This is a genomic window from Streptosporangium subroseum (genome assembly GCF_900188345.1).
Lineage (GTDB): Bacteria > Actinomycetota > Actinomycetes > Streptosporangiales > Streptosporangiaceae > Streptosporangium > Streptosporangium subroseum.
Genome location: NZ_FZOD01000075.1, coordinates 1 through 45,586 on the forward strand (window position 1 = coordinate 1; position 45,586 = coordinate 45,586).

General features: G+C 69.8%; 38 protein-coding genes. 26 read left to right on the top strand and 12 right to left on the bottom strand.

The window, feature by feature from the left end:
* A partial coding sequence (locus tag CHC08_RS41080; protein ID WP_245878887.1) for a carbohydrate kinase family protein occupies positions 1 to 410 on the top strand: 410 nt, incomplete at its 5' end.
* A gap of 94 nt (positions 411 to 504) precedes the next feature.
* Here CHC08_RS41080 and CHC08_RS41085 read toward each other — a convergent pair.
* From CHC08_RS41085 to CHC08_RS41105, 5 genes are all read right to left on the bottom strand, one after another.
* Positions 505 to 1,242, bottom strand: a complete 738-nt coding sequence (locus CHC08_RS41085) for an acetoacetate decarboxylase family protein (RefSeq protein WP_089212804.1) — start codon at positions 1,240 to 1,242, stop codon at positions 505 to 507.
* A gap of 78 nt (positions 1,243 to 1,320) precedes the next feature.
* Positions 1,321 to 2,391: a glycosyltransferase family 4 protein gene (locus tag CHC08_RS41090; protein ID WP_338055730.1), complete on the bottom strand. Its 1,071-nt coding sequence runs from the start codon at positions 2,389 to 2,391 to the stop codon at positions 1,321 to 1,323.
* A gap of 100 nt (positions 2,392 to 2,491) precedes the next feature.
* Complete coding sequence (locus CHC08_RS41095; RefSeq protein WP_089212806.1) at positions 2,492 to 4,327, bottom strand: acyltransferase family protein; 1,836 nt, start codon at positions 4,325 to 4,327, stop codon at positions 2,492 to 2,494.
* A gap of 449 nt (positions 4,328 to 4,776) precedes the next feature.
* On the bottom strand, positions 4,777 to 6,354 hold the full coding sequence (locus CHC08_RS41100; protein ID WP_089212807.1) for an LCP family protein: 1,578 nt from the start codon (positions 6,352 to 6,354) through the stop codon (positions 4,777 to 4,779).
* A 157-nt stretch (positions 6,355 to 6,511) separates the two neighbouring features.
* Entirely contained in the window at positions 6,512 to 7,903 is a 1,392-nt protein-coding gene (locus tag CHC08_RS41105) for a hypothetical protein (RefSeq protein ID WP_245878888.1), read from the bottom strand.
* A gap of 124 nt (positions 7,904 to 8,027) precedes the next feature.
* Between CHC08_RS41105 and CHC08_RS50140 the strand changes: the two genes are divergently transcribed.
* The 13 genes from CHC08_RS50140 (at position 8,028) to CHC08_RS41175 (ending at position 23,324) form a co-directional block, all read left to right on the top strand.
* Positions 8,028 to 10,355, top strand: coding sequence for a hypothetical protein (locus CHC08_RS50140; protein WP_179282506.1), 2,328 nt, complete (start codon positions 8,028 to 8,030; stop codon positions 10,353 to 10,355).
* 67 nt (positions 10,356 to 10,422) lie between these two features.
* Positions 10,423 to 10,668, top strand: a complete 246-nt coding sequence (locus CHC08_RS41120; RefSeq protein WP_089212809.1) for a type II toxin-antitoxin system Phd/YefM family antitoxin — start codon at positions 10,423 to 10,425, stop codon at positions 10,666 to 10,668.
* 230 nt (positions 10,669 to 10,898) lie between these two features.
* Positions 10,899 to 11,675 (top strand): permease-like cell division protein FtsX, encoded by a 777-nt coding sequence (locus CHC08_RS41125; RefSeq protein WP_143653564.1) that lies wholly within the window; start codon positions 10,899 to 10,901, stop codon positions 11,673 to 11,675.
* Positions 11,676 to 11,748: 73 nt separating this feature from the next.
* Complete coding sequence (locus CHC08_RS41130) at positions 11,749 to 12,672, top strand: glycosyltransferase family 2 protein (protein WP_089212811.1); 924 nt, start codon at positions 11,749 to 11,751, stop codon at positions 12,670 to 12,672.
* Positions 12,673 to 13,806 (top strand): glycosyltransferase family 4 protein, encoded by a 1,134-nt coding sequence (locus CHC08_RS41135; protein WP_089212812.1) that lies wholly within the window; start codon positions 12,673 to 12,675, stop codon positions 13,804 to 13,806. It begins immediately after the preceding gene.
* 226 nt (positions 13,807 to 14,032) lie between these two features.
* Complete coding sequence (locus tag CHC08_RS41140) at positions 14,033 to 14,872, top strand: class I SAM-dependent methyltransferase (protein ID WP_089212813.1); 840 nt, start codon at positions 14,033 to 14,035, stop codon at positions 14,870 to 14,872.
* Positions 14,873 to 14,879: 7 nt separating this feature from the next.
* Positions 14,880 to 15,806: a lysylphosphatidylglycerol synthase transmembrane domain-containing protein gene (locus CHC08_RS41145; RefSeq protein WP_089212814.1), complete on the top strand. Its 927-nt coding sequence runs from the start codon at positions 14,880 to 14,882 to the stop codon at positions 15,804 to 15,806.
* A gap of 90 nt (positions 15,807 to 15,896) precedes the next feature.
* Positions 15,897 to 17,018, top strand: a complete 1,122-nt coding sequence (locus tag CHC08_RS41150) for a glycosyltransferase family 4 protein (RefSeq protein WP_089212815.1) — start codon at positions 15,897 to 15,899, stop codon at positions 17,016 to 17,018.
* 17 nt (positions 17,019 to 17,035) lie between these two features.
* Complete coding sequence (manB, locus tag CHC08_RS41155; protein WP_089212816.1) at positions 17,036 to 18,130, top strand: mannose-1-phosphate guanylyltransferase; 1,095 nt, start codon at positions 17,036 to 17,038, stop codon at positions 18,128 to 18,130.
* Positions 18,131 to 18,171: 41 nt separating this feature from the next.
* On the top strand, positions 18,172 to 19,041 hold the full coding sequence (locus CHC08_RS41160; RefSeq protein ID WP_089212817.1) for a DNA-3-methyladenine glycosylase family protein: 870 nt from the start codon (positions 18,172 to 18,174) through the stop codon (positions 19,039 to 19,041).
* 324 nt (positions 19,042 to 19,365) lie between these two features.
* The gene (locus CHC08_RS41165; protein ID WP_089212818.1) at positions 19,366 to 21,954 is read left to right on the top strand and encodes a bifunctional FO biosynthesis protein CofGH; all 2,589 of its coding nucleotides are present in this window, start codon (positions 19,366 to 19,368) and stop codon (positions 21,952 to 21,954) included.
* A 504-nt stretch (positions 21,955 to 22,458) separates the two neighbouring features.
* Positions 22,459 to 22,797 (top strand): hypothetical protein, encoded by a 339-nt coding sequence (locus CHC08_RS41170; RefSeq protein WP_089212819.1) that lies wholly within the window; start codon positions 22,459 to 22,461, stop codon positions 22,795 to 22,797.
* Positions 22,798 to 23,069: 272 nt separating this feature from the next.
* Complete coding sequence (locus CHC08_RS41175; protein ID WP_089212820.1) at positions 23,070 to 23,324, top strand: hypothetical protein; 255 nt, start codon at positions 23,070 to 23,072, stop codon at positions 23,322 to 23,324.
* Positions 23,325 to 23,346: 22 nt separating this feature from the next.
* Here CHC08_RS41175 and CHC08_RS41180 read toward each other — a convergent pair whose 3' ends face one another.
* Both CHC08_RS41180 and cofD read right to left on the bottom strand, forming a co-directional pair.
* Positions 23,347 to 24,666: a coenzyme F420-0:L-glutamate ligase gene (locus tag CHC08_RS41180; RefSeq protein WP_245878889.1), complete on the bottom strand. Its 1,320-nt coding sequence runs from the start codon at positions 24,664 to 24,666 to the stop codon at positions 23,347 to 23,349.
* Positions 24,663 to 25,637 (bottom strand): 2-phospho-L-lactate transferase, encoded by a 975-nt coding sequence (cofD, locus tag CHC08_RS41185; RefSeq protein ID WP_089212821.1) that lies wholly within the window; start codon positions 25,635 to 25,637, stop codon positions 24,663 to 24,665. Before cofD ends, CHC08_RS41180 begins: the two co-directional genes overlap by 4 nt.
* A gap of 317 nt (positions 25,638 to 25,954) precedes the next feature.
* On the opposite strand from cofD, the gene CHC08_RS41190 reads away from it, so the two are divergent.
* From CHC08_RS41190 to CHC08_RS41205, 4 genes are all read left to right on the top strand, one after another.
* On the top strand, positions 25,955 to 28,414 hold the full coding sequence (locus CHC08_RS41190; RefSeq protein ID WP_143653565.1) for a hypothetical protein: 2,460 nt from the start codon (positions 25,955 to 25,957) through the stop codon (positions 28,412 to 28,414).
* Positions 28,415 to 28,643: 229 nt separating this feature from the next.
* Positions 28,644 to 28,904 (top strand): WhiB family transcriptional regulator, encoded by a 261-nt coding sequence (locus CHC08_RS41195; RefSeq protein WP_179282507.1) that lies wholly within the window; start codon positions 28,644 to 28,646, stop codon positions 28,902 to 28,904.
* Between the two features lie 172 nt (positions 28,905 to 29,076).
* Positions 29,077 to 31,947 carry a glycosyltransferase family 2 protein gene (locus tag CHC08_RS41200; RefSeq protein ID WP_089212823.1) on the top strand — a complete coding sequence of 957 codons (2,871 nt, stop codon included), beginning with the start codon at positions 29,077 to 29,079 and terminating at the stop codon, positions 31,945 to 31,947.
* On the top strand, positions 31,944 to 33,359 hold the full coding sequence (locus tag CHC08_RS41205; protein ID WP_089212824.1) for a DUF5719 family protein: 1,416 nt from the start codon (positions 31,944 to 31,946) through the stop codon (positions 33,357 to 33,359). Before CHC08_RS41200 ends, CHC08_RS41205 begins: the two co-directional genes overlap by 4 nt.
* A 97-nt stretch (positions 33,360 to 33,456) precedes the next feature.
* Here the strand turns inward: CHC08_RS41205 and CHC08_RS41210 are convergent, their stop codons facing one another.
* Positions 33,457 to 33,912 (bottom strand): metallopeptidase family protein, encoded by a 456-nt coding sequence (locus tag CHC08_RS41210; protein ID WP_089212825.1) that lies wholly within the window; start codon positions 33,910 to 33,912, stop codon positions 33,457 to 33,459.
* 182 nt (positions 33,913 to 34,094) lie between these two features.
* Here CHC08_RS41210 and CHC08_RS41215 point away from each other — a divergent pair, with 182 nt between their 5' ends.
* The 5 genes from CHC08_RS41215 to CHC08_RS41235 are packed head-to-tail and all read left to right on the top strand — an operon-like array spanning position 34,095 to position 38,137.
* Positions 34,095 to 34,463, top strand: a complete 369-nt coding sequence (locus CHC08_RS41215) for a DUF3499 domain-containing protein (protein ID WP_089212826.1) — start codon at positions 34,095 to 34,097, stop codon at positions 34,461 to 34,463.
* A 48-nt stretch (positions 34,464 to 34,511) separates the two neighbouring features.
* Positions 34,512 to 35,882, top strand: coding sequence for a phosphomannomutase/phosphoglucomutase (locus tag CHC08_RS41220; RefSeq protein ID WP_089212827.1), 1,371 nt, complete (start codon positions 34,512 to 34,514; stop codon positions 35,880 to 35,882).
* Positions 35,883 to 35,886: 4 nt separating this feature from the next.
* Positions 35,887 to 36,060, top strand: coding sequence for a Trm112 family protein (locus tag CHC08_RS41225; protein ID WP_089212828.1), 174 nt, complete (start codon positions 35,887 to 35,889; stop codon positions 36,058 to 36,060).
* Positions 36,057 to 37,163 (top strand): SIS domain-containing protein, encoded by a 1,107-nt coding sequence (locus CHC08_RS41230; RefSeq protein WP_089212829.1) that lies wholly within the window; start codon positions 36,057 to 36,059, stop codon positions 37,161 to 37,163. The genes CHC08_RS41225 and CHC08_RS41230 overlap by 4 nt, the downstream gene beginning before the upstream one ends.
* Positions 37,164 to 37,207: 44 nt before the next feature.
* Positions 37,208 to 38,137, top strand: coding sequence for a cation diffusion facilitator family transporter (locus tag CHC08_RS41235; RefSeq protein ID WP_089212830.1), 930 nt, complete (start codon positions 37,208 to 37,210; stop codon positions 38,135 to 38,137).
* A gap of 179 nt (positions 38,138 to 38,316) precedes the next feature.
* Here CHC08_RS41235 and CHC08_RS41240 read toward each other — a convergent pair whose 3' ends face one another.
* From CHC08_RS41240 to CHC08_RS41250, 3 genes are read right to left on the bottom strand one after another with little or no spacing between them, the layout of a single operon-like run.
* On the bottom strand, positions 38,317 to 39,069 hold the full coding sequence (locus tag CHC08_RS41240; protein WP_089212831.1) for a response regulator: 753 nt from the start codon (positions 39,067 to 39,069) through the stop codon (positions 38,317 to 38,319).
* Positions 39,066 to 40,268, bottom strand: coding sequence for a sensor histidine kinase (locus tag CHC08_RS41245; protein ID WP_089212832.1), 1,203 nt, complete (start codon positions 40,266 to 40,268; stop codon positions 39,066 to 39,068). The genes CHC08_RS41240 and CHC08_RS41245 overlap by 4 nt, the downstream gene beginning before the upstream one ends.
* A 41-nt stretch (positions 40,269 to 40,309) precedes the next feature.
* Positions 40,310 to 40,645 (bottom strand): MerR family transcriptional regulator, encoded by a 336-nt coding sequence (locus CHC08_RS41250; RefSeq protein WP_089212833.1) that lies wholly within the window; start codon positions 40,643 to 40,645, stop codon positions 40,310 to 40,312.
* A gap of 206 nt (positions 40,646 to 40,851) precedes the next feature.
* Here CHC08_RS41250 and ahcY point away from each other — a divergent pair, with 206 nt between their 5' ends.
* Both ahcY and CHC08_RS41260 read left to right on the top strand, forming a co-directional pair.
* Positions 40,852 to 42,279, top strand: a complete 1,428-nt coding sequence (gene ahcY / locus CHC08_RS41255; RefSeq protein ID WP_089212834.1) for an adenosylhomocysteinase — start codon at positions 40,852 to 40,854, stop codon at positions 42,277 to 42,279.
* 61 nt (positions 42,280 to 42,340) lie between these two features.
* Positions 42,341 to 43,582, top strand: coding sequence for an adenosylhomocysteinase (locus tag CHC08_RS41260; protein ID WP_179282508.1), 1,242 nt, complete (start codon positions 42,341 to 42,343; stop codon positions 43,580 to 43,582).
* A gap of 217 nt (positions 43,583 to 43,799) precedes the next feature.
* Here CHC08_RS41260 and CHC08_RS41265 read toward each other — a convergent pair whose 3' ends face one another.
* Positions 43,800 to 44,429 carry a DUF305 domain-containing protein gene (locus tag CHC08_RS41265; protein ID WP_089212836.1) on the bottom strand — a complete coding sequence of 210 codons (630 nt, stop codon included), beginning with the start codon at positions 44,427 to 44,429 and terminating at the stop codon, positions 43,800 to 43,802.
* Between the two features lie 180 nt (positions 44,430 to 44,609).
* On the opposite strand from CHC08_RS41265, the gene CHC08_RS41270 reads away from it, so the two are divergent.
* Positions 44,610 to 45,586 (top strand): LVIVD repeat-containing protein (locus CHC08_RS41270; RefSeq protein ID WP_089212837.1); only part of this gene is annotated, 977 nt, incomplete at its 3' end.

The following is a 45,586-nucleotide window of genomic DNA, read 5'->3' on the forward strand; positions in this document are numbered from 1 at the left end:
TCGACTACCGAGACCAGCTCTGGCCCGATCTCCGGGAGGCCGAGGAGATCCTCAGCGTGCTGGCCTGCTCGGCCGACATATTGTTCGTCCGGCAGAGCGAGCTGGACCTGGTCAAGCCGGCGCTCAACGGCGACCGGGAGGTCATCGTGATGCGCGGTGCCCGAGGGGCGAGCGTCCGGGTGGACGGCGTCCGCCACGACGCCGCCAGCCCCTCCACACCCGTGGTCGACCCCAACGGCTCCGGGGACGCCTTTGTCGCGGGCTATCTCAGCGCGCTGCTGGAGCACCTGCACCCGGCGGACAGGCTGCGCAGGGGCGGCCTGCTGGCGGCATTCGCGGCCTCCGGGCCCAGCGACTGGCAGGGCCTGCCCATGAGGGCGGAGCTGCCGCTGTTGGAGCTCGAAGCCTAGGGCTCCCCTGAGGGCCGAGCCGCCACTGCTGGACCTCGAAGCCCAGGGCTGTGAGGGCCGCCACCGCTGGACCTTGAGATCCAGGGCTCCCCGGCTAGGGCTCCTTCGCCTCGCCGAGGGTCATGGAGAGGTGGGAGACCGTGCTGGTCATCAGGGCGCGCTTGGGCAGGCCGAGCTCGCTCAGCTCCTTGGCGACGGAGTGGTTGCCCAGGCGGATCAGCGCGCCTCCGGGGCGCATGCGAACCCCGCGAGAGGATATCGACCAGGGAATGCGGCGGGTGACGCCGTCCTGATGGCTGTAGGCGTCAAGGACGGACGCCATGCCGTTGCCGGGCACCGGGGTGCCGGGTTTGATCAGCAGGTCCAGCACCAGCCGGCCGTCCTTGCGGACGATGCACCGTTTGTAGGGCGACGACAGGCGCAGGTCGATGTCGGCGAGCTCCTTGGGCAGGCCCCAGATCGTACGGCCCGCCTCCAGGGTGAAGCCCTGGTCGACCGGGAGCCAGTGGATGAACGCTCCGGCGCCGAGCCTGTGCAGCTCCCACAGGCTCGCGCGCAGGCCCCTGCGGGGCGCCGGATCAGCGCCGGGCGGCCGGATCAGGAAGGCGACGCCGAACTCGTGGTAGGAGCCCAGGTCGCCGTCGGTGTAGTCGGCGAACACCAGCGTGCACAGGGCCTTGCCGGGCAGCACCTCGGCGGCGTCCAGCCTCGAATAGGCGATCACGGCCCGTGCCGCGTCGGCCCGGACCAGATAGGAGGCACTGCAGACCGCGGCGTCCCTGATGCGCACCGGCATAGCGATCTCGCGCCCCTGGATCAGATGGCGTGCCATGTCTCCAGTACACCAATCTCCGGTCTCCACGTCACTGGTGCGGAAGTAATCCTTCCCGGACGAAGCGGGCAGGAGGGGTCAGACCACCAGGGCGCGACGGTGGGCGCGCGCGGGGGCGGCGCTCGCCGTCGCCCACTCCTCCAGTCGCCCGACGAACGCGCCCGAGTGGTCAGGCCAGTTGTAGTGGGACAGGGCTTCCGCGTAGCCGCGGGCCCCCATCGCCGAGGCCTCCTCGGGGTCGTCCCGCAGCGCCAGTACGGCCTGCAGCGTCGCGTCCACGTCCCCGAAGGGTACGACGGTCCCGCAGCGGGCCCGGTCGATCATCGAGGCGGCCGTGGGGAGAGGCGTGGTGATCACGGGGATCCCCCTGGCCATGTATTCGATGACCTTGGTCGGCATCGACTGCCGGTAGTTGGGCACGTCATGCAGAAGCGACAGTCCGGCGATCGCCTTCTCGGCCATCCGCAGCGCGTGCTTGTTGGGCACGTAGCCGTACCAGTCGAGCAGGCCCTCCCGCTGCGCGTCCCTCAGCAGCGGCCGGATCTCGGCGTCGGCGGCGCCGATCAGGTCCAGCCTGATCCCGTACGGGACGAGCCGCCTGGCCAGCTCGATCAGCTCGATCGCCCCCCTGGCCTGGGAGAGGTGGCCCACGTAGACCACCCGGTTCTGGCCGGACGGCGAAGGCAGCCGAGGGGGCACGTAGGTGGTGTTGAGCACGATCGGATGGGTCTGGGCGAATCGCTCCTGGTAGGCCTCCTCGGCCAGGATCAGGTGCAGGCGGCGCTCCGCGCGGGCCTCGATCCGGCGGACCAGCGACGGCAGGATCCGCCGGAGGTACTCGGGGAGGTACGGCTTGGCCTCCAGCGCGGCGGCCGTGTCCTCGTGCACGTCCCACACCGTGGCGGGACGGCGCCTGGGGAGCCGGAACAGCAGCTCGATGTCATGGACGATCAGCAGGTCGGCACCCTCCACCCCGCGCTTGAGAGCCTTGCGGGCGGCCTTCAGCGCGCGCCGGCGGCGACGTCCGACCGCACGGGGAACGTCGATCGGCCGGATCCGGGGATCGGGCGTGACGTTGCAGTCGGTGAAGGGCGCTACATAGGTGATCTCGTGTCCCGCCTCGAGGAGCGACCGGATCTGCCGATGCATGATCCGGGCGTCTTCGGGGTGATGGACAATTGTGCCGACACATACCCGCATACACCGATGCTGCGCGTCTCTTCCGTCATCACCGGATGTGTTGCGTTAATTACCGGGTAACTGAGGCTGAACTCTCCCTGGCGGCGGGCTCGTCCGGCGGCTTGGGAACGGCCTCCGCCGACGCCGACGGCCGGCGGTAGAGCCAGACCAGGCGGGGTTCGAGCAGCCACTTGAAGAGCGTGCGGGTCTCCGGCAGGCACAGGACGATGACCAGGGCCAGCGCGCTCGACGCGATCGCCATCACGCCCAGCGGGCCGTGCAGCCAGGGGAAGCTCAGCCAGTGCTGGTCCTTGGCGATGAGCACGATGACGCCGTGGAGCAGATAGGCGTAGAGCGTTCGGGTGCCGAGGTCGGAGAACCAGGTCTCCCTCCGGGGAATCACCGCGAGCACGGCGAACGTCATGATCATCCCCGCGACCAGCATGGCGCCGCGTACGCCGAGACCCATCCACCAGGACATGTCCATGCCCTTGAAGCTGTAGCGGTAGTAGACCGGGGCGAGCTTGACGTGAGGGGCGATGAAGATCGCCACCCCCGCCGCCCCGACGAGGACGACCCCGCCCAGGATCCTGACCCAGATCGGCTTGAGCAGGTCGAAGTGCTCCGGCCTGAGCAGCAGGCCGAGCACGTAGAACGGGAGCAGGCCGAAGAAGCGGTCGATGCTGAAGTCGCCGCCGATCTCCGAGAAGCCCGCCATCATGTAGATGATCACCGCGATCAGCAGCGGCTGCCGCATCCGGGTCCAGATGGGCGTGGAGATCCGCCAGAGGACCAGGGCCAGCAGATACCAGTTCAGCCAGGCCGGGTCGATGATCGTCAGGGTCCACTTCTGACCCAGTCCGTAGCGGAGCAGCGCGTAGCCGATCTCGACGACCGCGTACGGGATCAGCAGGGTGTCGACCAGTTTGTTGATCTTGGCGTTGGAGTTCCAGAAGTTGCGGCCGAGGTAGCCGCTGACCAGCACGAACGCCGGCATGTGGAACATGTAGATGAAGATGTACGCCGACTTCGCCGAGTGCGCGCTCAGGGTGGGCACCAGCGAGTGCCCGGTCGCGACCAGGGCGATCAGCACGAACTTCACGTTGTCGAGATACGGGTCGCGCTTCTTCTTGACCGGGGGAGCGGGGGGCTCCTCTGCCTGCTCCCGCTCGCGCTCGGCCCGCCACTCCCGCATCGCCTCGCGCTCGGGGTCGGAGGACCGGCTCCAGAACGAGGGCTCGGCGCTCTGCCGGCCGCTGCTCTCCCAGTAGGAGAAGGGCCGGTCCGCCGGGGCCGGCGGCGCCTCCAGGGGAGGCAGCAGGGCCTCCCGGGGCTGCGGGAGCGGACGGCGGGACGGCGGCGCCTCGGGGGAGACGCGAGGCGAGGGGGGCGCGCCCTCCGGGGCGCCTTCCTCGCGCCACGGGGACTCCCGCCGGTTCGGCCCGGTCGACTCGGGAGCCCACGCGGTTTCGTGGGTGCCCTGGGAGTCTCGCGATTCCGGGGGTTCCCGCCACGCCAGGGGCTCCAGGGGTGCGGAGGCGCGGAGCGGATCCGGGGAGCCGTAGGGGCGGCCCCGCTGGGGCTCGTGCGCCTGGTCCTGCCGCGGTTCGCGGGAGCCGTCCGGCGCGTCCGGCGGCTCCTGGTAGGCGGGGTAGCCCCACGCGGTGACCTCGCCGGGGTCCTCTTCCTCCGGCGCGTGCCCGCGCTCCTGCCGCCCGGAGGCGTACGGCTGGGCCGGTGGCTCCGGCCAGGAGGGCTGGGACGCCGGAGGCCGCCACGAGCGCTCAGGCGTCGGCTGCGGGGCGGGGGTCCGGCCCTGCCCGCCGGTCGGCCTACCGGTGTCGGCGTCGGGGACGCCGTCGTCCTGAGGGGCCGGTGTCGGGAAAGAAGGGCGGATGTCACTCACGGGGGAAACGCTCAGCCATCTGTCGGAGACCGGGAAGGAGTCGGCACGCTAGCGCGAAGGCGGCGGGGCATGGGGGCGAGTATGGGCTCGCCTCGCCGACCTGACCACCCTAAACCGATGATGAGCTCTCTGTCGCACGAGTACGCCGAGTTTCAAGGGGTTCTCGGTGAATCGTGACTGTCGGGAACCTGTCGAAGTCATGTCGCGGGTCGCCGACCTGCGAGGGAGCCGAGGGGGTCACCGCGCCGGCCGTGAGCCGGTGAGGGGGGCATGTCGCCGGTCGTCGGCTGAGGCGGGAGAACGAACGCCGGGCAGGCACCGTGGAGCCGTTCGTGAGTCGGCGCGGATGCCATGGAGCCGTTCGTGAGCCGGGGCGCCGGGATCGGACGGCGAGGTTCGCCGCCTGATCCCGGCGCCCTCGCCGCTCGATCGGCCGTCGTCGCCAGGACCTACTGGCAGGGGTCGGTCTTGTTGTCGACGACCTGGTCCTTGAGAGAGTCCGGGATCTTGGTGGGGACCCGGACGCCCGGCCAGTCGGCGCCGATGACCAGCTGGAGGATCGGGCCGGTGGTGGGCGGCTTGGCGATCGGCGTGGGCGGCACGTAGGCCTCCGTGCTGATCGGCTTCACCTTGCCGGCGACCGGGGCGCGCTTCTCACCGGAGAGCCTGGCGGCCAGGGTGTCTCCGTAGGCGGGGCCCTCGGTGTCCTTCTTGGCATACCTGAGCGTGGTGGTGGGCACGTTGCCGGCCACCGGGCGGGCGTTGCCGACGTTGGTCACGACGAAGCCCTGGGCGGTCAGCTTGTCGGCCACCTCCTTGGCCCTGCCCGGCGTGTCGGTGCCGTTGAAGACCTGGACCCGGACCTGCTCGTTCTTGACGGTCGGCTTGGCGGGCCCGGTGGGGGCGGCGGTGGGGAGCACCTCGGTGTCGCTGCGGATCGCCTCGAACAGCTCGTTCGCGGCGGGCTGCCTCCAGACGACCCGGTTCTTGTCGTCGGGGTCCGCGCCCCACGGGACGGTGATGAACTTGACGCCGCTCGCGGTCAGCGCCTTGGCGCTCTGCGCGATCTTGACCAGGGTCTGGGTGTCGTTGGCCAGCGCCTTGTCCATCCGGACCGACTTCGAGGCGGCCCCGATGAAGGAGAAGAGCTTGCCGGGGTCGGTGAGCAGCGCGCTGCTGGTCGCCTTGTCCACCACCTTGCTGAGGAAGACCTGCTGGCGCTTGATCCGCTGGATGTCGCTGCCGTCGCCGTAGTCGCGCAGCCGTACGTATCCCAGGGCCTCCTCGCCCTTGAGGTTGTGCCAGCCGGCGGAGAGGGTGAGCTTGGCCTTCTTGCTGTTCACCGGCTCCTTCAGGCAGATCCGGACGCCGTCGAGGGCGTCCACGATGTTCTTGAAGCCGGTGAAGTCGACCTCGACGAAGTGGTCGATGGGGATCTGGGTGAGGGACTCGAGCGTGTCGATCGTGCAGGTGATGCCGCCCTCGTTGTAGGCGGCGTTGATCATCTCGTGCCTCGCGGCGACCGGGGCGCCGGCCTCGCTCTTGCACGCGGGCATGTCCACCACGGAGTCGCGGGGGAAGCTGATGAGCGTCGCCTTGTCGCGGTTCGGCGAGATGTGCATGAGGATGATCGTGTCGGTTCGCTTGCCCGCGTTGAGCATCTTCTGGCCGTACTGCAGGTTGTCGCCCTCGCGGGTGTCGGAGCCGACCAGCAGCACGTTGATGGCCCCGGTCTCGTTCACCGGGCGGTTCGCGCTGAGCTTGCCGCTGAGGTCGATCGTGTTGAAGCCGGCGAGGGTGTTCCGGTAGAGCGTGTAGCCGCCGAGGGTGCCGAGCACCATGACGCCGGTCACCGCGATGCTGACCCAGCCGCCCACGCCCAGCCCGCTCTTGCGGCCCTGCGGCGGCGCACCGTTCGGAGGGAGATTCTCCGGAGGCGGTCCTCCGTCATCGCCCGCACGCCGGGAAGCCCGGCGGCCCGGTTCGGCCCCGCGGTCCTTTGCTCCGGCATGCCGGTGGTCGCTCATGCGATCCCCTCGCTTCGCGGCAACGTCCGGCGCTGTTCCAGGTCGTTCATCGCGCCCAAAGAGTAGGTCACGAGACGCGCGCCGACAGCTGCCATGACATGAATTTGCTCAAGACCGTCCCCTGACCGCCGCCATGCTGAACTGGCGGCCAGCATACTCAAATACGGACATTTCTTGGAATATTACGGAAATTAGGTTTACCCGCAACCAAGGCCGCAGCCAGGCACGCGGCCGGCACGGCCGGCAGGACGTATCGATAGTCGAACTCCGCGACCGCAGGAGGCATCACCAGCAACACCACCGCCGTCGTCCACGGCAGCACCCACGCCGTGGACTCCGGGCGGAACCGCCGGACGGCCGCGGCGATCGGCGGGATGAGCAGGATCACCAGCACCGCCGTTCCGGGTAGCCGAACGATGTCCTGATAGGTACGCATCCAGCCCGCGTAGGGTTCGACGATCCGGGTGGTGATCGGACCCCGCTCGTAGCGCCGGGCGGACTCGGCGCCTTCCGTGGCCGGGTAGCGGCCCGGCGGGGCAGGTGGTCTGTCCGGGAACTCGTAGTAGTCGTAGACCTCCTGGTCCGGATAGACCGGACGGCCCCAGGTGAACGACCGGACCAGCTCCGAGGCGACCGATCCCAGATAGTCCAGCGGCTGGCTCCGGATGGCCAGCGACGCGAACTGCCCGGCCATGGTGTCGGTCGTCCCGGTGAAGGTGATGCCGGGCAGCTTGACCAGCGGCGAGTCCTGGCTCCAGACGTACTCCTGCGCGGGAGGCCGTAGCGCGGGCGGCCGGGGGTCGCAGAGCACGGCCAGGTCCGGCGGCGGCTTCATCACCGCGCAGTCGGCGAAGGTCATCGTCTTGGAATAGAGGAAGACGCCGTTGGCTCCCACGATGCCGACCCGCTGATAGGTCGCGTAGAACCAGGCCCCGTATCCCAGGATCGGCAGCGTCGCCGCGACCAGCATCACCCCGGCGGGCATCAGCACCCTGGCCGTGAACACCCGGCCCCGCTCCCGGTAGAGCATCCAGGCCGCGAAGAGCGCGATCATCGGCAGCCCGACGGTCCGGGTCAGGGTCGCCGCCGCGAGCAGCAGCCCGATCCCGCACGCCGTACGCCACCCGGCGGTCTGCCGCACGCCCAGGCAGACCGCCGACATGACCAGAACGGCGAACAGGGTGTCGGAGACCAGCAGGTGCTCCAGTTCGATCTGGTAGGCGTCCAGCAAGGGGGGAACGGACGCTCCCACCGCGGCCCAGCCGGGCGCGCCCAGCCGCCGGGCGGTGAGATAGACGAGCACGCCGACCAGCAGCCCCAGCAGGTGCTGGACCAGCGTGACAAAGGCGAAACTGTGAAACGGTTCGAGGAGCCGCAGGAACATCGAGTATCCGGCCGGGCGGACCAGGTCGGGGCGGGGCCTCAGCGCGGTGACGATGTAGGTGTAGGAGTCGGGAAACCAGAGCGCGGGCCGGTAACCGAGCATGGTGATCACCCGCAGGACGGCTCCGAGGCCCAGAACACCCAGGAAAAAACGGTGCCGCCGCACCCACCCCACCAATCTCCACCCCCTTCGAATGCTGCGCGTACGCTACCGGTTTTCGCCACGCCGCCGCGCAGCCGCATGCGTGTGCCACCGTCGCTTCGGCCTGCCACTACGCTCGGGGCACGCCATGAGGACCGGTCGGCTGGATCACACGCGCAGACCTTCGGCGGGCACGGTGCTCGCCGTGGTCTCGGTCGTGCCCGCACTCGGGCTGGCGGGCTGGCTGCTGGCAGGGCTGCCGCTGCTGCTGCTCGGCTGGTTCCGGCCGATCGCCGCGATCCCGCTGGGCCTGCTGGTCGCCGCGCTCCTGTGCCGGTACGGCCTGCGCCGCCTGCCGAAGACGGTCGAGGCGACCGCCCGGCAGACGGCGGCGGTGATCGCCGTGGCCCTGGCCTCGGGCATCTTCAACGGCCTGTTCCACAGCGAGCAACTGATCATCCGCCGCGACCCCTCCACGTACGCCCAGTACGCCCTCTGGCTGGCCGGCCACGGCTCGCTGCCGATCCCCTTCCAGGAGGCGGCCTTCGGCGGTGGCGATCTGGCGCTGCACTTCGACAGCATGGGCCTGTACGACTTCGGCGGCGCGATCGTGCCGCAGTTCATGCCGGGGTCACCCATGATCGACGCGGTGGGCGTCTGGCTGGGCGGCATCCCGGGGCTCGTGCTGGTGCCACCGCTGCTGGGAGCGCTGGCCGTGCTCGTTTTCGCGGGGGTCGTCGCCCGCCTGGTCGGCGCGCGCTGGGCACCTCTGGCCGCGCTGGTCTTCGCGGTCAGCCTCCCGATCCTCTACACCTCGCGGACCACCTTCAGCGAGATCCCGTCCCTGATCCTGCTCTTCGGCGGCCTGGCCCTGCTGCTCGACGCCCAGGCCAGGCTCCGTTCCGGCGTCACCGGCCTCGGCGTCCCGCCGATCCGTCCCCCGGGAGCGGAACCGATTGGTCCCTTGGGAGCGGAGCAGACCGTTCCCTCCGGAGCGGAACCGATCGGTCCCTCGGGAATTGAATCGACCGGCCTCTCGGGGGCGGAACAGACCGGTTCCTTGGGAGCGGAATCGACCGGCCACTCCGGAGTCGAACTGATCGATCCCTCCGGAACGGAACCGGTCGGCCTCCCGGGAGAGGAGCCGGGCAGGGTCCGTCCGGCACGGTCCGACGCCGTGATCGGCGCGGTCCTGGCGGGTCTGGTGTTCGGGCTGGCCGTCCTGGTCAGGATCGACGGGCTGCGCGACGTGCTTCCCGTGTTCGTCTACGCCGGGCTGCTGATCGCCCTGCGCCGGGTCGGAGCCCGGGACGAGGGACGTCTCGGCGTTCCGCTGCTCTGCGGGCTGGCCGCGGGGACCGCTCTGGGGTTCGCGGCCGCCTACCTGCTCTCCAGGCCGTACCTGGACTATCTGTCGGGCTCCCTCAAGCCGCTGCTGGCGATCTGCGGCGCGGTCCTGCTCCTCACCCTGGTCGCCGCGGTCCTCGCGCCGCGAATCGCCGTGGTCCTCCGGCGGGCCGCCGGGATCCGGCGGCTGCCCGAGATCGCCGGCGGCCTGGTCGTGCTGGTCATGGTGGCCTTCGCGGTCCGGCCATGGCTGCAGACCGTCACCCGGCAGCCCACCACGCAAGAGGATCAGCTGAACTACGAGTTCATCGAGAAGACCCAGCAGGTGAACGGGCTGCCGATGAACGGTGCCCGGCTGTACTACGAGGAGTCCCTCTCCTGGGTGATCTGGTACGTCGGGATCCCCGTGGTGATCCTGGCCACGCTGGCGGCGGCCGTGCTCACGCGCAGGCTGGTCAGGAGGGGTGAGTTCGGCTGGCTGCTGCCGCTGGCCATCATCGGCTGGACCACCTTCACCACGCTCTACCGCCCGGCGATCACCCCCGACCAGCCGTGGGCCTCCCGGCGCCTGGTCCCGATCGTCATCCCCGGCCTGATCCTGCTCGCCGTCTGGGGCCTGCGCTGGGCGCGGGACAAGGCGCGCAGATCGGGGTACGGCCTGACCCCCCAGAAGGGCATCGTCGCCTTCGGCGCGGCGCTGCTTCTGATCCCCGCGGCGCTCACCTCCGGTGGGACGGCGTTCACCCCGATCGAGCGCGGCGAGCGCGCGGCGGTCGAGGGGATGTGCGCGGCCCTTCCTGCCCGGGCCTCGGTGCTGATCGTGGAGCGGGTCACGGGTGACCGGCTCACCCAGGTCGTCCGGGGCACCTGCGACCTTCCCACCGCCCGGGCCGCCATCCCCCTAAAGGCCGACGTCTCCCTCGGGCTCACCGTCAACCGCCTGATCGAGCGCATCCGCACCACCGGCCGCGTCCCGGTCCTGCTCGCCGCCAAGGCCGACCAGCTCTCCGCCTACGGCAGACCCGTCCAGATCATGAGTCTCAGCACCCGTCAGGACGAGCGCTCCCTCGTCGACCCCCCCAACGGCACCTGGTCCCTGGGCGTCAACGTCTGGATGGCCGTTCTGTAGTCGCCCGGACCTGGCCGAAAGAGAGATTCTTCTGCCGATGTGACCACTTGAGGGGGACGATCGCCACATGAGTGAGCCGTTGTCCAATGACCACACGGTAGGTGTACGTGACCTCAGCCATGGCACCGGCCAGGTTCTCTCGCGGGTCAAGGCAGGCGAGACGCTGATCATCACGGAGCGGGGCGAGCCCATTGCCGTGGTCATTCCGCTACGCCAGCCGAGGACGGCCATGCCCGCTGTGGGTTACGCGACGAGCGGGGATCCCACGTGGGCGTCCCATGCGGACGAGAACCTCGGCGGATTCGGCGAATGATCATCGTGGACACCGGGCGACCCTGGCCACGGAGCCGGTGTCCCACCGAGTGGCGTCAGGCAGTGAGTTGACCGGGAACCGCCAAGATCGACATAGTCGGGTTCATGCGCTTGAACCCCGAGGTTTCCGAAGCAGAACATCTGTCCTCTGGGGACTCGGGGCGGCGGTCCCGGAGCCGGACATGGGCCGGTGCCCGTCGCGCGCTGCCGGCCGGTGTGATGGTCGTCGCGGTGGCACTCGGAGCGACCGGGGCCGCGGCGGCCGAGGCCGAAGGCCGCCATGTCCGTCAGGGCCTCATCCAGGTGTCCCCGCCTCCGGCGGGTCCCTGGCCCCAAGACGGAGTGTTCGACATCTATCTCTGTATGAACGGCGACATCCTGAACAACTGCCGCAACCGGACGATCACACCGAAGCAGAAACGAACCATTGAGGCGAGGCTGCGGGCGATGCCCGAGGTGGCGGAGGTGAGGTTCGAATCCCAGAAGAAGGCGTATGCGAACTTCCGGAAGCAGAACCCCGACAACAAGGCTTTGCTCTCGGCCCTCCAGGTCGACGACATGCCGGAGTCGTTCAAGGGCAGGCTTCATCGGCGGGCCGACATCGTGCCGATCCGCTCCACCTTCGAGAAGATGGCCGGCGTTTCCAATGTCTTCACCTTGGGGGGTTCCTTCTGGGAGGGCAAAGCCGACGTCGAGATCACGTTGTGCGGGCCGGGGGAGGCGTCCGGCACCTGTGATGGGCACGATGGCGCCACCCCGTGGGACAAGGAGAGAATCGAGGCCAGGCTGGGAACCGTGGAGGGAGTCGAAAAGGTTTACTTCGAGGATTCCGAGCATGCCGCGAAGGTGTTCTCGTTCTGGTGGATGCGCAAGGCATCTGACCCTCAGGGGTTCCCCGAGTCCTACTACGTCAAGCTCGCCGATCCGGGTGACGCCCAGGTGCTGATCGACACGGTCAAGGTGATGTCGGGCGTCAGCTCTGCCAGGATTGTGGACGACGGTTGGTAGGTGCGGGACCTGCCCGGGGAGGTGAAGTGCGTTCGGCCTCCGGCTGGGCAGAGTATCCTCGCCCGACGTGAGCATGCCCGAGACGCCCGAGAGTGGATCAGCTGTGGACGCAACACCGTACGTGACCATCGTCCTGCCGTGTTACAACGAGCAGGACCACGTCATCGCCGAGGTCGAGCGCATCTGCGAGGCCATGGACCACAGCGGATACACCTACGAACTCGTGGCGGTCGACGACTTCTCCACCGACCAGACCCTGGCCAAGCTGCAGGAGGCCGAGCCGCGGTTCCCGAACATGCGGGTCCGGGCGTTCCACCGCAACGGCGGGTCCGGAACGGTGCGCAGGATCGGCACGCAGGAGGCGCGCGGCGAGATCGTCGTGTGGACCGACGCCGACATGACGTATCCGAACGAGCGCATCCCCGAGCTCATCCAGATCCTGGAGAAGGACCCGGCGATCGACCAGGTCGTGGGCGCGCGGACCACCGAGGAGGGCTCGCACAAGCTCCTCCGGGTTCCGGCGAAGTGGTTCATCCGCAAGGTGGCCGAGCGGCTGGCCGGGCAGAAGATCCCCGACCTCAACAGCGGGCTGCGGGCGTTCCGCAAGTCGGTCGCCAAGCCGTACCTGCGGCTGCTGCCGCCCGGGTTCTCCTGCGTCACGACGATCACGCTGTCGTTCCTGTCGAACCAGCACGACGTCTACTACCTGCCGATCGGCTACAGCAAGCGGGCGGGCACGTCGAAGTTCAGCTTCATCTCCGACGCCTACCGTTACATCCTGCAGGTGCTGCGGATGGTCATGTACTTCAACCCGCTCAAGGTCCTCATGCCGCCCGCGCTCTGGCTGGTCGGCATCGGCCTGGTCAAGGGTGTCGTCGACATCTTCCGCTACGGGTTCTACCTGACCAGCAACACCATCGTGATCTTCCTGTCCGGCCTGCTCATCGGCTCGCTGGCGCTGCTGGCCGACCTCATCGTGCGGTCCAGGAGCGAGTAGATGCGGATCGTGGTCGTCGGGCCGACCTATCCCTACAAGGGTGGCGGCGCCGCGCACACCACCGAGCTGGCGCACCGTCTGCGGGCCGCCGGGCACGACGTGGTGATCGAGTCGTGGCGGGCGCAGTACCCCTCCTTTCTCTATCCCGGGCAGCAGACCGTCGACACCCCCGACGGCGAGCCGTTCCCGCACGTCCGGCGCGACCTCGACTGGCGTCGCCCGGACGGTTGGGTCCGCTGCGGCCGGCGGCTCAGGAGCGCCGATCTGGTGATTTTCGCGGTGCTCAGCCCCGTGCAGGTCCCGCCCTACCTGGGCATCCTGTACGGCCTGCGCCGCCGGACCAAGGTCGTGGCGCTCTGCCACAACGTCCTGCCGCACGAGTCCAAGCCGTACGACGCGCCGCTGATGAAGGCGCTGCTGCGCCGGGCGGACGTGGTGCTTGTCCACTCCGAGCGGCAGGCCGTGCTGGCCCGCGAGCTGACGCCCGCTCCCGTGCGGACCGCGGAGATGGCGCCGCACCTCCCGCCCCGGGCCGACGAACACAAGCCGGGGGAGCACGGGCCTGGGGAACGGCATCCCGGAGAGCCTGAGTCCGGGGAGCAGGGCTTCGGGGAGCGCGGCCCCGTGCACGACCGGCTGCTGTTCTTCGGCCTCGTCCGGCCGTACAAGGGGCTGGACCTGCTGATCCGCGCGCTGCCCGAGGGTGTGTCGCTGCGGGTGGCGGGGGAGTTCTGGGGTGGCCTGGACGAGACGAAGGCCCTGGTCGCCGAGCTCGGCCTGACCGATCGGGTGGAGCTGCGCCCCGGCTACGTGGCCGCGGCGGACGTGCCGGGGCTGTTCGCGGACGTGGACGCGCTGGTCCTGCCCTACAGGAGCGGGACGGCCAGCCAGCAGGTGTGGTTCGGCCACGAGCACGGGGTGCCGGTGATCGCCACCCGGGTCGGCACGCTCGGCGACCACGTCACCGACGGGGTGGACGGGCTGCTGGTCGAGCCCGGCTCGGTGGAGGCGCTGCGCGCGGCGCTGGACGGGTTCTACCGTCCAGGCGAGCCCGAGCGGCTCCGCGCCGGGGTCAAGGCCGTCGACCCCGAGCCCTACTGGGCCTCCTACCTCGAGGCGCTGGTCTCACCCTGACGCCCGGCCTGGGCGTTATCCGGCGGTGGGGTCCCGGGGCACCGGTATTCTTGGGCTTCGCTGTGCAACAGGGTGCAGTAACAGGCGTCACCGCGCATGACAGTGCGTTGATGGGCGTCGCCGTGCGTCAAGGTGCGGCGAGCGGCATCATGATGCGTCGATATGTGGTGAGTGACGTCGTGGCGGCACGGAAAGCAGTGGGCGACCGAGGAGCGGTGGGCGACCGATGAGCACCGAACGGGTGGCGCAGCTTGAATACTCCGAGTTCCAGGCGGCGATGCTCGACGAGGAGAAACGCCGCCGCAAGGCCGCGAAGATCGTGGCGGTGCTCGGTCACTTCCTCGGCCGGGACAAGGACGTCCTCGCCGGGCTGACGGTCGCCGACATCGGGTGCTCGGCGGGGTTCATCGCCGACGAGCTCGCCGCGGCGGGCGCGAGCCGGACGTTCGGCGTCGACATCGACGTGCCGGGCCTGCGCAAGGCGGCCCAGCGGTTCGGTGAGCGGGTCGAGTTCGTGTGTGCCGACGGCACCGCCCTGCCCTTCCCCGACGGGTCCGTCGACGTGCTGGTCTTCAACCACATCTACGAGCACGTGGTCGACCCGGACGCGATCATGGCCGAGATGCGCCGGGTGCTCACCGACGACGGCCTCCTCTACCTGGGACTGGGCAACCGGCTCGGGGTGATGGAGCCGCACTACAAGCTGCCGTTCCTGTCCTACCTGCCGCCCGCGCTGGCCGACCGCTACGTCCGGCTGTCCGGCAGGGCCGACAGCTACTACGAGCGCTACCGGACGCGTCGCGGCCTGCGCAGGATGGCGCGCGGCCTGCGCGTGTGGGACTACACCTTCCCGGTGCTCGCCACCCCGGCGGCGTTCGCCGGGTCCGAGCTGTTTCCCGGGGTGATCGGCCGGGTGGCCGGGGGCGCGCTCTCGCGGATGCCGCGGCCCGTCCTGCGCGCGCTGCTGCCGGTGGTGCCGACCTACCTGTGGGTGGCGACCAAGAGCGACCGCCGCCCCGCCGGAGTGTCCCTGCCGCAGCCGCCCGACCCGGTTCGCACACTGTGAGCTCACGGTGAAACGCCTGGTCCGCATCGCCTTCCTGCTTGTCGCGCTCGGGTTCGGCGCGTGGGCGGTGGCGAGCAAGTGGGACGAGATCCAGACGGGGTTCGCCCGGCTGTCGTGGCAGTCGCTCGTGCTGTCGCTGGTCGCCGTGATCGCGGCGCTGTGCGGCGGGATGATGACGTGGCGGGCGCTATTGGCCGACCTCGGCTCGCCGCTGCCGTTCCGCGCGGGGGCGAAGGTCTTTTTTGTCGGTCAGCTGGGCAAATACATCCCCGGCTCGCTCTGGCCGGTGATCGCCCAGATGGAGATGGGGCGCGAGCTGGGCGTTCCCAGGTCACGCAGCGCCGCCGCCTTCTTCCTGACGCTGCCGGTGCAGCTCGCCAGCGGCCTGCTGATCTCGGCGGTGACGCTGCTGACCGCCCTGCCGGGATCCGTCGCGCCGTACGCCTGGGTGTTCCTGCTGATCCCGGTGCTCGCGGTGGTGTTCGAGCCGCGGGTGATCAACGCGGTCGTCGGGTTCGGGCTGCGGAAGCTGAAGCGCGAGCCGCTGGAGCGCCCGCTCACCCGCAGGGGCATGCTCACCGCGCTGGGCTGGGCGCTGCTCGGCTGGACCGCGTACGGCCTGCACCTGGCGGCGATCATCCATGAGCTCGGGCTCTCGGGCGTGTCGATGGTCGTGTTCTCCATCGGCGCGTTCGCGCTGTCCTGGTGTCTGGGAATCATGACGTTTGTGGTCCCCGCGGGAGCGGGGGTGCGCGAGGTGGCCATGGTGGCCGTCCTGGCGCCGGTTCTGGACCAGGGATCGGCTATCGCGGCGGCGCTCTGCTCCAGAATTGTGATCGTCCTCGGCGATCTCATCTGCGCCGGAATCGCAGGTCTGGCGGCACGACGTTCCGTCGACTCCCAGAGTGATTCCGTTCAGGGAAAAGCCGTGTGATTTCCCCCACGTTTTCAGAGACTCTGGCAATAGAGTTAATGGAAGAAGGGGACGGCTGTCCCGAGTGGATTTTGAGGGGAGCGATCCTTCTTGACGCCTCGAGTGCTCGTCGACGCGGCTGCGGTTCCGGCCGATCGCGGTGCGCTGATCAGGTACGTCGATGGACTCGTCGCCGCCCTGGACAGGGCGGGCGCCGATCTCGCGGTCGTCTGCCAGCGTGCCGACGCCGAGCGGTACGCCGGGCTCGCACCTTCGGCCCGGATCGTGCCCGGACCTCATGGGATCACCAACCGGGCCGCCCGGCTGGCCTGGGAGCAGACCGGCCTCCCGCTCCTCGCCCGGCAGGCCGGCGCACAGGTGATCCACGCCCCTTACTACTCGATCCCGCTCGGCTCGGGCCTGCCGACCGTGGCGACCGTTCACGACCTCACCTGGTTCACCGAGTCCACGCAGCACAACGCGGTCAAGGCGTCCTTCTTCCGCTCGGCGACCCGCACTGCCGTGCGGCACGCGTCGAGGGTGATCGTGCCCTCCAAGGCGACCCGCGACGAGCTGATCCGGGTGCTCGCCGCCGATCCCACACGGATCGACGTCGCCTACCACGGGGTGGACCCGGTGCTGTTCCACCGGCCGTCCGAGCGCGAGATCAAGCACGCCTCCGACCGGCTCGGCCTGCGCGGCACCCCCTATGTGGCCTTCCTCGGCCCCCTGGAGCCCCGTAAGAACGTGCCAAACCTGATCCGCGGTTTTGTGCGCGCCGTTCAGGACCTTGCCGAGCCGCCCGCCCTGGTGCTGGCCGGGAGCATCCGTGACGCCGACGTGGACGCCGCGGTGAGCGAGGTCCCGTCGACCGTGCGAGTGCTCCGTCCGGGCTTTCTCGCCTTCACCGACCTGTCGGGCTTCCTCGGCGGCGCGCTCGTGGCGGCCTTCCCCTCACGGGGCGAGGGCTTCGGGCTCCCGGTCCTGGAGGCCATGGCCTGCGGCGCGCCGGTGCTCACCACGCACCGCACCTCGCTGCCGGAGGTGGGCGGCGACGCGGTCGCCTACACCGAGCCCGACGACGTGAGCATCGCCGACGCGTTGCGGGCGCTGCTGTCCTCGTCGGAGCGCAGGCAGGCCCTGTCCGCGGCGGGGATGGCCCGGGCCAGGGAGTTCACTTGGGAGGCGTCGGCGGAGGCCCATCTGCTCTCCTACCAACGCGCTGCCGAGTAGTGAGCTAGCCTCGCGGAATGATGGAGACCCCTTTGCCGGAGCTCGAGGCGATTCTCCTCGTCGGAGGACAGGGGACGCGCCTGCGTCCGTTGACGCTTGGCACGCCCAAACCGCTGCTGCCCACCGCGGGGGTTCCCTTTCTCGCCCACCAGCTCGCGCGGGCCAGGGCGTCCGGTGTGCGGCGCATCGTGTTCGCCACCTCCTACCGGGCGGAGATGTTCTGCGAGGCCTTCGGAGACGGCTCGGCGTTCGGGCTCTCCCTGGAATACATGACCGAGGAGACCCCGCTCGGCACCGGCGGTGCCATCCGCAACGCCGCCGAGGCGCTGAGCTCGGGCCCGGACGCGCCGGTGCTGGTGCTCAACGGCGACATCCTGTCCGGCCACGACATCCGTGAGCAGGTCGACATGCACGTCGCCCGGGAGGCCGCCGTCACCCTGCACCTGACCGAGGTGGAAGACCCCTCGCGGTTCGGCTGCGTGCCGACCGACGACGACGGCCGGGTGACCGCCTTCCTCGAGAAGACCCCGAACCCGGTCACCAACCGGATCAACGCCGGATGTTACGTCTTCACCCGTTCGGTGATCGACTCGATTCCGGCGGACGAGGTCGTCTCGGTCGAGCGGGAGACGTTCCCCAGCCTGATCGAGGGCGGCGCCCTGGTGCTCGGTTACGCCGACGCGTCCTACTGGCTCGACGTGGGCACGCCCGCCGCCTTCGTCCAGGGCTCCCGCGACCTCGTCCTCGGCCGTCTCGTCTCGCCGGCCCTGCCCGGTCCCACCGGAGACTTCCTCGCCCTGCCCGGTGCCATGATCTCGCCCGAGGCCAAGGTCGGCGGTGGTTCGGTGATCGGCGCCCGCGCGGCGGTGGAGTCCGGCGCCCAGGTCTCCGGCAGCGTGCTCGGCGACGACTGCGTGATCCAGTCGGGCGCGGTCGTGGTCGACTCGGTGGTCGGCATCGGCGCCCGCGTCGACTCTGGAGCGGTCCTGCGCGAGGTGGTCGTCGGTGACCGCGCGGTCGTCGGCCCGGGCAACGAGCTGCTGGCCGGTAGCCGCATCTGGCCCGGCATCGTGCTTCCCGAGTGCGCGATCCGCTTCTCCAGCGACGCCTGATCCCGTACGGGACCGTGAGAGAGCGTGAGTGGTGTTCCACGATGCCGCTCAACCTTGAGCTGACGCTGGGGCCGCACCGGCACGGGAACGGCGATCCCACCTGGAGAAGGACGCCCGACGGGAGCATCTGGCGGACCTCGCGCACGCCCGACGGTCCCGGCACGTTACGGGTGTCCGCCCGGGGCGGGCAGGTCGCCGCCACCGCCTGGGGGCCGGGAGCCGGGTGGCTGCTGGAGACGCTTCCCGCGCTGCTCGGCGTGGAGGACGATCTGTCGGGGTTCGTTCCCGAGCACGACGTCGTCAAGAACGCGGCCAGGCGCTACGCGGGGCTCAGGATCGGGAGGACGTCACGGGTGCTGGAGGCTCTTGTGCCCGCGGTGCTCGAACAGAAGGTCGTGAGCCTTGAGGCGTGGCGGGCGTGGCGATGGCTGCTCGGCCGGTACGGCGAGCCCGCGCCGGGGCCGGCGCCCGAAGGGATGCGGGTCTTCCCCGAGCCCGAGGTGTGGCGGGCCATCCCCTCGTGGGACTGGCACCGGGCGGGGGCCGAGGCCGTACGGGCGCGCACGATCGTGAACGCGGCCCGGCACGCCGTGAAGCTGGAGGCGGCCGGGGGCAGCGCCGACGCGGATCGGCTGTTGCGGGCGCTGCCCGGGATCGGGGTGTGGACGTCGGCGGAGGTGCGGCAGAGGTCGCACGGGGACGCGGACGCGGTCTCGGTGGGCGATTTCCATCTGCCGTCGCTGGTGGGCTGGTCGCTGAGCGGCCGACGGGCCGACGACGCGGAGATGCTGCGGCTGCTGGCTCCCTACCGGGGGCACCGGCACCGGGTCAGCAGGTTGCTGGGGCTGGGCGGTGTGCGGCCACCCCCTCGGGGGCCGCGGATGCCCGCGCGAGACTACCGGTCGTTCTGAGGCCATCCTCTTCCGAGGCGGCAGCGGTGCCGGAGGAGACGGCGGGCTGCCAGTCGCGCCCGTCGCGGGTGTCGGCTCCGATCAGCGGAGCGAGGACGGCGACGGCGGCGAGGGCGAGGAGAAACCAGATCATTTTCTGCTCCTGAGGCGGGTTCCGGTGTGATGCCTCTAATGTATGTATACGCAAGCATTTACGTCTATCGAGATCTGCTTGTGTGAACCGTTTAGCAGAACTGCATCGTTGCGAGTTCTATTCCGGCTCTGTCCCCCATAACCCCCCGACCCGCCGCCCGACCGATGGGCGCTCCGTCGTACTGTGCGGGAATGAGCGTGAACCCCACCGATAACGCGATGCGCCGGGCCCTGGCCAGGGCCCGCGACGGCAAAGCTCTCGACGTGACCGAAGCCACCGTCCTGCTCCACGCCAGGGACGAACACCTTGAGACCCTGCTCGGGCATGCCGGCCGAGTCAGGGACGCGGGACTGGAGGCCGTGGGGCGACAGGGAATCATCACCTACAGCCGCAAGGTCTTCATCCCGCTGACCCGGCTCTGCCGGGACCGCTGCGGTTACTGCACGTTCGCCACCGCCCCGCACAAACTGGAGAGCATGTTCCTCAGCCCCGACGAGGTGCTGGAGATCGCCAGGCAGGGCGCGGCCATGGGGTGCAAGGAGGCGCTGTTCACCCTGGGCGACCGGCCCGAGGACCGCTGGCACCAGGCCCGCGAGTGGCTGGACGCGCACGGCTACGACGACACGCTGTCCTATGTCCGCGCGATGGCCATCCGGGTGCTGGAGGAGACCGGGCTGCTGCCCCACCTGAACCCGGGCGTCATGACCTGGAAGGACCTGCAGCGTCTCAAGCCGGTCGCGCCGTCCATGGGCATGATGCTGGAGACGACCTCGCGACGGCTGTTCGAGGAGAAGGGACAGGCGCACCACGGCTCACCGGACAAGGACCCCGCGGTACGGCTGCGCGTGCTGGAGGACGCGGGGCGGACGAACGTGCCGTTCACCAGCGGGATCCTCATCGGCATCGGCGAGACGATCGAGGACCGCGCCGAGTCGGTGTTCGCGCTGCGCAAGGTGGCGCGCGAGTACGGCGGGATCCAGGAGATCATCGTCCAGAACTTCCGCGCCAAGCCGGACACCGCGATGCGCGGCATGCCGGACGCCGACCTGCAGGAGCTGGCCGCCACGATCGCGGTGACCCGGCTGGTGATGGGCCCCAAGGTCCGGGTGCAGGCGCCGCCGAACCTGGTCGACTCCGAGTACGAGCTGATGATCAGGGCGGGCATCGACGACTGGGGCGGCGTCTCCCCGCTGACGCCCGACCACGTCAACCCCGAGCGCCCGTGGCCCCAGATCGAGGACCTCGCCGCCCGTACGGCCGCCACCGGGTTCACCCTGCGCGAGCGGCTGACCATCTACCCCGAGTACGTACTGGCCGGGGAACCCTGGCTCGACCCCCGTCTCAACGCCCACGTGGCCGCCCTCGCCGACCCCGAGACCGGCCTGGCTCGCGAGGACGCGGTCCTCGTCGGCCGCCCCTGGCAGGAGCCGGACGGTGGTTTCGTCTCCCTGGGACGCACCGACCTGCACACGGCCGTCGACACCGAGGGCCGGACCAATGACCGCCGCGACGACTTCGACAACGTCTACGGCGACTGGGAGGCGCTCAAGGAGCGTCTCCCCGCCGCCTCCTCGGTGGTCAGGGGCGACGTGCGGCAGGCCCTGCGGCAGGCCGAGAGCGATCCCACCAAGCTCACCGACGCGCAGGCGCTCGTCCTGCTCGACGTCGCGGGCGACCCCGACGGCACCGGGGCGGACGACGCGGCGCTGGAGGAGCTGTGCCGGATCGCCGACGGTCTCCGCAGGGAGGCGGTCGGCGACGACGTCACCTACGTGGTGAACCGGAACATCAACTTCACCAACGTCTGCTACACCGGCTGCCGATTCTGCGCCTTCGCGCAGCGCCGTACCGACGCCGACGCCTACACCCTGTCGCTGGAGCAGGTCGCGGACCGGGCCTGGGAGGGCTGGGAGGCCGGGGCGACTGAGGTGTGCATGCAGGGCGGCATTCATCCGGACATGCCGGGCAGCGCCTACTTCGACATCGCCAGGGCGGTCAAGGCCCGGGTGCCGGAGATGCACGTCCACGCCTTCTCGCCCATGGAGGTCATCAACGGCGCGAGCCGTACCAACCTGTCCATCGAGGACTGGCTGACCGCGGCCAGGGAGGCGGGTGTCGACTCGCTTCCCGGCACCGCGGCCGAGATCCTCGACGACGACGTCCGCTGGGTGCTCACCAAGGGCAAGCTGCCGACCAAGGAGTGGGTCGAGGTCATCTCCACCGCCCACAGGGTCGGCATCCCGACGACGTCCACGATGATGTACGGCCACGTGGACAACCACGCGCACTGGGTCCAGCACATCCGGCTGATCCGCCGCATCCAGGAGGAGACCGGCGGATTCTCCGAGTTCGTGCTGCTGCCGTTCGTTCACCACAGCTCGCCCATCTACCTGGCGGGGATCGCCCGGCCCGGGCCGACCGCGCGGGAGAACAGGGCCGTGCACGCGCTGGCCCGGATCCTCCTGCACGGCGCGATCAAGAACATCCAGTGCTCCTGGGTGAAGCTCCAGGACGGACTGTGCCGAGAGGTGCTCCAGGGCGGGGTCAACGACCTCGGCGGCACGCTGATGGAGGAGACGATCAGCCGGATGGCGGGATCGGAGAACGGCTCCTTCAAGACGATCACCGACCTGGCGGCCATGGTGGCCCCGACCGGGCGGAGGATCCGGCAGCGGACCACCTCCTACGGCGTGCCGGACGCGGACCGGGTGGCCGCCGCGGCGGCGAGCGACGGCGTCTGCCGTAGCGTGCGCACCCTCCTGCCGCTTGAGCGGTTGTAGCGGGGTTTGTTCGCGGTGAACTTCAGACCCGTTGGAGTTCAATGAAAATCTAATGGGGGTCCGGCTGTGCGGCGTGGGAGTGGTCCCAGGCTTCCCTCAGGCTTTACGGCCGGACTCACCGTTCTCGGTTCCACCGGAAAGGGTCGCGGTCGTCGGGAGATAAAACCTTCCGCGTGGCGATGATCTACCGGGACATTGTGGTCCGTTCCCGGCGGCAAGCCCTTGAGGTGCGGGCTTTCGGCGGAATGGCGCGGTCGAATGCGATCGGACTCTCTCCTCTGATTCCCGTTGGTTATCGGGGCGTCATCCGATGTGCCCAAGGCTTTGGGCCTTTCTGGGCGATCAATGAAGTTCCCTCCAATACCGTGGGATTCAGGTTCTGCGCCGCGTCGGTGTCGGCTCCGTCGTCTCCGTTTTCTCTCCATTGTTTTCGACACCGATTCGGCGTCCCGTCAGCCCGGGTATCGCCCAGGCGCGAACTGGTTTGACATGGAGTGATCCATCATGATCAAAGTCAGGAACGCTCTCGCAGCCGGAACGATGGTGGCATCCGCTCTCATCGCACCCGTGACGATGCCGGCCCAGTTTGCCAGCGCCGACACCGTGGCCCGGACCACCTCCACGACCTCCACCTCCACCGTCCTCCAGAAGCCCTGCCGCAAGCACAAGAACCCCGACAGGTGCCGTCTCCGTCGCGGCGCCGGCCACGGTCTCGGCGGTGGCGGCGGCACGGGCACAGGCACGGGCACGGGCACGGGCAAGGCCAGCGGCATCGGCATCACCGACGACACCAGTCCCGCCAGCGGCGGGCAGGGCGGCAGCGGCGCCGGCGTCAACAACTGAGCGGCGGTATCAACGACCGACCCGTGGGCGGCGGCTCTCCGAGCCGCCGCCCACGCCGCGTCACCGCACGTCCGTGAACTCCGCCGTTTGATGCCTGGCGACATTTGCGCCGGACCGGCCACCGTCGAATGCAGCCGAAGGCGGGAGGCGGCCCGGTGGCGACCACGGGCCGAGGTCCTCGACGAGGAGGGGCATTCTCCGGTCATTTGAGTAGTCGATGACATACCCTAAGTGACGAAATCCTGCTCTTCCCCCTAGGTAGGAGTGTGTCGATGGACGGCTCGGACGGCCGGATCGTGGTTCTCGTGGTGATCGCGGTGATCCTTTTCGCCGTCGGACGGCGCTTCCAGCGGACGATGGACACGTGGGCGGGCTGGGGAAAGGCGATTCAGGCGGCGGCGGAGGCCGCGGCGAAGATCCCGGAGGCGAAATCGGCGGCGTGGGCGGCGGTCCGGAGCATGATCATGATCGGTCTGGGGGCGCTGATCCTGTTCGCGGTGGTCGCGAACGCGATCCGGTTCGGATGAGGCCCCGGCCACGGGACGGCTCTCAGCGGACGACGACGAAGTCGGCCGCCTGTCTCGGTGCGCGGTCCCGGGGCGGGGCGGCCGGATGGCCGATCGCCACGGCGCCCATCGGGTCCCAGCCGGGGGGCAGGTCGAGGACCTCCCTGACCACGTCGCGGCAGAACATGGTGGACGACACCCAGGCGGAGCCCAGGCCCTCCATCGCGAGCTGAACCAGGAAGTTCTGCACCCCGGCGCCCATCGCGACCACGAACATCTCCCGCTCGCTCGCGTTGCGCCGGTCGTCGCGGTAGGTGTGCGAGCCGTCCATGACCAGGCAGGGCACCGCGAGGTACGGCGCCGCGCGCAGTACGTCGCCACGCCTGATCCGCTTGGCGATCGACTCCTCGGAGAAGCCGTCGCCGCGCAGGTCGGTGATCCACGCCTCGCGCATGGCGTCGAGCAGTTTCTCGCGGACCCCCGCCGACTCCAGCAGGACGAACCGCCACGGGGTCGTGTGGTGCGGGGCGGGCGCGGCGATCGCGGCGTCCACCGCCCGGCGGACCCCGGCGCCGTCCACGGGCCTGTCGGAGAACTCGCGGATGGTCCTGCGGGCGAAGAGCACGTCGCGGGAGCCGTACCGGAACATGTCGTCCTCGGACGGGCGGACCAGTTCGCGGACGCCCGGCCCGTGCTCCTCGGTGGTGTACTCCGCCATGCCCCTGATCACGGCCACCGGGGTCTGCGCGAGCTTGCCCTTGACCAGGTCCCCGGCCGCGGCGAACTCGTCGGCGACGGCGGTCAGGGTGACCTCCAGCGCGTTGCCGTGGTCGTCGGACAGGCCCCGGTAGTCGAGTGCGGGGGTCACCCCCGCGATGCCGACGGCCATGTCGGTCTGGCCGTTGCGCCAGGTGCGGCCGAACGTGTCGGAGATGATCACACCGACCGACACGCCGAGCCGGTCCCGGATGCCGGTGCGGATGGCCGCGGCGGAGGCGTCCGGGTCGACGGGCAGCAGCACGACGGTGCCGGGCTCGGTGTTGGAGGCGTCCACCCCGGCCGCGGCCATGACAAACCCGTGCGTGGTCTGCGCGATCACCGTCTCGCCCCGGCGGGCGACCACCCGCGTGGTCTCGCCGGCGATCGCCTCGTTGCGGCTGACGCCCCGGAGGGTCCGGCCCTCGGCCTTGCTGGAGATCTTGGAAGTGACCACGAGGATGTCGCCGTCGCGCAGACCCGGCATCGCCGCGGCGATCAGCTCGCCGACGTCGTCGCCCTCCCGGACCTCGGGAATCCCGGGAATCGGGAAGATCTCCACCCGGATGTCGGAGGGGCCTTCCTTCCCGCGCCTGATCCTGCTCACCGGGCGTCCTCACCCTGCGGCGCGGTGCCTCGCCGGGCGGCGATCTCCGTGGCCAGGTCGAGGGCGGCCTGGGCGATGGCCCCGGCGGACTCGACGTCGTGCATGATCAGGGGGCGGGCCTCGACGAGGACGCCGTCGAGGGCGGTCCCGGCGTCCTCCTCGGCGACCAGCCAGCCGTCCATCAGCGGCGAGCCGTACAGCTCCAGGACCGCCTGGGCGGTGGTGTCCACGCCGATCGCGGTGAGGCAGGCGTCGGCCATGCCCCGGACGGGAGCGCCGCCGACGATGGGGGAGACGCCGACGACCGTCTTGGCCTCGAGCGCCTCGCGAATGCCCTTGATCTGCAGGATCGTGCCGATGCTGACGACGGGGTTGGACGGGGGCAGGATCACCACGTCGGCGTCGGCGATGGCCTGGAGCACCCCGGGGGCGGGCTTGGCCTCGTCCGCGCCGACCAGGATGATCTGCTCGGCCGGGACCGAGGCGCGCAGCCGTACCCACCACTCCTGGAAGTGGACGGCTCGGCGGCCCTGCTCGTCGGAGATGACCACGTGGGTCTCGGTCCGGTCATCGCTCATCGGGATCAGCCGCACGCCCGGCTCCCAGCGTGCGCACAGCGCCTCGGTGACCGCCGAGAGCGGATATCCGGCGTCGATCATCTGGGTGCGCACGATGTGAGTGGCGAAGTCGCGGTCGCCCAGGCCGAACCACTGCGGCTCGACGCCGTAGGCGGCCAGCTCCTCCTTGACGACGTACGACTCCTTCTGCCGTCCCCAGCCCTGCTCCTCGTTGATGCCGCCACCCAGGGTGTACATCACGGTGTCCAGGTCGGGGCAGACCCGCAGACCGTAGAGGCTGATGTCGTCACCGGTGTTGCCGATGACGGTGATCTCTGAACTGGGAGTTACGGCGAGGAGGCCACGTAGGAAACGGGCTCCTCCGATTCCGCCGGCGAGGGCCACAATGCGCATGTCGTCCAGTCTTCCATTTGGTGGGCCGGGCCGTTCTAGGGGGCAGCCGGGGGAGTGGGGGACAGTCTTTTCATGATCGTTATGATCATCGTCCGCGCTGGCGAGGCCGCCTGGCCCAATGTCCGAAATATGGGGCAATAGGGTTCAATGTAGTACTTATGAGATTGGTGGGCTTCTTGAGACCACCGACACCAAAGTCGGCCATGTGCAAAACTGGCCCGGGTTTACCTAAAGACCCTATGGGGGTAGTTGTGATCAATGTCGAGGCAGGCCGGCTTCGAGAAGCGGCTGCATGGCTCATGGTCGCCGTCGCGTCTATGGGCGTTCTCGTCGGCATCGAACGGCTGCTGTTCGGCGGGTTGCCTTTTGCCCTTCGTGCGGTGGGATACGTGGGTGATCTCACCTCGCCGGTGGTCACGGCGCTGCTTGTCGGCGCGGTGCTGCTGGCCAGTCACCTGGGCCCGGTGATCACGCGGTTCAACCTCATGGTCTACGCGGCCGTGGGAACCCTTGGGCTCTCCGCACTGTTCGGCCTGGTCGGACTGTTCGGCGGAGTTTTCAGCGGTGCGACGGACCTCATGCAGAAGATCGAGTTTCTTCTCCCCAGTCTTCCCGCACTCGGGTTGACCGTGGTCGCCCTGCTCTATCTGCTGCCGAAGGCGACTTCGGCCCGGGCCCCGGCAGGCGGCATCCGCGCCGAGGCGGCCTTCGGCCGCCCCCAGGAGCAGTACGGCTACGCCCAGGGGCAGGCTCCCGCGCAGGGATACGCGCCTCCCGGACAGGCCCCCTCCCAGGGACAGGCCCCCGCCCAGGGGTACGCGCCTTCCGCGGGTCAGCCCTCCCAGGGGCACGCCCCTCCCGTGATGGGTCAGGCGCACTCCCCCGTGCCCACCCCGCAGGGCGGGCACGGGCATGTCCAGGGACAGCCGCCCCAGCAGGGCTTCCAGCCGCAGGATCAGGCACCGCAGGGCGGGCACGCCTATGCGCAGGAGGCTCCGCCCGCTCCGGCACCCCACGTTCCGTACAGCCCGCCGGCGCTCCCGCCCGCGCCCAGCTCCGCCAACGCCTCCGAAACGTACGGTCAGCCCGCGGAGGGGTACGGCCAGCCGCAGGGAGGTGCCTACACCCCGCCGGCGAACGACGGATACTCCCAGGCCGCCTACGCGCAGCCGTCTCCGGAGGGTCAGCAGTACGGCGCCCCGTCGGGCGCTTACGCGCAGCCTCCTGCGGAGGGGCAGCCGTATGGCGCTCAGCCGGGCGCTTACGCGCAGCCGCCTGCGGAGAGTCAGCAGTACGGCGCCCAGACCGGCGCCTACGCGCAGCCGCCTGCGGAGGGCCAGCAGTACGGCACCCAGCCGGGTACCTACGCTCAGCCGCCTGCGGAGGGGCAGCCGTATGGCGCTCAGCCCGGCGGCTACGCTCAGCCGCCTGCGGAAAGTCAGCAGTACGGCACCCAGCCTGGCACCTACGCGCAGCCGCCTGCGGATGGTCAGCAGTACGGCGCCCAGACCGGCGCCTACGCGCAGGCTCCGCAGCAGCCCGCCCCGCAGGCTCCGCCCGCTCTCCCGGCCCCGCCGGCCGAGGTCTACACCCCGAGTCCGTACGTCGCGGCGGACGTCCAGCCGCCGGCCCCGCCCAAGCCCTACGAGTCGCCCGCGGCCTACGACCCGCTGAACTATTCCGCTCCCCTGGAGCAGTCGTCGGCCCCGGCCTATGCGGATTCGCAGCTTCCGGGCTACGGACAGCACTCCGAGACCCAGCCGGGCTACACCCAGCAGCCCGATTCCCAGCGTCCGGGGTACGGGCAGCAGGACTCGCAGAACTACGCCCAGCAGCCGAACCCCCAGCCTTCGGGGTACGGGCAGCAGGACCCTCAGGTTCCGGGGTACGGGCAGCAGGACTCGCAGATCCCGGCCTACGGACAGCAGGACTCGCAGATCCCGGCCTACGGACAGCAGGACTCGCAGAGCTACACCCAGCAGCCCGATTCCCAGCGTCCGGGGTACGGGCAGCCCGACTCCCAGCCTCAGGGGTACGGGCAGCAGGACTCGCAGAACTACGCCCAGCAGCCGGATCCCCAGATCCCGGGCTACGGGCAGCAGCCCGAGGCGCAGGCACCGCCGTCGTACGCACCGGCGGAGAGCCGCCCCAACCTGTCCTTCGAGAGCCAGTCGCAGTCGTCTTTCCCGCAGCCGCCGGAGAACTACGGCCAGCCGTTCCCCGGATACTCCAGCACGGAGTTCGGCCGGCCGACCGACCAGAACCCGCAGTATCCGGCGCCGGCACCCGATCCGGTGGACCTCCGCTCCCAGCAGATCGCCCAGGCATACCAGCAGGCGGAGAGCTACCAGCAGCAGGCGCAGGGCACAGAACCGCAGTTGCGGGTCCCGGACTACCCCGAACACACGGCCTACCCGGAACACGCGGCCCCCGCGAGCAGCGGGAGCTACGACGACCCGTTCGGTCACCCGCAGACCCCGCAGACCTCCCAAACCCCGCCGGCCGCGCAGCCATACCAGCAGCAGACCAGCCACCAGTGGGACTCCTCGGCCGAGGCGACACTCCGTTTCGACCCGAATGCCTACCAGGCGGACCCGCTCGGCGCGCCCGGCCCCGCATCCAGATCTTGGGACTCCCAGCCCATAGACCCCACGGCGATCTACAAGCCGGAGCGATCGGCCCAGGTCACGGAAGAGGAAACCCCCGATAGAGAGAGGGTGGGCCCCGGTCAGGATCAGAACATGTCCTGGTACGGTTCCGACCGCCGAGAGCACTGAAGGGCCAGGCGATCGTCACGATCGCATGGGGCGATCACCGTCGTGGCGAGCACACGACCCAGCACCGGGGAGAGCAGGTCTTTCCCCGGATACCGGCATGCCGCTTGACGCCACACGGGGCGCGCGCGTGTAATTACACACGTGTTGTTACGCCTTTCCTCTGGGTGGGTAAGAGGGAGGCGTTCATATGGGGGGCTCCATTTGCGGGCGTGCGGCAGGGAGGTGTGCAGTGACCGACCTGGTCATCGCACAGGACAGCATCGCTGAAGAGCAGCTTGGCTGGCAGGAACGCGCCTTGTGTGCGCAGACCGACCCCGAGGCGTTCTTCCCGGAGAAGGGAGGCTCCACTCGGGAGGCCAAGAAGGTATGCCGCTCCTGTGAAGTGCGTGCCGAGTGTCTTGAGTACGCACTTGAGCATGATGAGCGGTTTGGCATATGGGGTGGGCTCTCCGAGCGGGAACGCCGCCGGATCAAGCGTGAGGCAGTCTGACAGGCAGTGCGTGGCGTCCATTGAGGACGCTTGGCGAATATCTCCAGGGGCCACGTGGCCGGCCGGTCGCGTGGCCCTTTTTTTGTGCATACGACCAGGCATAAGACGTAGAGGGACATAGGGTGCCGTATCGTTGTCGCCGATCAGCACCCCCCTCTGAACCGCGGGACGTATGTCCATCACCGACCCCCCACGCACCCACCACACCGTCACCGCGATCGTCGTGTCCCACGACGGCGCCCGCTGGCTGGGGGAGACCCTTGAGGCACTGCTCAAGCAGACCCGGCCCGTGGACCGGGTCGTCGGGGTGGACAACGGCAGCAGGGACGGCAGCGCCACACTGCTGACCGGCTCCCTCGGCCCGAACGCCGTGCTCACCCTCCCTCGCTCGACCGGCTTCGGCCAGGCCGTCGCCGAGGTGCTCGACCGCCTGGGACCCGGCGGGGGGCAGGAGTGGATCTGGCTGCTGCACGACGACTGCGCGCCGGACGCCCGAGCCCTGCAGACCCTGCTCTGGGCCGCGGACCAGGATCCCAAGGCCGGAGTGCTCGGCCCGAAGCTCCGCGACTGGATGGACCGGCGGCTCCTGCTGGAGCTCGGCGTCACCGTCGACCGTACGGGCCGCAGGGACACCGGGCTGGAGGCCCGCGAGTTCGACCAGGGGCAGTACGACGACGGCATCAAGGACGTGCTCTCGGTCTCCAGCGCGGGGATGCTGATCCGCAGGGACGTCTGGGACGAGGTGGGCGGGCTCGACCCCGCCCTGCCGCTGTTCCGTGACGACCTCGACCTGTGCTGGCGGGTCAGGGCCGCCGGGCACCGCGTGCAGAACGTCCCCTCGGCGGTCGCCTGGCACGCCGAGGCCGCCACCCGCCGCCGGCGTCGCATCACCGCCAGCGGCGACCACCCCCGCCGCCTGGACCGCCGTAACGCCATCTTCGTGGTCATGGCGAACCTGCCGTTCCGGCCCCTGCTGTGGGCGCTGGTCCGCAACCTGTTCGGCTCGATCTTCCGTACGGTGCTGTTCCTGGTGGCCAAGCAGCCCGCCAACGCGATGGACGAGTTCGCCGCGTTCGGCTCGGTGTTCGGCCATCCCACCCGGATCATCAGAGCCCGGCGCGCCCGGGCCAAGGGGCGCAAGCAGAGCTACGCGGCGATCAGCCGGCTGCTGACCCCGCCGGGCGCGGGCTACCGGCGGCTCGCGGACCGGGCCCAGAGTTACCTCGCCGGGGCCGGTTTTGTGGAGTCCGCGGGCAGGCACCATCTCGTTGCCCCCACGCAGCAGGAGGAGGACGGAGAGGAGCTGCTCGCCGATGCCGGGGTGCTGCAGCGAACCTTCAGCAACCCGGGCGTCCTGCTCTTCCTGGCGCTGGCCCTGGTCACGCTGATCGCGGAGCGCGCCCTGCTCGGCGGCGCCAGGATGGGAGGCGGCGCGCTCGTCCCGGTGGTCGGCGGGGCCTCCGACCTATGGAACCTCTATACCGAGGGATACCACCAGACGGGTCTGGGCAGCGACGGGTGGGCTCCGCCGTATGTCGCGGTGCTGGCCGCGCTGTCTACGGTGCTGCTCGGCAAGACCTGGCTCGCGGTCTCCCTGCTCCTGCTCGGCTGCGTGCCGCTGGCCGGGTTCTCCGCCTACGCGGCGACCCGGTCGTTGATCTCCGGACGGTGGACCCGCGTCTGGCTGGCCTCCTCCTACGCGCTGCTGCCCGTGGCCACCGGCACGATCTCCGCCGGACGGCTCGGCACCGCCGTGGTCTTCGTGCTGCTGCCCGTCTACGCGGCGCTGGCCACCACCGTGCTCGCGGGAGAACGCCGCCGCGCCCGCCGCGCCGCCTGGGGCCTCGGTCTCCTCCTGGCCGTCGGCACGGCCTTCGCCCCGCTGGTCTACCCCCTCACCGCGATCCTCGGCGCGCTGGCCGCACTGGCCTTTCCGCGCCGGGGCGTCGTCGTCTCGGTGGTCATCGCGTTCGGGGTCCCGCCGGCACTGCTGTTCCCCTGGCTGGCCCAGATGGTCAGGAACCCGGGGCAGCTCCTGCTGGAGGCCGGGCTGCACCAGCCCGGCCTGGTCGACCCCCGGCTGCCCGCCGAGTCGCTGCTGCTGCTCAGCCCCGGCGGTCCCGGAATGCCGCCGCTGTGGGTGACGGGAGGCCTCATAGCCGCCTGCCTGGGCGCGCTGCTGATGCGCCGCAACCGGATGATCATCGCGGTCGGCTGGGGCGTCGCGCTCTTCGGCGTGCTGGTGGCGATCCTGGTCAGCAGGACCCCGGTCACCTCCCTGAACGGCGATGCCCAGGCGCCCGCCTGGCCGGGAGTGCCGCTGGCCTTCGCCGCCACGGGCATGCTCATGGTGGCCGCCCTCACCGCCCACCGGATCGCCGAGTTCTACGCGGCGGGCGGGACGCGCAGGATCGCCGCACTGGCCGTCGTGCTCGTCGCGTTCTCCACACCGCTGCTCGCTGCGGGCATGTGGATCACCAAGGGCGTGGAGGGGCCGATCAGCGGAACCGTGCGCGAGGTGGTACCCGCGCTGGCGGCGGTCAACTCCGCCGGCGGCGAGCGGACCCTGATCCTCCGCGCCAAGCAGGGCGCGCTGACCTTCACCGTGCTGCGTGGCCGGACCCCGGTGGTCGGCGAGGCCGACATCCCCGTGCCCGACGGCCCCCGCGAGCAGGTCCGTATCGCCGTGGCCGGGCTGGTGTCGGGCAGGGGCGGCGACGACGCCCGCGTGCTGGTGACCCACGGCGTGCAGTACGTCGTGATGACCGCACCGGTGGATCCGGAGATCAGCCACGCGCTGGACTCCCAGCCGGCCCTGGCCAGGATGAGCCTGTCCCGCACGGTCGGCGTGTGGCGGCTGGTCCAGCCCGCCACCCTTCCCCCCGCCCCGCCCGATGACCCCTGGCACAGTCGCTGGCTCTTGGCACAGGCCCTGATGGTGCTGGTCGTCTCAGTCCTGGCGGCGCCCGGCTCACGGACCGAGACCGACGAGCAGGCCCCGCAGGACAGGTCCGAGCCCGTGAGAGAGCTGGCCACCCGGTGAAATCCCTGATCGAGAACAGGTTCGGCCTCCTGGTCCTCGTCCTGGTGGCCCTGCTCGCCCTGTACGGCGTGGCCTTCGCGACCCAGCCGAAGGCCGTCGCCATGCCCGTGCCCAAGGCTCAGAAGGTGCCCGTCGCCTCCGTGACGGCCGTCTGCCCCGATCCCGGCGACACCGACGTCGGCGTGGTCACCCCGCCGGGCGGCCAGGGCCCGGGAGCCACGACGCTCGACGCGAAGGGCAAGACCCTCGCCACCCTGGACACCCCCGGCAACCTCTGGCACGAGAAGATCCCCGCGAAGTCTCCGCCCCTCGTCGTGACGGCCACCGGGAGCATGGCCGCGGGCCTGGAGGCGGCGCAGACCCGCGAGGAGACGGCGGGCGCGCAGCGGGGGCTGGCCGGAGTACGGTGTGCCGAGCCGGTCGCGAGCACCTGGCTGATCGGGCCGGGACCGTCCGCGGCCGACGTCACGCTCCACCTCACCAACGCCGACCTCGCTCCGGCCATCGTGGAGATCATGGTCTACTCCGGCGAGGGCCCGGTGGTCGGCGACTCCGGCGGCGCGTTCACGATCAAGCCGGGCGAGAGCCGTACGATCGACGTCAGGGACCTGGCGTCCTCACCCCTGGTGATGGCCGTCGAGGTGCGCACCAGCTCCGGCAGGGTCACCGCCGCGGCCCGGGCGGTCATGAACAACGGGCGGGGCGTCGACTGGCTGCCGGTGTCCGCCCCTCCCGCGACCCGTGTCGTGGTGCCGGGCATCCCGGGCGGCGGCGGCAAGCGCGAACTGCTCGTCGCCTCCATATCCGAGGCCGACACCCTGGTCGAGGTCAAGGCGCTCACTCCCGACGGCACCTACGCCCTCAAGGGCCGCGAGCTGGTCGAGGTGCCCGCGGGCTCCGTCGCCACCCTCGACCTGTCCAGCGGGATCGGCGGTCAGCCCTCCGCGCTCGTGCTCACCTCGGACACGCCGATCGTGGCCGGGGTGAGCGTCACCGGAACCGGCGCGAGGAGCGAGGTGGCCTTCACCGCCGGGGCGACCCCGATCGACCTGGGCAGCGTGGTCGCCGACAACCGCACGGGCGGAAAGAAGAGCTCCCGGCTCCTGCTGACCGCGCCGGAGGCGGCGGGGAAGGTGAACGTGCAGGTGGTGCCGCGCAAGGGCGAGGCACCCCCGCCGGTCGAGGTGAACATCGCGGCGTCACGGACCAGGGAGATCAAGCTGCCCAAGATGGGCGACGCCTTCTCGGTGGTCGTGCTGCCGCTGCCGGGTTCGGGGCCGGTGTACGGCGGGCGGGTGATGGACGAGCCGGTCAAGGGCGGCCTCGTGCTGACCGCACAGCCGCTGGCCCCCGCCCGCCTGTGGGCGCTGGTTCCCCCGATCACCGAGTCGGTGGCGACGGTGCTGCCCTGAGGCCCTGGAGCTTTGAGGTACCGAGGTCTTGAACCTCGGGGTGTCGAAGTCCCGAGGTCCTGAAATCTCGGGGGTGCCGAAGCTCAGGGGCCGGCGCTCAGTCGCCCTCTTCGAAGCCGGGGTCGATCGACTCCGGGGACAGCCCCAGGAGCCCGGCGATCTGCTCGACCACCGCGTCGTGGACCATCGCGCCGAGGTGGTCGCGGTCACGGGCGCGGCCCTCCAGGGGGCGCCGGTAAATGATCACGACGGCCGGGCGGTTGCCCGCGGCGGGCTCGGATCGGCCGAACGGGATCGGCTCGCCGGTGAGAAGCTCGGGGCCGTCGCCCAGGTCGCTGATCGGCGGCACCTCCTCGACCGCGAACTCCACCGACGCCAACTGCTTGGCCCAGCGGGGTTTGAGCCGATCCACGGCATCCAGGACGAGGTCGTCGAAGCGTTCGCTGCGGGCCTTGGCGATCGGCACGTGGGAGGGCGCGAGCGGACCGCGCAGGCCGCGGCCGTGTCGGTCGCGTCTGCGGGGAGGGCGGGGACTACCGGGTGCCGAACTCACGGCCCAAGCTTAGACGTGCCTGGAGCGGACGCGGGAAGAAGTCGCGGCGGGGAAAGTTCAATCAGGGGGCGTAAGCCGTACAGGCGGGTGGAAGCCGGGACACGTGTCCGAATTGTGGCGACACGCTCGTTAAGAGCGCTCAGATAGTGGCGCCTCGGACGCTTACCGGATACGGTCCCACCGTGAGCCCCGTCCGCCGCTGTTCCCGCACCGCGTGCAGTCAGCCTGCCGTTTTCACGCTCACGTACGTCTACGCCGATTCGACCGCTGTTCTCGGGCCCTTGGCGACGTACGCCGAGCCGCACTGTTACGACCTGTGTGCCGAGCACGCCGAGCGGCTGACCGCGCCCCGCGGCTGGGAGGTGGTCCGCCTGCCCACAGACGGAGCACCGCCGAGCACGGACGACCTCGAGGCCCTCGCCAACGCGGTCCGCGAGGCCGCCAGGCCCGCTCCGACCGACGGCACCGAACCTGTCGGCCAGGGGGTCGAGGTCGGGCGGCGAGGCCATCTGCGAGTGCTCCGTTCGGCTCAGCCCCAGCGCGACCGTTGACCCTACTAGTCTGGGATCAGCAGACACGACGTAAAGGGCGGAGCTGGAGTGGGCGACCTCGCCAAGATCTTCAAGGCGTATGACGTTCGAGGCGTCGTGCCGGACGAGTTCGACGAGGAGACGGCGGAGGCGGTCGGTGCGGCCTTCGTGGAGGTGACCGGCGCGCGGACCGCCGTCGTGGCACACGACATGCGCGCCTCGTCGGGACCTCTGGCCGAGGCCTTCACCCGCGGGGCGACCTCGCGGGGAGCCGACGTCGTCAACACGGGTCTGGGCTCCACCGACCTGCTCTACTACGCGAGCGGCAGCCTCGCCCTGCCCGGCGTGATGTTCACCGCCAGCCACAATCCGGCCCGCTACAACGGCATGAAGATGTGCAGGGCGGGCGCCGTGCCGATCGGGAGTGACACCGGGCTCACCCAGATCCGCGACCGGGCCGCCGAGATCCTGAAGGCGGGCTCCATCGGCGACGACGGCGGCGCCGACAGCGCCGTCGGGACCGTGTCCACGCGGGACCTGTTGCGAGGCTATGCCGACCACCTGCGCGCGCTGGTGGATCTGTCGGGCATCCGGCGCCTGCGGGTCGTGGTCGACGCGGGCAACGGGATGGGCGGTCACACCGTCCCGGTGGTGTTCGAGGGGCTGCCCGTCGAGCTGACCGCCCTCTACTTCGAGCTGGACGGCGACTTCCCCAACCACGAGGCCAACCCGATCGAGCCGGAGAACCTGCGCGACCTGCAGAAGGCCGTGCTCGACGTCGGCGCCGACATCGGCCTGGCCTTCGACGGCGACGCCGACCGCTGCTGGGTGATCGACGAGCGCGGCGAGTCGGTCTCCCCGTCCACGATCACCGCGCTGGTCGCGGCGCGCGAGCTCGTCAAGCATCCGGGCGCAACGATCATCCACAACCTGATCACCTCGCGGGGCGTTCCGGAGATCGTCGCCGAGCACGGCGGCAGGCCGGTCCGCACCCGGGTGGGCCATTCGTTCATCAAGGCCGAGATGGCCAGGACCGATGCGGTCTTCGGCGGCGAGCACTCCGCGCACTACTACTTCAGGGACTTCTGGTTCGCCGACTCCGGCATGCTGGCCGCGATGCACGTGCTGGCCGCGCTGGGCGAGCAGGACCGGTCACTGTCGGAGATCCTCGCCGACTACACTCGTTACGCGGCCTCCGGGGAAATCAACAGCACGGTCGCCGACCAGGTGGGAGCGACCGAGCGGGTTCGTGAGACGTTCGCCGCCCGAGACGATGTCACCTTCGACGAGCTGGACGGTCTGACCGTCTCCGGCCCCGGATGGTGGTTTAACCTTCGTCCGTCCAATACAGAGCCGTTGCTCAGGCTGAACGCCGAGGCGGCCGACGAGATTCAGATGGCAGCGATCAGGGACGAAGTCCTCGCTGTCGTGAGGAGCTGAACGAGTGAAGATCGACGACTGGCTGCTGGAGATCCTGGCCTGCCCCAACTGCAAATCCCCGTTGCGCGCCGAGCCCGAGACGGACGAGCTGTTCTGCACCTCCGCCGACTGCGGCCTGGTGTATCCGGTCCGGGACGACATCCCGGTGCTGCTGGTGGACGAGGCGCGAAAGTCGTGAACTGGGAGCCGGATCGGCTCGACGATCAGAAGCAGCTGACCGAGGGCGACCCGGCGGGCATGTTACGGGCGGTGGCCACCTCGGCGGCACAGGTCCGCACCTCCCACCGCGCCGCACGCGAGACGGACCTGTCGGCGCTGGCCAGGGATGGCCGGCCCCGTGCCGTCGTGGTCGTGGGGATGGGCGGGTCGGGCCTCGCCGGTGACATCCTCAACGTGGTGTGCGGTCCCGGGGCCCCTCTGCAGATCGTGACCGTGCGGTCCTACCGGCTGCCCGGCTGGGTCGGCGCGACCGACCTGGTGATCGCGGTGTCGTATTCGGGCAGGACCGAGGAGACGCTGGCGGCGGCGACCGAGGCCGTCCGCCGAGGATGCCGCCTGCTCGCCCTGGGCGCGCTCGACTCGCCGTTGCATGCGATCGCCCGCCAGGCGGGCGCGCCGTTCGTGCCCGTCGAGGGCGGCGGGCAGCCCCGCACCGCCGTGTGGGCGCTGACGACCCCGCTGGTCGTCGCCGCCGCCGAGCTCGGCCTGATCGAGGCCGGCGAGGAGGTGTTCGAGGGCGTGGCCAAGCGTCTGGAGGACATCGCCCACCGCTGCCGCCCGGCGAGCGAGTCGTTCATCAACCCGGGTAAGTCTCTGGCCATGGAGATCGCCGAGACGGTGCCGATGATCTGGGGGTCCTCGCCGCTGGCCGCCATCGCGGCCTACCGGTGGTCCTGCCAGCTCAACGAGAACGGCAAATATCCCGCGGTCTGGGGTGAGATCCCCGAGGTCAACCACAACCAGATGGCCGTCTTCGACGGTCCGCTGGCCGGGCGAGACATTTTCGCCGACGAGAGCGGGCGGTCGCTACGGCTGTTCGTGCTGCGTGACGTGGAGGAGCATCCGCGGGTCGCGAAGCGCCGCGAGACGTCCGTACGACTGGCGCAGGACCGGGACGTGCCGGTCACCCAGATCCTCGCCGAGGGGACACATCCGCTGGAGCGGCTCGCGACATTGATCGAATTGGGCGACTACGCGAGTACATACCTCGCTCTGGGGTACGGGATCGACCCGAACCCGGTGTCAGCGATCACAGAACTCAGGGCGAGAATTTCCCAATAGGATCCTGTCTCGACCTTTTCGGGACAACGTAAGTGGAGGTTCCCGTGAGCGCGGGCGGCGGTACTAAGGCGATCATCGCGGCACTGGCTGCGAACCTCGCGATCGCGGTGGCCAAGTTCGTGGCCTTCCTGATCACGACCTCCTCGTCGATGCTTGCCGAGTCGATCCACTCGCTCGCCGACTCGGGTAACCAGGTGTTACTGCTGGTCGGCGGGAAGAGGGCGGCGCGGAACCGGACGCCGGAGCACCCGTTCGGCTATGGCCGGGAGCGTTACTTCTACGCCTTCGTCGTGGCGGTCGTGCTGTTCACGATCGGTTCGCTGTTCTCCCTCTACGAGGGCTGGCACAAGATCCAGGACCCGCACAAGGTCGAGACGCCGATCGTCGCCTTCGGGGTGCTGATCTTCGCGATCATCGCGGAGTCGTTCTCCTTCCGCACCGCGATCAAGGAGTCCAACACGGTCCGGGGCAACCAGTCCTGGGTGCAGTTCATCCGCCGCTCCAAGTCACCCGAGTTGCCGGTCATCGTGCTGGAGGACCTGGGCGCGCTGGTCGGCCTGGTCCTCGCGCTGTTCGGCGTGGCCATGGCGGTGATCACCGGTGACGGTGTCTGGGACGGCATCGGCACCCTCGCGATCGGCGTCCTGCTCGCGATCATCGCGGTCATCCTGGCGATCGAGACCAAGTCGCTGCTCATCGGCGAGGGCGCGGGCCCGGAGATCGAGAAGCAGATCCTCGGCGCGCTGGAGAGCACACCCGAGGTCGCCCGGGTCATCCACATGCGCACGCTCCACCTGGGCCCGGAGGAGATCCTGGTCGCCGCCAAGATCGCGGTGGATCACGACGACACGGCCGCCGAGGTGGCCCGCGGCATCAACGAGGCCGAGCAGCGCATCCGCGAAGCCGTCCCGATGGCCCGCGTCATCTACCTTGAGCCCGACCTCGACAGAGCCAAGATCAACGGTAAGGTCTGACCTCGGCGTCTCACCCCGCCGGGGCGAGGACGCCCGGATATCTCGAACGCGGAGGGGCTCCGACACCACGTGTCGGAGCCCCTCCGCGTTCGTCCGGGTCCGCCCCGGTGCGGCGTCCGAACCCTCATGCCCGGCCGGGCATGGACGGGGCTCGAGGACGTGGCGGGGTGTGAGGCGGCTCAGTCGCGCGGCAGGACCAGGCCCGACTCGTAGGCGTGAATGACGGCCTGGGTCCGGTCGCGCAGGCCGAGTTTGGCCAGCAGTCGCGCCACGTGGGTCTTGACGGTGTGTTCGGTGACCACGAGACCGGCCGCTATCTCGGCGTTGGAGAGGCCCCGGGCGATCAGCCGCAGGACCTCGGTCTCACGCGGCGTCAGCGGGCTGCCGGCCGGAGACGGCCGCCGCTGCCGGGAGAACTCGGCGATCAGCCGCCTGGTGATCCTCGGGGCGAGCAGCGCGTCGCCGCGGGCCACCGTCCTGACGGCCTCGGCCAGGTCGTTCGCCCGGACGTCCTTGAGCAGGAACCCGCTCGCCCCCGCGGTGAGCGCGTCGTACACGTAGTCGTCCAGATCGAACGTGGTGATCATGATGATCCTGGTCGTCCCGGCCTCCATGATCCGGCGGGCCGCCTCGATCCCGTTCATCACCGGCATCCGGATGTCGAGGAGCGCGACGTCGGGACGGGTCTCCCGCGCCAGCCGTACGGCCTGTGCCCCGTCCTCGGCCCTGCCCACGACGGTGAGGTCGGGCTGGGCACTGAGCACCGCCGCGAACCCTCGCAGCACGACCGGCTGATCGTCGGCGATCAGCACGCTGGTCCGGTCGTCCGCCGATGCCGTGCCGGGGAGATCGGCGTGATCGCCCGAGGACGTCGGGTCCGAGGGGGACCGGTGGCGGTCGGGGGAGGCTCGGTGGCGGTCGGAGGAGGTCATTCCAGGGGGAGTCCCGCCTGGATGAGGAAGCCTCCGGCGGGACCGGGACCGGCGTTGAACCAGCCGCCCAGGGCCACGGCGCGCTCGCGCATGCCGACCAGGCCGTGCCCGTCCGAGGTGCTTCCGGACGGGCCGGGGCCGTCGTCGGCGATGCGCAGCACCAGCATCGCCGGGCGGTAGGTGAGCTCGATCGAGACGCGGGCGCCGGGAGCGTGGACGCGGGCGTTGGTCAGCGCCTCCTGGACGATCCGGTAGGCCGAGACGTCCACGGCCTGCGGCACCGGCTCAGCGTCGCCGACCACATCCAGATCGACGACGCCCTCGTGCCGTTCGAGGAGTTCGGGAAGCAGCGCCAGCCCCGGTTGTGGCGCGGTCTCCGGCGCGGTGGTGACATCGGCGCGGAGTACGCCGAGCAGGCGGCGCATCTCGGTGAGCGTCGTGCGCGCACTGGCCGCGATCTCGGCGAACTCCTGCTTGGTCCGGTCGTCGAGCCCTTCGAGGGTGTAGGGGGCGGTCTCGGCCTGGACGGCGATCATCGATACCGAGTGGGCCACGATGTCGTGCATCTCCCGCGCGATCCTCGCCCGCTCGGCCATCGCGGCCTGCTCCCGGAGGGTCTCCAGGTTGTCGGCACGGACCTCCTTGATCTCGGTACGGCTGCGCCGTACGTCCGCCAGGAGCGCCGTCGCCACGACCATGCCCAATATGGCGATCATGGTGATGATCCCGCCTTGGAAGTCCCAGTACGGCCTGGTGATGCTTCCGTCTTGGAAGTCCCGGTACGGCCTGAGGACGGTGGCGAACCCGGCGGAGAGGAGCGCCCCGACGCTCGCCGTCAGGATCCACGCGGCTCTACGGCTGAGCAGGCGCAGGATCGTGTAGAAGGAGAGCACGCCCGAGAGGCCGACCGCGACGGGAAGCCGGGTCACGCCGGCCATCAGCAGCCCGGTAGCCCCCAGGAGGGTCAGGGCGACGGCCAGCCACGGTTGGGAGCGGCGGAGTGCCTGTGGCGCGGTGGCCAGCAGGGCCGCCAGCAGGGTGAGGAGACTCACGTTCCACCTGCTCGAAACCTCCACGAATGCGAAGATCGCGAGTGCGACGGCGATGGCGATGGTGGTGAGCGGTGATTCGATGACGCGCTTGAGGTCGAAGGCGGCTACCCGTTCCTCGGCGCGGGTCAGCCTGGCGGTGACATCCATGAGGAGGATTGTCCTGTCCTGATGGTCCGGTGTCGTCACTCCTACGGGCGACGTTGGAGGAGGCGCAGCGCCTTCTCCTTCTCGAAGTCCAGGGCCCGCCGCGGGGCCTGGACGCGGCCGATCCGCAGTCCCAGCTCCCGTACGGCCTGCGCCACCGTGGGCTCGCTCAGCATCCGCAGCGCGAACGCCAGCTCGGCGGGGGAGATGTCGAACCTCTTCTCCAGCTCCACGCCCTGGGCCACGGCCGCGAGCTCCTCGGGGCCGAACCGGCGGTGCGCGCCCTGGTTCCTGACCGGGGGGAGCAGGCCGAGCGCCTCGCGGTAGCGGAGCATCCGGGGGGACATGCCCAGCCGTTTCGCGGCCTCGGTGATGCGCATCGTCGAGCCCTTTCCAGGAATCCTTACATTCTTGTGTCAGGTTACCCCTCCAAAAGATGCGCGGAGCGGTGTCACCCGCCTAAACTTGCACCGTCGACGTTTCCGGTGGAGCGGCGAGCCCGGCCCGAGATCGAAGCGGGATCGCGAGAACAACGCGATCGGCGAGGGTGCGAGGCGAGCGCGACCATCAATCAGAGGGGTAATACATGGACTTCAAGGTCGCCGACCTTTCCCTTGCGGCCTTCGGGCGCAAGGAGATCCAGCTCGCCGAGCACGAGATGCCGGGCCTGATGAGCATCCGTGCGGAGTACGCCGAGGCCCAGCCGCTGGCCGGTGCGAAGATCATGGGCTCGCTGCACATGACCATTCAGACCGCCGTGCTCATCGAGACCCTGGTCGCGCTCGGCGCCGAGGTCCGCTGGGTCAGCTGCAACATCTTCTCCACCCAGGACCACGCGGCCGCCGCGACCGTCGTCGGCCCGAACGGCACTCCCGAGGACCCGCAGGGCGTCCCGGTCTTCGCCTGGAAGGGCGAGACCCTGGAGGAGTACTGGTGGTGCACCGAGCAGGCCCTCTCGTGGCCCGGCGGTGAAGGCCCCAACATGATCCTCGACGACGGTGGCGACGCCACCATGCTCGTCCACAAGGGCACCGAGTACGAGAAGGCCGGCGCCGTTCCCAGCGCGGTCGAGGACGACCCGGAGGAGTGGAAGATCGTTCTCGATCTGCTCAGCCGTACGGTCTCCAGTGAGAACCGGTGGACCCAGGTCGCCTCGCGCATCAAGGGTGTCACCGAGGAGACCACCACCGGTGTCCACCGTCTCTACGAGATGTTCAAGACCGGCTCGCTGCTCTTCCCGGCGATCAACGTCAACGACTCGGTGACCAAGTCGAAGTTCGACAACAAGTACGGCTGCCGCCACTCGGTCATCGACGGTCTCAACCGCGCCACCGACGTGCTGATCGGCGGCAAGGTCGCCCTCGTGGCCGGTTACGGCGACGTCGGCAAGGGCTGCGCCGAGGCGCTCAAGGGTCAGGGCGCCCGCGTCATCATCACCGAGATCGACCCGATCTGCGCGCTCCAGGCGGCCATGGACGGCTTCCAGGTCACCACGCTGGACGAGGTCGTCGACATCGTCGACATCTTCGTCACCACGACCGGCAACTTCAACATCATCACGGCCGACCACATGGGCCGGATGAAGCACAACGCCATCGTGTCCAACATCGGTCACTTCGACAACGAGATCGACATGGCCGGGCTGGCCAAGATCCCGGGCATCGAGAAGACCGAGATCAAGCCGCAGGTCCACACCTGGCGCTTCCCCGACGGCCGTCAGATCCTCGTGCTCGCCGAGGGCCGCCTGATGAACCTGGGCTGCGCCACCGGCCACCCCTCGTTTGTCATGTCCAACTCCTTCACCAACCAGGTGATCGCCCAGATCGAGCTGTTCACCAAGACCGACGCCTACCCCGTCGGCGTCTACGTGCTGCCCAAGCACCTGGACGAGAAGGTCGCCCGCCTCCACCTGGACGCCCTGGGTGTGAAGCTCACCACGCTCACCAAGACCCAGGCCGAGTACATCGGCGTGGACGTCGAGGGCCCCTACAAGTCGGACCACTACCGCTACTGATCGGCTGTTCCACAAGGCCCCCGCAGAGCTGCGGGGGCCTTCGGGCGATATAGGGAGAAACGTGGACAGCGCGCTGGTTGCGGCGGGGGAACGGCGGATCGGATGGGCGGCGCGGGCGATGCCGGTGCTCACCGCCGTCGGGGAGCGGTTCGCGGCCGAGCGGCCTCTCGAAGGGCTGCGGATCGCCGCGTGCCTGCACGTGACCGCCGAGACCGCCGTGCTCATGGGCGCGCTGAAGGCGGGCGGAGCCGAGGTCGCGCTGGCCGCGTCGAACCCCCTGTCCACCCAGGACGACGTCGCCGAGGCGCTCCGCGACTACGGGGTCACCGTGCACGCGCAGGCCGGGGTGACCATGGAGACCTACTACCGCCACATCCACCAGGCGCTCGACATCCTCCCGGACATCGTCCTCGACGACGGCTGTGACCTGGTCAACATCCTGCACACCGAGCGCACCGAGCTGCTGGAGACGGTCTCCGGCGGCTGCGAGGAGACCACGACCGGGATCATCCGGCTCCGGCAGATGGCCGCCGAGCAGGCTCTGAGGTTCCCCGTGGTGGCGGTCAACGACACCCGGACCAAGCGGATGTTCGACAACCGCTACGGCACCGGCCAGTCCACCCTCGACGGCATCATGCGCGCCACCAACACCCTGCTCGCGGGCAAGACCGTGGTGGTCGCCGGGTTCGGCTACTGCGGGCGGGGCGTGGCCGAGCGGGCCAGGGGCCTGGGTGCCCGGGTGGTGGTCACCGAGATCGACCCGGTCAAGGCGCTGGACGCCTCCCTGCAGGGTTACGACGTGCGATCGATGGCGAGCGCCGCCCGCGCCGGAGACGTGTTCGTCACGGTCACCGGCAATCGCGACGTGATCAGGGGCGAGCACCTGGCGGTGATGAAGGACGGCGCGATCCTGGCCAACGCCGGCCACTTCGATGTCGAGATCGACGTCCGGGCCCTGGACGACCTGGCGCAGGCCGTGCACCGGGGCGTACGCCCCAACACCGACGAGTACGTCCTCGCCGACGGTCGCAGGCTCCTGCTGCTCGCCGAGGGCCGCCTGGTGAACCTGACAGCCGCCGAGGGGCATCCGGCCGCCGTCATGGACATGTCCTTCTCCGCCCAGGCGCTCGCCATCGCGTGGCTGGCCCGCGAGCGCGTACGGCTGGCGCCGGGCGTCTACGACGTGCCGGAGGAGATCGACGTGGAGGTGGCACGGCTCAAGCTGGCCGCGGCCGGGATCGAGGTGGACGAGCTGACCTCGGACCAGCGGGAGTATCTCCACTCGTGGCGGATCGGCTCATAGCCCCCGTGGCTCGCTCGTAGCGTCGTGGTCCGCCGGCCGTTCCGGGCTGTTCGGCGGGCCGTTCCGTGACCGGGAGCCCCGGGGTCCTTCATCGTTGTTCGGCGGGCCGTTCCGTCAGTTGTCCCGTGACCGGGAGCTCACGGGGGCCTTCATCGTTGTTCCGCGGGCCGTTCCGTGACCGGGAGCCCTCGGAGTCCTTCATCCTCGCGGCGTCGCATCACAGTGAGGCCTCCATCTCCAGCATCCTGCGGATCTCGGCGCTCTGGGTGGCGGTGACGTCGTTGGCGAGCTCCTCGATCTTCGGATGCGAGCCGCCGATCAGGACCTGCTCGGACATCGTCACCGCACCCTGGTGGTGGGCGGTCATCAGCTGGAGGAAGAGCCGGTCGAAATCCTTGCCGGAGGCGGCCGTGAGAGCCTCGATCTGCTCGGGGGTGGCCATGCCCGGCATGCTCGCGTGGTCGGCGTGGTGATCCGGCACCTTCTGCCCCTCCTGCTGCAACCAGGAGGTCATGTACTGGATCTCCGGCCCCTGGGCGTCCTTGATGCGCGAGGCCAGGCCCTTCAACGAGGCCGAATCGGCCCGGGTCGGGGCGAGGGACGCCATGTCGATGGCCTGGCGATGATGAGTGATCATGTTCTGGACGTACGTCACGTCCACCGCGTTGGGGGTGGGCGCGGGCACGGCCACGGCGGCCTCGCTCGGGCTGAGCGTCCTGGCGGGCTCGCCCGGCCGGCCGGGCGCGATGATCGGGGCCGTGGAGAGCGCGGCAGCCGGTTTCTCAGCGGAGCTGCACGCGCTGAGAGACAAGGTGACGGCGACCATGGCGATAAGCGCGACGCGCACCCGACCTCCTTCTTGGAACTGCTGCGACGGAAGACCGTAACCTTTTTTGGGCCGATGAGTAAAGACGGCATGTCGGAAGCAACTACTGACACAGTGATGGCTTGCGTCACCGGTAGGACAGGATGAACTATTTAGGCATTTATGCGCACCTTATAGCGCATGTGCCAAGGAGGTTCACGAGTGTTCACCCCCCTCAGGAAGGGCCTGACCGGCCGATTCCTGGTTGCGAGCGGGGTCATCGTCGCGATGGCTCTGTCCACCGGCCCCGCACAGGCAGCGGACATCCCTGCGCCTGGCCAGATCGTTATGAGCTCGAACATTCAGCACGTCCTCAATGTGCCCAAGCCTGCGGAACTGACGAACATCCACACCGACATGGCCTTCCAGGGCAACTACGCCTTCGTCGGCAACTACAACGGCTTCTCGATCTACGACATCAAGAAGCCGGAGAAGACCTCGCTCGTCAGCTCGGTGATCTGCCCGGGCTCCCAGATGGACGTGATCGTCTCCGGGAACCTGCTCTTCGGCGCGGTCGACTCCTCCCGTAACGACGACTCCTGCAGCAGCGTTGGGCAGGCGGCGTCGGTCAAGGAGTCGTGGGAGGGCGTCCGGATCTTCGACATCAGCGACAAGAAGAATCCGAAGTACATCAAGTCGGTCGAGACCAACTGCGGCGCGCACACCATCACCATGGTTCCCGGCAAGGGCAGGGACCGGCGCAACGTTTACCTGTACGCCTCCTCCTACAGCCCCTCGGCGAGCTTCCCCGACTGCCAGCCGCCGCACGACAAGATCTCGGTCATCAAGGTGCCGCTGCAGAACCCGGCGGAGGCGGCGGTCGTCAACACCCCCGTCCTCTTCCCGGACGGCGGCAACCCCGGTGACCCGTCGACCGTGGTCTACCCCTTCCGCACCTCCGCGACGACCGGTTGCCACGACATCACCGCCTACCCGGAGAAGAACATCGCGGCCGGAGCCTGCATGGGCGAGGGCGTGCTCTTCGACATCTCCGACCCGGTCAACCCGAAGGTCACCGCGACGGTCCGCGACGACGAGAACTTCGCGTTCTGGCACTCGGCGACGTTCAACAACGAGGGCACCAAGGTCATCTTCACCGACGAGCTCGGTGGCGGCGGCGCGGCCACCTGCAACGAGGC

Bases quoted from the DNA above. Each gene is read 5' to 3' on its own strand.
- CHC08_RS41085 (WP_089212804.1), bottom strand. From the start codon at position 1,242: ATGGCACGCCATCTGATCCAGGGGCGCGAGATCGCTATGCCGGTGCGC.
- CHC08_RS41090 (WP_338055730.1), bottom strand. From the start codon at position 2,391: ATGCATCGGCAGATCCGGTCGCTCCTCGAGGCGGGACACGAGATCACC.
- CHC08_RS41100 (WP_089212807.1), bottom strand. From the start codon at position 6,354: ATGAGCGACCACCGGCATGCCGGAGCAAAGGACCGCGGGGCCGAACCG.
- CHC08_RS50140 (WP_179282506.1), top strand. From the start codon at position 8,028: ATGAGGACCGGTCGGCTGGATCACACGCGCAGACCTTCGGCGGGCACG.
- CHC08_RS41120 (WP_089212809.1), top strand. From the start codon at position 10,423: ATGAGTGAGCCGTTGTCCAATGACCACACGGTAGGTGTACGTGACCTC.
- CHC08_RS41130 (WP_089212811.1), top strand. From the start codon at position 11,749: ATGCCCGAGACGCCCGAGAGTGGATCAGCTGTGGACGCAACACCGTAC.
- CHC08_RS41135 (WP_089212812.1), top strand. From the start codon at position 12,673: ATGCGGATCGTGGTCGTCGGGCCGACCTATCCCTACAAGGGTGGCGGC.
- CHC08_RS41140 (WP_089212813.1), top strand. From the start codon at position 14,033: ATGAGCACCGAACGGGTGGCGCAGCTTGAATACTCCGAGTTCCAGGCG.
- manB (WP_089212816.1), top strand. From the start codon at position 17,036: ATGATGGAGACCCCTTTGCCGGAGCTCGAGGCGATTCTCCTCGTCGGA.
- CHC08_RS41160 (WP_089212817.1), top strand. From the start codon at position 18,172: ATGCCGCTCAACCTTGAGCTGACGCTGGGGCCGCACCGGCACGGGAAC.
- CHC08_RS41165 (WP_089212818.1), top strand. From the start codon at position 19,366: ATGAGCGTGAACCCCACCGATAACGCGATGCGCCGGGCCCTGGCCAGG.
- CHC08_RS41170 (WP_089212819.1), top strand. From the start codon at position 22,459: ATGATCAAAGTCAGGAACGCTCTCGCAGCCGGAACGATGGTGGCATCC.
- CHC08_RS41175 (WP_089212820.1), top strand. From the start codon at position 23,070: ATGGACGGCTCGGACGGCCGGATCGTGGTTCTCGTGGTGATCGCGGTG.
- cofD (WP_089212821.1), bottom strand. From the start codon at position 25,637: ATGCGCATTGTGGCCCTCGCCGGCGGAATCGGAGGAGCCCGTTTCCTA.
- CHC08_RS41190 (WP_143653565.1), top strand. From the start codon at position 25,955: ATGGGCGTTCTCGTCGGCATCGAACGGCTGCTGTTCGGCGGGTTGCCT.
- CHC08_RS41200 (WP_089212823.1), top strand. From the start codon at position 29,077: ATGTCCATCACCGACCCCCCACGCACCCACCACACCGTCACCGCGATC.
- CHC08_RS41240 (WP_089212831.1), bottom strand. From the start codon at position 39,069: ATGACCTCCTCCGACCGCCACCGAGCCTCCCCCGACCGCCACCGGTCC.
- CHC08_RS41245 (WP_089212832.1), bottom strand. From the start codon at position 40,268: ATGGATGTCACCGCCAGGCTGACCCGCGCCGAGGAACGGGTAGCCGCC.
- CHC08_RS41250 (WP_089212833.1), bottom strand. From the start codon at position 40,645: ATGCGCATCACCGAGGCCGCGAAACGGCTGGGCATGTCCCCCCGGATG.
- ahcY (WP_089212834.1), top strand. From the start codon at position 40,852: ATGGACTTCAAGGTCGCCGACCTTTCCCTTGCGGCCTTCGGGCGCAAG.